This is a genomic window from Sporosarcina koreensis (genome assembly GCF_000826145.2).
GTDB classification, from domain to species: Bacteria; Bacillota; Bacilli; order Bacillales_A; family Planococcaceae; genus Sporosarcina; species Sporosarcina trichiuri.
In genome coordinates this window covers 343,699-401,119 of the sequence record NZ_LN651335.1, presented here as the reverse complement: position 1 = coordinate 401,119, position 57,421 = coordinate 343,699, and the positions used below count along the sequence as shown (strand labels likewise).

Here is a 57,421-nt window from a genome sequence, read left to right as displayed (position 1 = left end):
AGATCAAGGACGGCTATTTGAAGATGATCTTCATCGCGAAGGAATATATCTATATCCAGACACCGTACTTCATACCGGATGTCAGCTTCCTCGATGCGCTGCGGATCGCCTGCCTGTCCGGCGTGGATGTGCGGATCATGATTCCGAACAAACCGGATCACATGTTCGTCTACTGGGCGACCTACTCCAATATCGGCACATTGCTGAAAGCGGGAGCCCGTGTCTATATCTATGAGAATGGCTTCATCCATTCCAAGCAGATCGTCGTGGACGATGAACTGTCGACGGTCGGTACAGCCAATATCGACGAGCGCAGTTTCCGCCTCAACTTTGAAATCAACGCCTTCTTGTATGACCGTGAGATATCAAGGGAACTCGCAGAGCTGTTCGAGCAGGATATCCAGTTATCGACGGAGCTGACGTACGATATGTATTTGAACCGCTCCCGCACCATCAAGGTCAAAGAATCCGTCTCCCGCTTGCTTTCACCAATTCTTTAGCACTGCAGGCATCCAAGTTCAGTGCGTTCCATTGTTTGACCAGCATACAAAAAACTGCACGGAAAGGCATTTACGCCTCGCCGTGCAGTTTTTCATTCCAGCCCTAAATATTCTTCCAGCGTGATGTTTTTCTTGAAGATCTCTTCCGCCATCTCTTTTCCTACATAGCGGAAATGCCAGGCTTCGTGCATATAGCCCGTGATGTCTTCCTTGTTTTTCGGATAGCGGAGAATGAAGCCGTACCGGTGCGCATTTGCAAGAAGCCATTTACCGGCTTCGGTTTCGCCGAACGACTCCGATGCCCAATGTTTTTCATGGTTCACTTCCCCGATATCGAACGCAAGGCCTGTCTGGTGCTCCGAATAGCCCGGCCGCGCGCTGTACCGGTCCGCAGCCTCCTGTCCGTCCCGGTCCGCATACCGGTTGTATAAGGTCACTTGGTAGTCATACGACCGGAATGTGCTGAATGCCGTCAAGTTGAAGCTGGACAGCTTGGCCTCAGCTGCCATCTCCTCGAAAGCCGCGCGTGCTGCTTTGTCCTCTCCAGGAGCAAAGTCTTCCGGCAGCGGATGCTTCTTATTGGCGACCAGAATCCCGTTTACATAGGTCGGCTCTTTCGGCAAGGTCTGTCCCTCCACATACCCGCCATCGAACGGCTCTTCAGGCTCCTCTGCATCATCGGCGTCTGCCGGTTCTGCCGGTTCCGTCTCCGTTACAGGCGGTTCTTGTTTTTCCGTTTGTGCCGGTTGTTCCGGCTGCTTTAGCGGCTTTTGCTGCTGCTCGGGGGCTTCCGTCAGTTCCGCCGATGACTCGGCAAGCCCCGCCTGTTCCATCGTTTTTGTGACATTCCAATCATTGACGCCAATCCATATGACGATACCTGCCAGGGCAGCTGCAATGACCGAGAGGATGGCAATCCGTCCTTTCGGCTGTTTTCTTCCCGGCCGCCGCTCATGCGTACTTCGCTTCATCGTTGCCTTGCCTTCTTTCTCTTCTGTGAAAACTTGTATTGGTCGTTCCGTATTGTTACAGGTTGATGACAAACAGTCCATTTCATAGTCTACCATCATTTTCGTCCAGCGACTACTGTCCTTTCCGGAAAGTATGCTATCATGGGATTTCAAATCTATTTCTCAGTGAAGGATGAACCCTCATGAACAATCAGCGCTGGCTGTCTGCAAGCTTTTTCGCATTTTTCTTTACATGGGGAATTTTCCTGCCTTACTGGACAGGCTGGCTGACGCTCGAAAAAGGTCTCTCGGTGTCAGGTGCCAGCGTGATCATGGGTGTCGGTATGGCGGCCCGCGCACTCACCACATTCCTCGTCTTTCCTGCGCTGACACGCCGTGCATCCCTCCGTACGATCACCCAGTGGCTCGCGGCCGTTTCACTCGTTTTCGCGGTGCTCTATATTCCGGAGTCACCAGTCTGGGTGCTTGCAGCTGTCACGATCCTGTTCAGCGCCATCTATCCGATGAGCCTGCCCGCCGCAGAAAGCGGGGCTACGCTGCTGATGCAGACCGAGCGTATCCATTACGGACGCAGCCGCTCGTTCGGCTCGATCGGCTATACAGCTGCATTGCTCCTTGTCGGCGCAGCGACGAGCGTCTGGGGCGAACAATCGATTCTCTACCTGATGATTGCCGGTCTTGCAGCCGCTCTCCTGTTTTACACGCGTCCGGCACCGGCTGCTTTGCGTACGGTACCGAAACGGACGGAGAATGATGGCGGGCACGCAAAGTTACGGACGCTTTTCAGGACAAAAGGATTCTTCACGATCACTGTCCTGGCCGTTCTTCTGCAGGGCGCCCATGCCGCCTATTACAGTTTCGGATTCATCTACCTGGATGATCTTGGGGTGTCCGGCATTTGGATCGGGGTCATCTTGAATGTGGCCGTCCTGTTCGAGATCGTTTTCTTTCGGGTATCTGACAGGCTTCTTGCAAATGTGAAGACGTCGACGATGTTCCTCATCGCGGGCATCGGTTCAACAGTCCGCTGGTTCCTGGTCTTCCTGTTTCCGATCACACCGGTTTTCGTCCTGTCCCAGACTCTCCATGCCATTTCGTTCGGTGTGGCCCATTATGCATTCGTCCATTACATATCGTCCCGGCTGCCGAAACAGCAGATCGCTCCCGCTCAAGGGATGTATGCCGCGTTCGCGATGAGTCTCAGTACAGCTGTCCTGACCGTACCAGCCGGCTATCTGTATGATTTTTCACCGGGGCTTGCCTTCTTAGGGATGGCTGTCTGTACGATACCCGCTGTCCTGATCGTCCTGGCGACACGGAACCGATTGCACTACTGAAAAACGGAACGGCCATGCTGCCTTCAGCATGGCCGTTCCGTTTGTTTGCCTGTCAAATCATCCTTAAAATAAGGACGACCGCTAACGCGACAGTAAAGAGGATGGACAGGCCCTGCATCCAGCGTGCTTCCCGCACGGCCCCCTGTCCCCGGAACTGTCTGGCCCGTGCACTGTTCGTAAGAGCGAACAAGGCGATCATCCCGATCAGCGCATTCGGGAAATCCAGCCTGATGATGAAAACAAGCGAAAACAGTCCTGCCGCTACAATGCCGATTCCATATAACCAACTGATGTTCATCGGATCACCCTTTCCTCCTGTGCTATGTATAAAAAGAAGCCGGAGCGAAAGGCCCCGGCTTGTGCACATCAGCAGATCATTTGCTCTTCTTCTTGCCCGTGTGCTTTTTCTCATCAGCCGGATCGACAATTTCAACATCCACCTGACCATCCGGTTCGACTTCCAGCTCAGCTGCCGTATGTTTGTAGTAGAACTTGCGGCCCAAATATGTCTGGAAAATCATGAACAGACCGCCGACTGCCCAGTACAGCGGAAGTGCTGCGGCGACACGGTAGGAGATGAACATGATCATGATCGGAGAAATGTAGACGAACAGTTTCATCTGCTGTTTCTGCTGCTCCGGCATTGTCCAGAGTGAGACACGTGCCTGGACGAAATAGACGGCTCCGGCAACCAGCATCATGATGATATCCGGCTTCCCAAGCTCAAACCAGAGGAACTGATGGCTTTTGATCGTCTCATCGGCATACAGGATGGCGAAGTAGAGGCCCATGATGATCGGCATCTGGATGATCAGCGGCAGACAGCCCATATTGAGCGGGTTGACATTATGCTTCGAATAAAGGCCCATCATTTCCTGCTGCAGCTTCATCTGCTGTTCTTTGTTGCCCGCTTTCTGCGCTTCCTTCATCTGTTTCTGGATGACTTCCATTTCAGGTTTCAGTGCATCCATCTTCACTTTCATTTCCTGCTGAGATTTATAGTTCTTCAACATGAGAGGCATCAGCAGCAGACGGATCGCCATAGTGATGACGATGATTGCGAGACCGTAGCTGCCATTGAAGGCTTCCCCTAAATTATGGAGCAGCCATTCCATCGGTTTGACGAATATCCCATAGAATGTCCCCCGCTGTTCCTGAACACTTGTACAGCCGCTCAGCAAAACAGCAGCTGTCGCCAACATTGTCACAAAGCCAATTCTTTTTTTCACAAAATCCACCTTCGCTATTTTCAAACTATCAGCATATCCGGCATATCCGTCGACCGACTGGACACTGACGGAAATTTCAGAACGTCTGACAAACTTTTGTCCCTTCAGAAAGTATACCTCAACCCGATTCACAATTACAATGAAACCCATCAGAAATAAACAGACACGACAAGAAGCCTGCACGCATCACTGTAATCAGCGTATGCTGCAGGCTCGTGCGTTATGAAATTGCGGCAGTCCGCAGGATTAGCACCCTGCCTTCTTAGGCTTTATCCGAATCCTTCTGAGCTTCGCCGGATTCAAGGTTGTCCGTTATGCTCTTATCGACCTTCTTATGATACAGTCCATCTTCTTTCGATTCCTTGCTCTTATCTTCCACTTCCTGATTATAATAATGTACGCTCGTCTGTGCGCCTTCTTCCACCATCTTATTATCCTGGAAGTCATAAGGATCCGACAGACCAGCTTTTGTATCATCGGAATACTCGGCTTTTTTCGACTGGACAAAAGAGTCCACTTTCGTCATCAGGTTGTTGACGGCCACTTGTGCCTTGTCCCGATTCTCTTTTTTACTGAAATACGCATAAGCGCCCGCTGCAAGTGTTGCAAGCAATATCCCATTACGTTTTTTAGCCATATGGATCAATCCTCCAAGTTTTTACTGACGTTATCGATATCATATATTCGAATCGTATAGAAAGTATACCCTGTATCTTCACAACAAAACTCACGGGACATTTCATTTTCATGACAAGTCTGACTATCCCTAGTCTTCGGTCCATCATTTTGTTATGATAAAAGAAAGGAATGTTGAGGTGAGAGCACATTGATTCGCCAAATGATCGAAGAAGATATTGCCGCTGTCCAGCACATTGCCTATGATACGTGGAAAGATGCATTTACTGAATTGCTGCCGGAATCTGTGCAGCAGAACTACTTGGCTGGCGCCTATTCCGCGCCGATGATGGCCAAGCGGATGGAAAAGACGGAAATCCTGATTGCCGAGTCCGATGGCCGGCCGGTCGGATTCCTGAATATGACGTTCGTCGACCAGGATGGTGATTCAGAACTGACGGCCTTGTATATCCTGCCCGAGTATCAGCGCCGCGGAATCGGCCGGGAACTGTTCAAGGGAGCGCTGTCGCTGCTGGAAGGGGCATCCCGTCTGTATATCTATGTCGACGACCTCAATGACCCGGCAAAAGCATTCTGCGAAAGCCTCGGCTTCGAACTTCTCGATGTGTTCGATGAAGAGTTCGAAGGGGTGCCTGTCGAAACAGCCCAATATGTATACGCACTGCGGCAGCCATCCGCTGTCTGCGTATAAAAAACTGGAGCGGCCGATTCGGCTGCTCCAGTCCTGTTTTACAAGGGCCGCATTCCGTCGTCTCCCGGTGGTGTGTCCGTCACAAGCGGATCCTGGTAGTCGCGCGGCGGCAATGTCTCTTTCCGCGTCAGGCACATGATGCCTGCAACGTAGAGCAGGATCGATGTCAGTGACACAATCCCTGCGGTCAGTCCCGCTATGATGAACAGGATGCCTGCCAGTTTCGGATTTTTGTTGTTCCAGATCTTCACGAGTCCGAAAATGTTGAGCATGAGACTGATGAGGAAGAACACGACAACGAACCAGAGGAACCCGCCAAATGCGTCGAACATATTGAAGAACATATCAATGTCCGCCGGCGTCATCGCCGGGTCGGAGTAGAGTTCCATCTCGATCTCCTGCCTGAAGTCCGCATTGGTGGTGAACATGCGGAAGATGACCGCGCCGAAAACTGCGCCGAAAATACTGATCACCGTAAATACGATGCCGATGATTCCAAGTACGCGTTCTGCTGTCCTGCTCAAATAAATCGCCTCTCTTTTTCTATTGATAGTTACCTATACGCATGATAGCACAAAACGTTTCACATTTCGTTCACTAAAAAAAGCGGACTGCTCGTTGCTCAAGCAGCCCGCTTTTTTCATACGGCAGGATATTCATCTGTTCATGCTTTTACATCATTATACTCATCATACCGGTTGAATGCTGTTACAACATAGGAGCAGACAGCCTCCATCTTGTAGTTGTGCTCTCTCGCATAGCCGGCTGCACGGTCCAGCAGTTTCTTTGCAACACCGCCGCCTCTCAGATCTTCGGACACATACGTATGGTCCATCACCATGACATCGCCAAGAAGTGTCCACGTGATTTCCGCTTTCTTCGCTTCATCCTGTACATATTGGAACGCATATGCATCGCCGCCAAGCTCCTTCAAGTCAAATTCCATGAGAACAGCCTCCTTTTTTTCCTATGCTACCAGATTTGTCCGTCAGCTCAAACATTCCTGCCCGGGTCATTGGAAAATCGACTTCACTGAATCGACCAGACCATTGAAGAAGTCCTTCACTTTTTCCCAGAAGCTCGGGTCGATATCGCCAAGTTTCTCTTTCACCTTGGAAGCCATATCATTCAGTTGATCGGACAGCTTCGAGAAATCGATATCCAGATTCCGGATCCGGTCCATCAGGTCGATCAGCAGCTGACGGTCGGCATCGCTCAGTTCGATTTTGTGCTTCTCGAGCTGTTCTTTAACGATGCGCTCGACATCTTCTTTCGTTGCAGGATTTTTGTCCGCGATCTGCTGTTTGATGTCCGTCAGAAGTTCGGCGACTTTTTCTTTGTCGACCCCTTCCCCGGACAGCTTTGTTGCAACTTCCAGTTCGTCGTTTGCGACGTCGGTGCGCTCTTTGTCGAGCGTCTCGCCGCTCACTTCATATGCTTTGTAGATACCGACGAGTGCCGAGTGCCCCGATACTTTCTTCGGAGCTGCCACATCGACCTTCGCATCCTCGATGCCGGCGGTCAGCATAGCCGTTGCATACATATCCGGCGTTACTTGCGTAATGTTATCTTGTGTAACAATCGTGATGACTAATCCTTTTCCTGCATCCTGTCTCATTATTTTCGCCGAGGAATACATGCGTGCATTCGGATCGCCGTCTTTGATATACGTGACCAGGTCCTTGCCTGTCACGTCGATTTCTTCGACTTCCGCCTCTTCGTCCACTTTCAGACTTTTCTTGACGCTCGCCTGTTCATCTTTGGAAAGGTTGGCGCCATAGACGACAATCGGCACGCCCAGTTTCTCATTGATGGATGAATCGGCCGAAACAGCGCCCGGCACAAGCAGTCCCACTGACAATACGGCAGCAAGGCCTGTCATGAATAGTCGTTTCATTCGTCTACCTCCTCGTTTCCAATAGATACGATTCCCGTCAGGAAAAGGTTCCCGGTTCACTCGGACAGACGGGTCCAGCCGTCCTGCTGAGCAGCCTTGCCGTCTTTCATCAGACGGCCGAGCGCCCGCTTGAACGCACCCTTGCTGATGCCGAACATTTCGGCGATCTCTTCAGGTTCCGACTTATCGGTGAACGGCATTTTGCCGCCAGCTTCGTTTAAATAACCGAGAATCATCTCAGCATCATCATCGAGCCGCTCCTGTTTGCGCGGCATGAGGGAGCCGTTCAATGTGCCGTCTTTTTGGACGTCGATCACACGGACGGACAGCTCCTCACCGAGACGGGGTTCCGCCAGCATTTCAGACTCATGGACGAAAATCCGGAACTTATCCGGAATGCTGAGGAGGAATGAGCCGACCGGCAGCAGCCGGTATGGGCGTGCTGTCAGGTTTTCATTCATGCGCCAAGGTTCCGCAAACCCGATTTCCTCCAGGACACGCTCTTCTGTCACAAGCCGTCCGAAAAGATTGCCGCCCTGGTCGGTCCGGAGCGTCATGTAGAGGGCATCATCCGTTTTCGGCCACAGCTTGCGGACACGCGGCAGATCCGCCTTATTCACCAGGACTTCGAAGGAAGCCCCGATATCGACGTATGCCCCTTCCCGGTCATCGACGCGCAGCACACGCGCCCACCCATATGAACCGACTGTCATGGAAGGCAGCTGCATCGTCGCTGCCAGCTCCCCCCGTCTGTTATTGAACAGGAAGACATCGGCATGGTCCCCCGCCTGCAGTGTTTCGGGTGCTTCTGAAGCATTCATATAGACTTCCTCATCGCCCACCGTCAGGCGCCATCTGGAGCCTTCTTGCTCCTGCAGACAGGCGGACTGGATTGTACCCGCATATAATTTCGTCATAATAATCTCCCATTTCCTTAAGTTTGTGTCCGTAAACTCACACGCTGCGATCTTTCAGCTGCGTCACAAAGTCCTGATCTTCCCTCATCGCCTGCACCAGGTCGGTGATCCTGTCCATCGCATCCCAGCTCAGGTGATGCTCGATCCCTTCGACATCGCCATAGATATTCTCCTCTTTCACACCGATGATGCGTAAAAACTGTTCCAGCAGCTCATGGCGCTGCACAAGACGCTCGCCGAAGTTCTGGCCCCGGCCGGTGAGAGCGATGTCCTTATACCGCTCATATACGACATACCCCTCCTTATGGAGACGCTGGGCCATCTTTGTAACCGAAGACGGAAGGACGGAAAGCGATTCCGCCACATCCGACACGCGCGCCTGTCCTTTCGCTTCGATAAGCAGATAAATCTGTTCGATATAATCTTCCATACTCGGTGTTGCCAATCCAAACACCTCCAAGTGCATTTGTAGCTGTGCGAACCCGATCGCAAAACCTGATGGGTTTACATCATTTTATCACGGGGTAACTATACACCATAACCAATTCAACCGATTGCTGAAAGGAGTGAACGGCATCATGGGCGGATTACTTTGGATTATCATTGTAGCACTACTTGTATTCTGGGTGCTCGGTCTGGTAGCACATATCGGCGGAGGCCTGATTCATATCCTTCTTGTTATTGCACTGATCATTTTCATCATCAACTTGATCACCGGAAGGAAAAGGGTTTGAATAAAGGGATGCCAGGCAGTTTGTCCGGCATCCCTTTTTTCTTGTGCCTATTGGCTCAGTTTAGCATAGATCACGGTGTTGCGGAGATCCGTGCCGTCTGCAGCACGTGCATCGTTCTTCAAGATCGCTTCCAATTCGAAGCCGAGCCGTTCAGCGACGGCGCGGCTTTTTTTGTTCTGCTCATCACACCGGATCTCCACCCGCTTCGCGCCGAGCTCCTCGAACGCGAACTGCGTGATCCGGCCGGCCGCTTCGGTCATCAGACCTTTCCCTGTGAACCCTTCTGCCAGCCAGTAGCCGACTTCGAATTTCGGGACGGACCAGTCGATCCTGTGAAGACCCGACGAACCGGCGAATTCCCCGGTTTCTTTGTCGAACAGATGGAAACGAAGATCCTTTTTTGTGATGAAATCCGCTACCGCCTGCCGCGTCACTCGTTCGGTCTCCGCAAGTGACGGGATATGCTGGGCCCAGTCCATCCATTCTTTAAGGCTGCTGAACGACTGCAGCACGGCGTTGTTCACATCAGAGACATCCTCGACATGGGGCATACGGATCAGCAGCCGGTCGGATTCGAACCGATCCGGAAAGTCGGGGATTTCCGGAACTTGCTGTTCTTCCCCGCCGCTGTCTTCCCAGACGACCGGCGTCTTCTTCCCGGCCATGTAGTCTTCACGCGTGATTCCATAGGTGATGGCATCGTAATAGCGGTCTTCCTCTGGGGAGAACCATGCCTGCCGCAGGTGCCCTTCTTTGACGAAGCCTGCCCGTTCGAATGTTTTTCTCATGGCCAGGTTGTCGGAACGGGTATGTCCTTCAAGGCGGATTTTGCCCTCCGGCAGCCCGAACACGTAATCGGTGATGAGCCGGAGCGCTGCCGCCCCATAGCCCCGTCCCCTGTATTGATCGGCAATCCGCAGATCGAAGAGCGGGATGTCATCCTGCATATCGTGGATCTTTGCCAATCCGACTTTCTCCCCCTGATCGTTGACGAGCCAGAAGGTCTTCACTTCATCCGATTCGTATCCGCCTTCCCGGATCGCTTTTTCGATCAGCTGCCGCCCGGAATTCCGGGTTGCATGGAACGGCCACGTATTTGTCGTCAAAAAGTGGATGAGCTGTTCTTGTTCCACCATCGTCCATTCGTACAGTTGCATAATAAGGATCCCCCAAACGCCTGCTTCTTATTTCTGTATGCGCATGAGCCGCAGTGAGTTCAGCACGACCAGCAGGGTGGCGCCCATGTCCGCGAAGATCGCAATCCACAGCGTCAGCCAGCCTGGGATGACAAGAAGCAGTGCAGCAATTTTTAGTCCTACTGCAAACATAATATTTTCTTTGATGGTTCGCAATGTTTTTCGGCTCAATTGCACAGTATAAGGCAGTTGTTCCAGATCGTCGGCCATCAGTGCGATGTCCGCCGTTTCAAGCGCAGCATCGGTGCCGGCACCGCCCATCGCGATGCCGACGGACGCTGCTGCAAGTGCAGGCGCATCGTTGACACCGTCGCCGACCATGGCGACACGCTGTTTCCCCCGGCTCAGACTGCGGATTGCAGTCAGTTTGTCTTCCGGCATGAGTCCTGCACGGACGTCATCCATGCCGAGTTCTTTAGCAATCGATGCAGCGGTGTTCGGGTCGTCCCCTGTCAGCATGACCGTCGACTCGATACCGATCGCTTTCAATCGTTCGAGCACCGGACGGCTCTCGGGTCGGATCGGATCGGCGACCGCGAACAATGCGGCGAATGCACCGTCGATCACTGTGCCCATCACCGATTTCCCTTCCTGCTGGAGACGTTTTGCTTCGGATGCCGCGGTTGCTGGCAGCTCGGTAAGCTCTTCCACCCACCGGATGCTGCCGACAGCTACCTGCCTGCCTTCCACATCTGCCATGGCGCCTTTACCCGTGACGGACTGGAATTGTTCGGACTTCACTTCCTCTGATCCCCGGGCGTCCGCAGCATTGACGAGCGCGCGTGCGAGCGGGTGCTGTGACAGCCGCTCGACAGCGGCGACGCTGCGCAGGACGTCCTGTTCATTGAATTCATCTGCTGTAATGATATCTGTCACTTCCGGGTAGCCTTTTGTCAGCGTGCCTGTCTTATCAAAGGCGACAGTCCGGATGTGCCCCATTTCTTCAAGATGGACACCGCCCTTGATGAGTACGCCTTGACGTGCAGCGTTGCCGATCGCCGTGACGATGGCGACAGGTGTCGAAACGACGAGTGCGCACGGACAGCCGACAACCAGAACAGCGAGCCCCTGGTAGATCCATGTGTGCCAGTCGGCGCCGAACAGCGGCGGCAGGACGGCTGTCAGCGCGGCAATCGCGATGATGGCCGGTGTATAGTATTTTGCGAACTTGTCGATGAACTGCTGGGACGGCGCTTTTTCCGCCTGCGCATCCTCGACAAGGTGGACGATCTTCGCGATTGTCGTATCCTCGACCAGTTTCGTGACCGTCACTTCAAGCGCCCCTTCTTCGTTCAGGGTGCCTGCGAAAACGGTATCATTCAGCTTTTTGACGACAGGGATCGATTCCCCTGTGATTGCCGCCTGGTTCACGGTGGAACGTCCGCTTGACACGGTGCCGTCCATAGCGATTTTCTGGCCCGGCTTGACGATCAGCACATCACCGATCCGGATCTCCTCGGTCGGCAGTTCGATCGTCCGGCCATCGCGCAGGACTTCGGCGGACGGCGGGGCGATGTCGACCAGGCTGCTGATGGACTGCCGGGCTTTGTTCATGCTGTAGGATTCGAGCGCTTCACTGATCGCGAACAGCAATACGACGACGGCCGCTTCCCGCCACTCACCGATGATCGCCGCGCCGATGATCGCAATCGTCATGAGTGTATTCATGTCGAAATCGAGGCGGACAAGATTCTTCAGTCCGTCGATGAACATCGAGGTGCCGCCGACAACGATGGCCGCTGCGAACAGGAGGATTGCCGTCAGGTTCGTTTCGCCATACTGGTTTGAAACGAACAGTCCGGCCACCAGTAAAACAAGGGAAATGAGCGAAACGATGTTTTCCCGTCTTTTGAAGAACGGCGTTTTCGGCGTCGGTTTCCTCTGGGTGACCGGGACGACCCGGATGCCGTCGAAAGCACCGGCTGATTCGAGTTCCTGGACGGTCGCATCACCCGCAAACGACAGTTTGCTTGCGCCGAAATTGACAGTGGCAGCTTCCACTTGCGGCAGCCGGCTCACATTCTTTTCAAATTTGGCTGCACAGTTGGCGCAGCTCAAGTTTTCAAGCCGGTATTCATTCTGCTTAGTGTCCTCCATCCAGTTCACCTTCCATCGTATGTTCGTGTGCAATTTTCACAAGCTGGAATACATGCTCATCCGCGAGGGAGTAATACACCATCTTGCCTCTCCGTTCGGAACGCGCCAGTCCGTTCTCTTTCAAATACCGCAGGTGATGTGAGGCTGTCGCATTCGAGGCACCGATGATCGCCCCGACATCGCAGACGCACAGTTCCTCTTTCAACGTCAGGGAGTACGCAATTTTCAGGCGCGTTTCATCGGCAAGCGCCTTGAACAGCTGCACCATGCCGCCGACCCGCGGCAGTTCCTGCTGTATACCTTCCACCACTTCGTCATGGACGAGTTTCTCATCGCACGTATCGATCATCTTCAATAGGACCGCTCCTCTGTAGTTGTTATTCAAACGATGATTTGATTGTACGTTCAGTATATGCCGGACAATTCGGTTTGGCAAGCAAAGTCAAACGGGCATTTGAACGTTAAGGAATGACCTGCCGGGAACTTTGGAAATCGCTTGCTTGGCAGAGAGGCTTAGCAGGCGATTTTCGGCTCACAGGTGATTTTTTGGCTGAGTCGCAGTTGGGCTTGTGCTTATTGCACAAAGCTCCCCAAGTTCAACGCCATCGTGCAATTAAGACGCCTCTTTTTGCACGGAGCTCTCCAGTTTCACCGCCGTCGTGCAATTAAGACGGCCCTTTTTGCATGAAGCTCTCCAGTTCGCCGCCGTCGTGCAATTAAGACGCCTCTTTTTGCACGGAGCTCTCCAGTTTCACCGCCGTCGTGCAATTAAAACCTCTCGCGCGGACACGCAGCATCGTGCCGCGCAGAAACGGACACTTCAAGATCTTCCCTCTCTTAAGCACAACCCTGAATCAGTCCTCCGTCATAACGAACAACGGACAAACCAAAAAACCGGGGACTGTGCGAAGTCCCCGGTTCCATCAATTCGCTGTCAATGTCAGCACATGGCCATCTTTCACCGAACCGTCCGTAACGGTTTCATGGAAGTCCCCTCGGACCCAGTCGTCCGCCTGGTCGTGGAACCATTCGGACTTCAGGTGGCCGCTCTGGCCCGGCCCGACAATGTGATATGCTTTGGACAGATCATTCAGATCCGCAACGAAGCGCCAGGACGCGCCGTGGTTTGCACTTCCATCCTCCTTGAACGAAGCGGCCTGCACAGTGATCCCCGATCCGCCGACCGGCTGGCGGTCCGGGTCCAGGAAGCGTGCAAGCATCGGCGACGCACCGGACAGCGGATGCGGGAACACCAGCTGATGATAGTCGCCCCACTGCCATTTCTCCGGATTGTCCCCGTAGTCCTCTTTCAGACCTGCGATCGTCTTTTCAAACGCGTCGTACACCCATCGGTCAGCACCGCCGTAGTCCGCCACCCAGGACGGCGCCTCGCCGTCATATGAATTGCGGAGGAATTGATCGGTCAGCTGTGGCTTGCCGGGCATGAACGCATAGACGTCTTCCGGCATATCCGGCGCGAACATGAGTTTCGGCAGCTGCGTCATCCACTTATGGAAAATCAGCGGCTGCGGCGACTCTGCGGTATCGACCTGATCCCACTCCCTCATCTGCCGGAGAATCCCTTCGTAATGTCCTTTCCGGTCCATCTTCTCAGCGGAGCCGAGCATCCGGTCCAAAAACTCCCCCGCATGCAGGTTCTTCTGATCCATCTGCAGCGCCATCATGTCGTCCGCCGTGAAATCATCGCGGTCCCTGAGCACTTCCGCAATCCGTTCGTACCGGTACGGCTGCGCCCAGAACTTCGTTATATGATACGGATACTTCTCATCGACCACTTCATTGTTCGCTGTCGCAATGAACCCTTCCGGCGGATTGACGAGCGTCGGCAGTTCATCATACGGTACGTAGCCCTCCCAGCCGTATTCGGAAGAGTTGCCCGGCACCGGCAGCTGTGCATCGCCTTTCTTGCGGATCGGGATCTTGCCGTTCGCTTTGTAGGCGATCGTCCCGTCTTTCGATGCAAACACGAAGTTCTGTGCGGGCGCGCTGAATGATTCGAGCGCCGTTTCAAATGACTCCCAATCCTCCGCTTTGTTCAGATCCATGACAGCTTCGAGTTCGTTGCTCGCTTCGAGCGCCGTCCATTGCATCGAGAACACGGCACCCGGTTTTTCATTCTCATAAATGATATCCGTAATGACCGGTCCGTGACGGGTCACGAGGACTTCGAACGGGACATCGTCTTCCCCTTTGACTTTGATTGGTTCATCCCGCACGTCCGCCTGCTCCCACTTCCCGTCATACTCGAACTGGGTCGGGTCGTCCGGGTTCGGGATCTCGATATACAGATCCTGCACGTCAGGTCCGACGTTCGTCACGCCCCAGGCGATCGTGTCGTTATGTCCGAGGATGATGCCCGGAATCCCGGCGAAGATGACACCGCTGACGTTCTGTTCCGGCGATGTCAGATGGATCTGATGCCAGACAGACGGCGTGCTGAGCCCGAGATGCGGGTCATCCGCGAGCAGCGGCTTCCCTGATTTCGTCTTGTCGCCGGAGACGACCCAGTTGTTGCTGCCGTTGAATTCAGGCGGCAGCGTATCAGGGTCGAACTGGTCCGCTACCGCAACCGGATTGGCCCGATTTGCCTCCATGATCGATTCGGCATTCTCCGGATAGGTGATGAACAGCTCCTTCGCCTTTTCCGCGGGATAGTGATTGAGTGCCCAGTGCCGCATCGCCTGCGGTGTCCACTTGCCGCCGAGATCGTACGCCATGTACTTGCCGATTGTCAATGAATCGATCGGTGTCCAATCTTCCGGTTCGTACCCGAGCAGCTTGAACTCATACGACAGTTTCCCGTTCCCTTTCACCTCGTGGATGAATGCATTGACCCCTTCTGCATACCAGTCCAGGACCTGTTTCGCATCGACACTGTACGTATCGTAGGACTTTTCCGCCGCATCTCGCAGGCTGAAGGTCCGGAACCGTTTATCCGTATCAACCGCTTTTGCCCCCACGACTTCCGCCAGCCGTCCGCTCGCCTGTCTGCGCGCCAGGTCCATCTGGAACAGACGGTCCTGGGCATGGACATACCCTTGCGCCCGGTAGAGATCGGCGTCCGAGGCGGCTTCGATGTGCGGCACACCGTCCGAGTCCCGTGTCACTGTGACATCCTCATCCAGGATGGTAACGGATGCTGTCCCTTCAATGACCGGTTTGGACTTCCCTATGTAAACGTTTACAAAAATGAGTGCTGCAGCTGCCAGGGCGACAAGTACACCAAGCACCCATAGGCCGATCTTCAGCGGACGGCCCATCGATTTCTTTTGTTGCCTGCGTGTTCCCACTGCTATTCCCCCTTTTCTCTTCCCCTTACTATCTATTCGCGGTCAGGAAATAAAATCCCTCCGTTCCTGTGAAGAATTTGGAAATTACCGATGTTCCAGAAAATAGAGGGCATCCTAATGGCAAATGTTCCATTTAAGTTGGATGCAGACCTTGAGAATCCTAGACGACAGCCTAAGGGCTACAGCTTTATGAGCGCTTTTCCAGGTTTGTGATCATTTTTCTCGTTTTATGATCATTTCCGTGATTTATGAGCACTTTTTCCGGTTTATGATCACTTTCCGTGATTTATGAGCACTTTTCCCGGTTTATGATCACTTTCCATGATTTATGATCACTGCCCCCGAGTCTATGAGCGATTCTCCCGATTTATGAGCGCAAACCCGCTTCCCTATCCTCCCCACGAAAAAATGCGCTGCCGCGGCAGCGCACCCCATTCAGGTACTGACTTGTTCGGTTTCTGCGCGGCTCGGGTGTCCCGACCACCAGACGCCGGCCGCGGACGCAAACCGTTCCATACCATTTAATGATCACTTCTCTTCGTTCCGGTCCGCCGGCTCTTCCGCGTGCAGCACGCTGTGCAGTTCATCCTCCACCGAGATGTCGGCGAGCTTGACGTTCGAGCGGTAGGCGGCGCGGATGATCAGGTGGCCGGCGACCGGCGCAGTCAGGAAGACGAAGACGATGCCGAGCAGCACGCGCACGCTGACGAAGTTGTCGCGGAACAGGAAGTACAGGAACACGCCGATCAGCGTCAGCAGCACGGACAGCGTCGAACTCTTCGTCGCTGCGTGCGACCGGGTGTAGACATCCGGCAGCCGGATGAGGCCGAACACGCTGATTACGCTGAAGATGCTGCCGAACAGGATCAGCAGGGCACCGACGAATTCACCGGTCTCGTTTCCGTTCAATGATGACCCCCCTCTCGATATATTTCGAAAAGGCGATCGTGCTGATGAACGACAGGATGCCGAGGATCAGGATCACTTCCAAGTACGCTTTCGTTCCGTACAGCACGGATACTACACCGATCAGCGCCAACAGGTTGACGCCGATCACATCCATGGCGATGACACGGTCGGGCATGGATGGGCCTAGGATCATGCGCAGCAGAGCGATTGCAATCGTGACGGCGAACAGGACGACGGATACAGCGAGCATTCCAGCAATCATCAGCGGGTCACCTCCATAATCGCTTTTTCGAAATTCCTGAGCTGCTTGATGAGCCCGTCACGTGATTCCTGGACGTCCATCGCATGGATGTAGAGGGCTTCACTGCCGGGCGTGACTTCCATCACGACCGAGCCCGGGGTGAGCGTCAGCAGCATGGAGAGCATCGTGATCTCCACGTCACTCCGGAGCACCGTTTCATATTTGAAGACGCCCGGTTCGATCTTCAGCCGGGGGCTCAGGATCTGCCGGAGCACGATGGCGCTCGACTGCACCAGTTCCGATATGAAGATGAACAGCAGCTTGACTGCCGCATACACACGGCGCAAATAGAAGCGCGTGCCGAAAAAGCGGTGCATGAAGAACAGGATGCCGATCCCGACGAGGAATCCGGCAGCAAATGTCGAAAGCCGCAGTTCGTCTTCATCGATCAGCAGCATCCACAGGAATGCGATGAACAGGTTGAGCAGCAGTTGCGCAGGCATATGACCCGCCCCCTTTCTATCAGTCTACCGGCCCGGCTGCGCATCGTTTCCCAGCACGGCTTCGACGTAACTGTCGGGATGCGTCAGCACAGCGGCCGCATCATTGACGAACGGCGCAAGCCAGTCCGCTCCGATGCCGATCGCGAACGTCAGGACGCCGAGGGCTGCGATCGGCAGCAGTGTCCGCTTTTTCAGCGGGACCTGTTCCTCTTCCCCGATGATCGATTCACCCATGAAACAGTTCAGGAAGATGCGCAGGAGCGAGTACAGCACGAACAGGCTCGACAGGAAAGCGAGCGCCAGCAGCAGGTAGAGCTCCGCGCCGATCAGCCCCTCTCCGAGCAGCACTTTGCCGATGAACCCGCTGAACGGCGGGATGCCCGTCAGTGACAGCATGGCGATGAAGAACAGCCAGCCGAGTTTCGGATAGTTGCGCAGCAGCCCGCTCATCTCCCCGATCCGCGTCCTGCCCGTCAGCGTGATCATCAGACCGCCCGCAAGGAACAGCATCGCCTTGACGACCATGTCGTGGAGCACATAGTAGATTGACCCCTGCAGCGCAGTTTCACTGCCCGCGGCAAGCCCGGTGAGGATGAACCCGACGGCAATGACAACATTATAGGAGATGATCTGCCGGATATCCCGCGATGACAGCGCACCGATGCTGCCGCCGATCAGCGTCAGGGCCGCCATACCGCCGATCAGAGGACCTGTGATTCCCGGCGCCTGATTGAAGACAAGCGTGAACAGCCGGATCATCGCATAGATCCCGACCTTCGTCAGCAGCGCACCGAACAGTGCAGCGATGGCTGCAGGCGGTGCGCCATAGGAACCTGGAAGCCAGAAGTAGAGCAGCAGGCCCGCCTTGAGGCTGAAGACGAGGAGGAAGATCAGGCCGATGACCGTCAGAATCGGATCCTGCCCGCTTTCAGCGGCCCGGACAGCGAGATGTGCCATGTTGAGCGTGCCGGCCGCCCCGTACAAATAAGCGATGGCGAGCAGGAAGAACCAGGACGCCAGGACATTGATCGTAATGTATGTAAACGCCTCGACCAGCTGCACTTTCCGGCCACCGAGCACAAGCAGCGCATATGAAGCCAGCAGCATCACTTCGAAACAGACGAACAGATTGAAGATATCCCCTGTCAGGAACGAACCGTTCACCCCGGCCAGCAGGAACAGCATGAGCGGGTATACATACATCTTCTCGAACGCTTCCCCGATCGTCGAGAAGGCGTACAGCAGGATCAGGCTCGTGACCGTGCCGGCTGCCGAGACGAGCAGCAGCGCGAACGAATCGCCGACGAACGAGATGCCGTACGGCGGGTCCCATCCGCCGAAATCGAGCCGCACGATGCCTTCCGTCCGGACGCGGAGCAGCAGGTGGCTCCCCACAGCGGCAGAACCGGCGGCAGCAAGGAAACTGAGCAGCCGCTGAACGGAAAGCGACTCCCTGAAAAATGTGAGGATGACCGCAGCCAGCAGCGGGATCAGCACAGGCAGTACAAGTTCGTTAGTCATCGAGACTCCTCCTTGCGCCGTCCAGATTGTCCGATCCAGTCTCCCGGTAGATACGGTAGGCGAGGACCAGAAGGAATGCAGTGACGGCAAAACTGATGACGATCGCCGTCAGGATGAGCGCCTGCGGCAGGGCATCCGCGTAGGCGGAGCCATCCTCCGAGACGAGCGGCGCCTCCCCCTTCTTCAGGCCGCCCATCGTCAGGAGCAGGAGATGGATGGCATGGGACAGGACGGCCGATCCAAGGATGATGCGCAGCAGATTCCGGGACAGCAGCAAATAGACCGCCACCATGACCAGGACACCTACCAGAACTGTCAGTAACGTTTCCATATCATTTCACATCCTCACTGATCGTCAGAAGAACCGTGACGACGACTCCGACCACTGTCAGGGCGACACCCGCTTCGAACAGCAGCACCATGGAAATCTCCGTCGCTCCGAAAATAGGAAGCAGGACCTCCCCCTTCCCCTGGGTCAGGAACGAATTGCCGAACAGCATGGGCACGGCGCTTCCGGCAACAGCCAGAAACACGCCGAGTCCTGCGATCTTCTTGAAATCGAACGGAATTCCCTGATGGACCGTTTCAATATCGTATGTCATATAGAGCAGCAGCAGGGCCGAGGCGAGTACAAGCCCGCCCGAGAATCCGCCGCCCGGGTCATGGTGTCCCGAGATGAACAGCTCCACACCGAATGTCAGGATGATGAACACGATGATTTTGGTCACCGTGCGCAGGATGACGTCGTTAATCTTCATGCGGGCCGTCCCCCTTCCGGCTCTTCAGTTTGATAAGCACATAGACACCGAGACCGCCGATGAACAGCACGACGATCTCAAGCATCGTATCGAACGCACGGAAGTCCCCGAGGATGGCATTCACAATATTGCCGCCCCCCCGCATCTCCTCCGTGTCTTCGAAAAACTTTGAAATGGGCGCCGCCAGCCGGTTCCCCTGCACCGCGAGAGCCGTGACGATCACGATAAGGCCTGTCATGACGGCAATCACCGCATTTCCCGCCTTCACTTTCCGTGACGTCCGTTCCTTCGTCCAGTCAGGCATGAAACGGAACGTCAGCAGGAACAGCACCGTCGTCACCGTCTCAACGACAATCTGTGTAAGCGCGAGATCCGGTGCACTCAGGACGACGAACAGGAATGCGACCGTGAAGCCGAGCACCCCATTCAGCAGGATGGCGATCAGTCTGGATCTGACAAACAGGATCGAGATCGCCGCCGCCATCATGACAGCGGTCAGCAAGTACTCGTTCACGTTGACGAGCGAATCATTCGACAGATCGAATGCCTGCCGCCAGATGAAGGCCAGCGCAACCAGCATCATGCCGATGAAGAACGAGAAGATATACAGAAAGTACCGGTGCAGATGCCCCGTCATGTACCGTTTCGTCAGATGATGCGAATGGCTTTCCAGCTGCACGAGCAGCAGTGAATACATGTTGTCGATCTTCCAGCTGAATGGCGGGACAGTATAAAGGACCCGCCACTTACGGAGGAACACATAGAGGAAGACGCCGGCCGTGATGATGCCGAGCGTCATCCAGAGCACCGGACTGAACCCGTGCCATGCCCGAATATGAGGCACCAGCTCCGGTATTCCGCTGTATGCCGGATAGATCGCGTCCATCGCCGGCCGGAGGATCCATTTACCAAGGATATTCGGGATGAAGAACAGCCCGAGGATCAGCAGTCCGAGGATGCCCGGAGCAGCGAGCATTCCCGGCTGCGGATCATGCGCGCCGCGGTCCACCCATGCGGGGGACTGCTGCTGCCGGCCGAAGAATGTCTGGAACACGATGATCAGGCAGTAGACGAACGTCAGGACACTCGCAAGCCATGCCACAACCGGCACCCAGACATGGATTCCAGGAAGAGACAGCTGCTGGACAGCAAGGCTGGCTTCGAGAAACATCTCTTTGCTGAGGAAGCCGTTGAACGGCGGCAGCCCTGCCATTGAGAAGCTGCCCGCCAGCGCAATCGTAAAGGTCACCGGCATGAAAACCGCAAGACCTCCGAGCCGGCGGATATCCCGCGTACCGAGCTCATGGTCGACGATTCCGATGATCATGAACAGGGCGCCTTTGAACGTGGAATGGTTGATGAGATGGAAAAGTCCAGCAAATGCTGCAGCTGCGAAGAGGCTGAGATCAGCTCCCGGTAAGTCCAACATTACGGCAGACCCCATCCCGAGCAGGCTCATGATCAATCCGAGCTGGCTCACGGTCGAATAGGCGAGCAGCGCTTTCAGGTCATACTGCCTCACCGCGTTGAACGAACCCCATAGAAGCGTCAGCAGACCTGTGAATGTCACCAGATAAAACCATAGCTCACTTCCGCCAAACAGCGGGATGAAGCGCGCCACCACATAGATGCCCGCCTTCACCATCGTCGCCGAATGCAGATATGCACTGACCGGCGTCGGTGCTTCCATCGCATCTGGAAGCCATATATGGAACGGGAATTGGGCGGACTTCGTAAAAGCGCCCAGCAGGACCAGCAGCATCGACGGTATGAACAGATCATGCGACGGCAGATCCCCCGCCATGCCGATCATCTCATGGATGCTGTATGTCCCCGTCATCGAATGCAGCATGAGGAACCCGACGAGCATCCCGATACCGCCTGTGACAGTGATCAGCATCGCCTTCTGCGCACCTTCACGCGACCGTCTGCGCTGATGCCAGAACGCGATCAGCAGGAATGACGAAACACTCGTCAGTTCCCAGAACACATAGAGGACCAGGATATTATCGGAGAACACGACGCCGAGCATCGATCCCATGAAGAGAAGCAGATACATATAGAACCGTCCGAGTGCCTCGCGCTCGGACAGGTAGTACGTCGAATAGATGACGACCAGTGTCCCCATACCGGTGATCAGCAGGCCGAAAATCATACTGAGCCCGTCGAGATGGGTGGTGAAATGGATGCCGGCGCTGGTCAGCCACCGGATCGTATGGTAGCCGGTCTCCCCTGCAGCCACATTCGGAATCTGCAGGCAGAGGATGATGAACAGAACGAGCGGGACAGGCAGCACGGCCCATCCGATTTTTCTGCTATGTACGTATGTATACAGTGAAGGGACAAATAAGGACGCTGCAAACGGCAGCAGGATGAGCAGCGGAATGATCAATACGTCGTACCCCCAATCGTGAAACAGAACACAAACAGGCCTGCAGGGAAATGCGGCAATTCAATTCACAGGTGAAAACATGCAGGAACAGAGCACAATGAACAGCGGAGATTCGCAAATCTGCGGAGAAATTGCCGGGACGGGTTGACGCGGCCGGGAAAGCCGGCGATAATGAGTCCGACATGAGCATAACGCAGCACCCCGGAACCGGATCCGCGGTTCGGGCATCGTCTGCATGCTGCTCGCTGTGTTTTTTCGTTTCATTTCAAATTATACACGACTGCGCCTGCCTTGGCACTCGAATGGGCTGCGTACGCTGACAACTGGGACAGCAATACGATTCATGGAGGGAACGACACGATGGGAAAAGTGAAAGGACGCATGGACGAGAGCATTCTTGTCTGCGTGTATTACGGACCGAACGGTGAACGTCTCATCCGGCGGGGCTCTCAGATGGCAAGCGCTCTGGACTGCCCGCTTTATATCCTGACCGTCGACCCACTTCCGCTGGATGAGATGGATGCTGAAAAATCAGCGTACGTCGACCGATGGCGTGAGCTGGCGGAAGAACTCGATGCCGATGAATTCATCATCCGGGATAACGAAAGCCGGCCGACCGCCAAAGTCATCAAACAAGTCGCACATGACCGCAATATCACCCAGATCATCATCGGCCAGACCGCCCAGAGCCGCTGGGAGGAGATCACGAAAGGGTCGTTCATGAACGTGCTTCTCCGCGAGATCACGTTCGTCGATTTCCACGTCGTCTCTGTCGCCCGCTCCATCAAGCATGACGTGGAAGGGATGTTCGAAAAAGGTCTTCGGGCTTATTTGACGGATGACGGCGAAGGATACCGCGTGACGTTCAACTATACAAAGAACGCACGGTTCGAGGGGATCTTCTTCAAGGAGACGGGAACCGATTTCAATAATGGGATCTTCAAATTCATGCACGACGGCAAGATGTGCCAGGTCCGGATTACGGATGACCGCGTGGAAAGGCCGTCGGAAGTGAGCTGTAAACTCGACGCTTGAGAAAGCACAGAAAAGGCCTGCCCGGAAAGTCATCCGACTTTCCGGGCAGGCCTTTTGTAAAGAGCTGTGCATTCATTCAGCCGGTTCACCGACGATTTTCACTTCCCGTTCCAAGTCGACACCGAACCGCTTTTTCACTTCCGCCTGCACCATTTCAATCGTGCGGATATAGTCCGTGGCGGTCGCATTGTTCTTGTTGATGATGAATCCTGCATGTTTAGTGGAGACTTCCGCGCCTCCGATGCCTTTGCCCTGGAGACCGCTGTCCTGGATCAGTTTGCCCGCAAAATAGCCCGGCGGCCGTTTGAACACACTGCCGGCCGATGGATATTCAAGCGGCTGTTTGGATTCACGCTGAAACGTCAGATCCGCAACCTTGGCGTCGATCGCCTCCTGGTCACCGGGCTCCAGCTCGAAATCGGATGACAGAACGAAATAGCCTTCATCCGCTATGATGCTTTTCCGGTAGCCGAGCTGCAGCTCCTCTTTTGACAGTACAAAGATGCGGCCGGTCCGGTCCATGAGGGTCGAGCGGACGATGATGTCGTTGATCTCCCCGCCGTAAGCTCCTGCGTTCATGGCCATCGCGCCACCGACGGATCCCGGGATACCGCAGGCAAATTCGAAACCGGTCAGCCCGGCTGCCGCTGCAGCACGGGAGACATCGATGATATGCGCACCTGCCCCCGCGTGTACATGCGTTCCGTCAATCGTGATCGTATCCAATCTCACGGGGTGCAGCACGATTCCGCGAACACCGCCGTCCCGGACGACCATATTCGATCCGTTCCCGAGCAGCAGTATCGGGATATCATTTTCATGTGCATAGCGGACGGCCGACTGCATTTCTTCTTCCGTTTCCGGAATGACCAGCAGATCGGCATGGCCGCCGAGCTGCGTCTTTGTATAAGCTGACAGGGGTTCATCCAGCAAAAGCTGCCCCTTTGTAATTTCCGATTGTAAGTCTGTCACCCATTGCTGCTTCGTCATTGCACCCAATCCTTTCAAAAGTTCAAGACACTTTATCAGTATGCTGTGAATCTCGTTTTTTGACAAGAGGTACGAGTATCCCCATTCCTCCATTCTATGCAGAAGCCCCGTTAAATTCCCCCGATTCGGGGAATACTGACAGTACTGCTTGCCGACTAACTGGGAGGGGACCCATTTGTTGAACTCACTTTGGCTGGAAACCGCCTATCCGCGCACCGAACTGCCTGCGCTGAAGGAAGATGTGACATGTGATGTATGTATCATCGGCGGCGGGCTCAGCGGCCTGACCGCAGCCTACTTGCTTGCGAAAACCGGCAAGCATGTCGTACTTCTCGAGAAGGACCGTATTCTGGAGGGAGCTTCCGGAAACAATACAGGAAAGCTGACAACCCAGCACGACATCATATACGCTGAACTTATCAAAAAACACGGAGCGGATGCTGCCCGTCTCTATTATAGGACGAATGACGAAGCGATCCGGTTCGCCGAGTCGATTGCGGCAGGCGATGAGCTGCGCACGAGCCAGTCTGTCCTCTACGCCAGCACGGCAGACGGACTCCAGCAGATCGAAAACGAGACAGCCGCCTACCAGGAGATCGGAATTCACGGTGACCGGAAACTGAACAGCGAGCTGCCGATCGATATCCTCGGCACACTGACGATCCATGATCAGGCACAGCTGCATCCAGTACGGTTCGGCCAGCACTTGTGCGAGCTGGCCATGAAGGAAGGTGCCGGCATCCATGAAAAGAGCGATGTCCGCTCGATGGATCTGAAGGACAAATCGCTGGAACTTGCATCTGGCGCTGTTGTCCGATTCAACGAACTCATCCTCTGTACACATTATCCGATCGAAGCCATCCGCGGATTGAACGTCCTGAAACTCGAAGTGAAGCGGTCCTATGTCGTATCGGCACCCGCAGACATGCCGCTGCAGAACCAGTATCTTTCAACCGATCAGAAAAAACGATCGATCCGGACGGCATTCATCGACGGGCGTCCCCATTTCATGCTTGGCGGGGAGGGCCATGTCGCCGGCAGCACAGGAGATACGGATGAGCGGTACAGCCGGCTGGCGCAGGAACTGCAGACCGTATATAACCTCGGCGGGCCCGCCCACCAGTGGTCTGCACAGGATCCCACCGCACCGCACTGTATTCCGTACGCGGGGCCGATCTCCGACTCCATGCCGTATGTCCACATTTGCACTGGCTTCCGGAAGTGGGGCATGTCGAACTCATTGGCTGCTGCGCGTATCATCACGGACGTCATCACAGGTACGAAAAATCCGGCAATCAGCTTATACGCACCTGACCGGACGGGGTTCGGGTCCCTGCTGTTTCAGGCGCTGAAGACAACCGGTTATGTCGCAAAGGAATTCACAACGGGGCATGTCCAGCGCACGGATACCCCAATCTGCACGCATATGGGCTGCAGAACGCGGTGGAACAAGGCGGATGAAACATGGGACTGCCCATGCCACGGGTCGCGTTTCCGGAAGGACGGAACTGTGCTCGAAGGACCCGCTGTCCGCCCGCTCGACCTGTCCGAATAACATCATGCAACCAGCAAAAAAGCTGCCCAGTGAGGGGATACCCGCTCACCGGACAGCTTCTTTCCATTGTTCACTTAAAGGCTTCCGTTAATACAGGGACAATCTGTTTTTTGCGTGACACGATCCCTTTCAGCACCGCCATATCATTCGCAGGGACTGTATGGAATGCCGACATGGCGGCGAATGCTTTCTCGCCGACCGCAATTGCGACGGAATCACTGTTAATGATATCCGTGATGACAAACAGGAATAGATCGAGTTTCTTCACAGATACTACATCTGTCAGCAGGGAGACGAGGTCATCTTTGCGGCCCAGCACATCATTCAGGTCGACTGCATTCACCTGTGCGATCTCCATCGTTACATCGCCGACTTCGAAGGTCTTCGCATCCAGTGTGATAAGTTCTTCCAGTGATTTGCTGCTGAGATCGGCGCCTGCCTTCAGCATGCTCATGCCGTACTCTTCTGCATGGACACCCGCTTTTTCCGCCAGCTCATCCGCCGCTTTCCTGTCCTGCTCCGTGAAGGTCGGTGATTTGAACAGCAGGGAATCCGAAATGATGGCGGACAGCATCAGGCCCGCGATGTTTTTCGGAATTTCAACGCCGTGCTCCTTGAACAGTTTGTTCAGGATCGTCGCCGTGCAGCCGACCGGTTCCGCCCGGTAATAGAGCGGATCGCTCGTCTGGAAGTTCGCGACGCGGTGGTGGTCGATCACTTCAATGACTTGGACATCATCGATATCGTCGGCACTCTGCTGTTTCTCGTTATGATCCACGAGGATGACCTGTGCTGCTTCATCAGAGACACGCTCTGTCAGACGCGGTGCTTTGAAGCTGAAGGTATCCAGCGCGTATTGTGTTTCCTCGGAGACCGCACCGAGTCTTACCGCCTCTGCGTCCATGCCGATCTGCTGTTTCAAATAGGCGTATGTGATCGCAGAAGCGATGGAATCCGTATCGGGATTTTTGTGGCCGAATACAAGCACTTTGTTCATAGTTCCATTCCTCCTAAGTACGTTTGCGTTTTGCAATCCTTTTCATCTTACCATCATGTCAGGGGTCCCGGAAACAGAAGCTGTTCAATCTCCTGCCGATTTTCGACAAAGTCGGCGATTGTGTAATCGTCCAGCACCCGTAAGTAGGCATGGAGCGCTTCCTGCAGCACCCCTTTCAGCCTGCAGGCAGGCGCGAGCACACACTGATTCGATTCCCTGTTGAAGCATTCCACAAGCTGGAAGTCGTCCTCCGTCTGCCGGACGACCATGCCGACATTGATCTGCTCCGGCGGCAGTTTCAGCCGGATGCCGCCGCCTCTGCCGCGGACCGTCTCGATGTATCCCGCTTTTCCGAGTTCATGCACCACTTTCGTCAGATGATTCTTCGATATATGAAAAGCCGCCGAGATCTCCTGGACCGTCGCCCGTTCCCCCACCGGCTTGGCACCAAGGTATATGAGCACACGGAGCGAATAATCCGTATAGAGCGTTAACCGCATTCTGTTCACCGTTCCTTTTTCGTTATTGAATTGTTGACCATTTTTTGAATGAAATGTGGCTAACCTTTGAACATTGCGTAAAGATGTATTTTCTATATAGCTTTTAAAATCCATGTGCGGTACGATGAATTCACCAACTACGAGAGGTCGTGTCCAATTATGTTATCCCAAGAGACAATCGATATCGTTAAATCTACTGTACCTGTTCTCGAACAGCATGGCAAAACAATTACAACTGTGTTCTACAAGAACATGTTCGAAGCCCACCCTGAACTTTTGAATATTTTCAACCACGTGAACCAGGAGCAGGGCCGTCAGCAGACAGCACTTGCGAATACTGTGCTCGCAGCAGCGAAATACATCGACAACCTGGAAGCGATCGTTCCGGCGGTCGTCCAGATCGCCAACAAACACGTGTCACTCGGAATCGTACCCGAGCAGTATCCGATTGTCGGGAAATACCTGCTCGGCGCCATCAAAGAAGTGCTCGGCGACGCAGCAACCCCTGAAATCCTCAACGCCTGGGAGCAAGCGTACGGCGTGATTGCGGATGCGTTCATCGGCGTGGAAGCAGGCATGTATGACCAGATGGAAGCGGAAGAAGGCGGCTGGAAGCTCTTCAAAGGCTTCGTCCTTTCCGACAAAATCAAAGAGAGTGAAGTCATCACTTCCTTCTATTTCAAGCCAGTGGACGGCGGCAAAGTCCCTCAGTATAAGCCTGGCCAATTCATCAGCATCAAACTCGACATTCCCGGTGAGAAAAATACATTGATCCGCCAGTACAGCCTGTCACAGGCTCCGAATGGGGAAACATTCCGTATTTCCGTCAAACGGGAAGCGGACAACAATCCGAACGGGAAAGCGTCCGTCTATCTCCATGATCACTTGGACGTGGGCGATACAGTTGAACTCAGCGCACCTGCAGGTGATTTCTATCTGGACATGGAAATGGATACACCGGTCACACTGATCAGCGGCGGTGTCGGTATCACGCCGATGATGGCGATGTTCGAGACCATCGCAAGCACTGCACCTGAACGTCCGGTCGCCTTCCTGCATTCCGCACGCACACGGAACCACCAGGCGTTCGACAAAGTGGTCCGCGAGATGAATGACTCCCTGTCTTCATCAAACTACGCAGCCCTCTACTCCGAAGAAGGCGACGGATTCATCAACCGTGAATTCCTGGAGAAGAATGTCCTGGATGGCAGTGACGTCTATGTCTGCGGACCGACTCCGTTCATGCAGGCAGTCATCAGCGAGTTGTATGCAATGGGGTTGGATGAAGAAAAAGTCCACTTCGAATTCTTCGGACCGAAAGTCCAGCTTGAACTGGCACATTCCTGATAATTGAAAAAGCCGCTGTCGCGCAAGAAACGCGACAGCGGTTTTTTTGTAAGGAATCAGTTGCTGCGTGCAGCCTTCTTCGGAAGACGGAACGAAGCGATCAGTAGCGTGAGCATGAGGAACAGCCCGATGTAGCCGATGAACGGATACAGAATATCGAGCAGTTTGGAGAAACCGACGAAACTGAGGCCGAACCCGACCACCAGGATAACTAGCACAAACCGGCGGAAACCGGCAGTGCCGCGCCGGACGAACCGGGCACCGAACGAATAGAACATACTGACAGCCGTATTGAAGATCATGCCGTACAGCACGACAGCCATAAGCACCGCCAAGATCGGCGAGATGTCATTGATGATGGCGAGCATCGGCAGGTCGGCATCTTTGACAATGTCGATTTTGGAGAAGATGGCCAGATGGCTCAGTAAAATCATGATGCCGAGCCCGAGTCCGCCGACGAGCCCTCCGAGTGCGGCCGCTTTTTCATCCTTCTCCGCACCGCCCATGACGAGTGACATGGCTGCACCGACAGCAATGTTGAATGATACGTAGTTGATGGCGGAAATCCACCAGTTCGGCAATGGTGTATCGATCGATGTCGCAACACCGTTCAGGCTCTCGAATGATCCGGTCATCGTCGTGAGACAGTAGACTGATACAACGATTACAGCAAGAATCAGAAAAGGCGTCACACTTCCGATGACCCCTACCACCCGGTCCACGTTCAGCAGGACCGTCAAGTAGACGAGCACGACCATCAGCAGACTTCCCGCAAACGGCGGAAGGCCGAATTGCTGATTCAGGTTGGACCCCGCTCCTGCAATCATGACGACGCCGACCGAGAACAGCGTGATGACGATGACCGCGTCCACGATGAGACCCAAGTATTTCCCGCTGATCCTGTAGACGGCTTCCTTGTGCGATATCGTCTGCATCCGGCTGCCAAGCCGTGTCAGCACCATCCCGAAATAGGCGAACAGCACGGTCGACAGGATGGCACCGATGATGCCGAGCATCCCGAAGCTTGTGAAATACTGGACGATCTCCTTACCGGAAGCAAAACCTGCTCCTACAATGATTCCGATGAATGCGCTTCCCATTTTCAAGACTTTCAAGCATCTTCCCCCCTGTTCAGCGTACGATCTGCAGATAGTGCCTTTTGGCTGTCCATCCGATCTCTGTTGGTGGTTCTCCAAACAGACCCGTAAATTTATGCTGCACCGGCACAAGCCGGATACCTGGTAAACATATGTACGGCAGCACGCATGCGCAGATTCTCTCAGCCGCATACCGGACCAGCAGCTAGCCATCTGCAGACGACGCCTCCTGACTTTTCAGTCTATTCACTTTATGTACACACTTCATTTAATCTACCACTCAAGGAATCTCTTTTCAACCGGAAGGACGGGCAGCTCCTGCCCAGATCAGGCATCACACAATGACAGAACAGAAAGAAAGACCACCCGGAGGCGGTCTCTGTCCGACCGCTCCAAGCAGTCTTGCTAGTTCTTCTGCTGACCGATCAGGCTTCCAGCAGTTTCAGTGCTTCGCGGTTGAATGCAGGAATATCGTCCGGCTGACGGCTCGTGACGAGCTGGTTGTGGCAGACGACGACCTCTTTGTCGTGGAACTTCGCTTTTGCATATTCCATATCGACCTGGATCGACTTGTAGCCTGTTGCATCCCGTCCTTCCAGCGCTTTGGCCGTAATCAGGAGCTGCGGACCGTGACAGATCGCAAACACCGGCTTGTCCGCATCCATGAATGCTTTGACGAACTTCACGAAACGGTCATCCGCCCGCAGCTGATCCGGTGAGAATCCGCCCGGGATGAACAGCGCATCGAATTCATCCGGTTTTACGTCGTCAATTCCTTTGTCGATTTTGACGGGCGTCTGTTTTTTCATGCCCTTCACTTCTTTGCCCGCTTCTTTTTCGATAGTGATCACATCATGACCTGCGTCCTTGAACGCTTTTGCAGGTTCTGTATACTCCGAGTCCTCGAACATGTCTGTCAGTACGGTTGCAATTTTAGCCATTTCTGATGAACACTCCTTCTTTTTCGATTTCGTTCTCCACTGATATGTTTTCCTCTAAATTCCTTCAGATAAACCTATGGGCGGTATTTCGATACGAAGGCATTGTCCTTCTCGAAAAACCGGTATGGATAATGGACGGCTTCGCCTGAGTTGGAAATACCCACCCTCGGGCCCGTCTCAATTTCACCTGCGGCGCATGCATCCGCTATGAACAGCGGCCGCTCCGCCCAGTGGTGTCCGTAGTAATCCATCGTGATGCCGAGCGCTTTCGTCAGCTTGCCAGGGCCGTTGGTCCAGTCTTTCATCGCCAGCTTCTCCCCCCGCCGTTCACGCATATACTCAAGTCCTTCAACCGGTTCCCCCGCACGGATCAGGACGGCATGCGGTGTGCCGACCGGACCGCAGACGACATTCATGAGCGTGTGTGTATGCATCCGGTACGTGTAGACGCTGCCCGGTTCGCCGAACATGACTTCCGTCCGCTTCGTCCTGCGGTTGCCGTAACTGTGCGCCGCCCTGTCTTCAGGTCCATGATAAGCTTCCGTTTCAACGATACGGGCGATGACCGGTCCGCCGGGCAGTTCATGGACGATCAGGTGCCCGATCAGCGATTCCGCCAATTCCAGAACCGGCTTTTGGAAGAATTCCTTATTCACTGGCCGATACATTGATTCGCCTCCTCTCCCTCCTCCTTATACAGCTTAGAAACAGGATTGCACCGTGTCAGCTGCGAGGTTTCTTACTAAGGTTTACCCAATTTCATTTTTCACAATCGTATTTTGCTCAGCCGGCAGCCGCACAGAAAAAAGGACCTCCCGGATGGAAGGCCGTTCTTATCAGGCCAAGCCTTGGCCTGCTGCAAATTCTTCGTATAACCCGTGGGTCTTCAGCAGCTCGGCATGCGTACCGATGCCGGTGACCTTCCCTTTCTCCAGGAAGATCAGCTGATCGGCGCCGATCACCGTGAAAAGCCTGTGGGCGATGATGAGCGTCGTCCTGCCTTCCATCAGCCGGAGCAGCGCTTCCTGGACATGCGTCTCCGAGCCGCTGTCCAGATTCGACGTCGCTTCGTCCAGCAGCAGAATCGACGGATCATGCAGCAAAGCCCGGGCGATTGCAATCCGCTGCCGCTGACCGCCTGACAGTTTCATACCGCGCTCCCCGACCAGCGTCTCAAAACCCTCCTCCATCTCTTCGATGAACCCGAGTGCGTTCGCAGCGGCGGCTGCTTTGCGGATTTCAGGAAGTGGCGGCCGTTCCGCAAGTCCGTATGCAATATTGTCGAGGATCGTTCCGCTGAGCAGCGGACTCTCCTGCGAGACATAGCCGATTCTGCTGCGCCAGTCGGCAAGACTGATGTCTGCGATCGGGCGTTCTCCGAGACGGATCTCGCCGCCAGTCGGCTGGTAGAACCGTTCGATGAGGGAAAACAAGGTCGTCTTCCCGCCGCCGCTCGGCCCGACAAATGCGGTGACGGTTCCCGGGGCTGCCTGGAATGTGATCGCATCCAGCACGGGTTTTCCGGCTTCATAGCCGAACGACACGCTGTCGAATGCAAGAACAGCCTCCGGTGCACCCGTTACGCCTTCTGGACGCTCACTGTCCATGCGCAGCAGCTGCTGGATCCGCTCCGTTGCACCGACCGCTTTCTGGAATACGGTGAAAATCTGGGCCATCTGCGCAAACGGGACGATGATCTGGAACATCAGGAAGATGATCGCGACGAGCGTACCAGCTGACAGCGCGCCGGACGCCACCTGCGCACCGCCATAGCCGAGGATCGCCACCAGGATCCCCATCATGATCAGTGTCATGACCGGGGAGATGACCGCCTGTATTTTCGCTTCCCTGAGGCCGTACCCGAACAGGGAACGGACAGCCGCAGACCCTTTCTCCTGTTCATCCGGTTCCGCCCGGTATGCCTTCACCAGCCGGATGTCACCGAGCACACGGCCGAGATGACCGGAGAACTTCGCCATTTCAGCCTGCGTCGCCTTTGCAATCTTGTGCATGATCCGTCCGAGCGGCAATATGATCGCCATGCTGACCGGGATACTGATCAGCATGATCAGCGTCATCCGCCAGTCAAGGTAGAGCAGGATCGCAACGGCTCCTGCAATGGATATGAGACCTGTGATCAGGGAGACGAGATGATCGGAGACGAGCTGCTTCAGGATTGTCGTGTCCTGTGTGATCCGGCTCATCGTCTCACCTGTCTCCGTATCGTCGTAATAAGACACGGGCAGGCGCAGCACTTTCCCCCATAGTTTCGTCCGCAGGTCCGCAACGATCGTTTCGCCGATGTAGGCGAGCATGTAATACGAGAGTCCGCCTAACAGCGCCTGGACGATGAATACCACAAACAGGAAGACGGCACTTTTCCAATTGAACAGATCACCGCCTGTCAGCGAGTCGACCAGCTGTTTCGTCACGAGCGGGATTGCGAGACTCGCGATTGTTGAGAACAGGGACAGTACAAGCGCTGCGGCCGTGACGCCTTTCGGCCAATTCAGCTGCTTCAGCAGATCGGCGAATTCTGTTAGAGTCCCCTTTGTATTCATCCGTTCCTTTTTCGCTTCCAGTTCATTCACCATCCGGTTCTCCGCCTTTCACTTCCTCTGTCCCATTCAAAATACGGCCGATCTCCAGCCAATCCGCCTCCATGGCCGGACGATGGGAAGGGCGGTAGAAAACAGAAGCCGGATGGAAGGTCGGAATGATCCGGTAAGCCTCCTCCGTCCAGTCCAGCTGCTTGTCTGCCAGGTCCCGCAGGAAGCGTACCTGCTGCTCGATCGGTTTCCCATGCATCTCCGTAACTTTCGCATGCGGTCCGATCAGCCGCTGCAGTCCTACATTGCCAAGCGTCACGATGAGTTCCGGCTGAAGGTTCGCGATTTCATAGTCGAGGACCGGTGCATGGGCAAGCAGTTCCTGCCGGGTCGGCGGCCGGTTGTACTTCCGTTCTGTCAGCGTGCCGTCCCTCTCTTTGCGATGTCCGTATTTGTACGGCCGGCTCCGGACGGCACTCGTGATATAGACATCTTCCCGGCTGAGCCCTATGGATGCCAGTGACTTCATCAGCTCCTTACCGGCTCTTCCTGAGAACGGTATCCCCCCTATGGCTTCCGTTTCCCCCGGCGCTTCACCGATCAGCATCAGTTTCGGCCTGTGAGGGCCTTCTCCATATACAAAACCTTCCACAGGAAATCCTTCAATCCGCTTTCGTCCCAGTTCAGCAACAAACTCCGGAATCCGGAACGGCTGTTTTCCATCCATACTCCTGCACCTCGTTTCCCTTTACATGTTTCCGTCAGTTCCCTTCTGTACGTCCATCGCCCCGGAAAGTTCCATTTCACTCAGTCCAGTATTTCCGGCAGCGCACCGGTAATCCGGATACGATGCGGCTCCAGGAAGACCGCATGATCCAGTGCACCCTGCCCGCCCAGATAGAACGCTGTCCCGGGATACCGTCCGGCAATCGCCTCAAGCTTATCGAACAGTTCAGGATCTCTGTCGAACGGGACACTTGTCACCGCTGAAAGGAACATTTTCTCCGGGCGCAGCCGCCTGACGAGGAACTCGATGGATGACAGCTTCGGTGACGGTCCCGCAGCAATCGTCCGCCAGCCTCCCATCATCGCCTGCAGCAGAATGATCTGCAGAGGAATTTCATGCAGCTCGTTCGGAAGGCAGCAGCCTAGTATTTTCGGCGCGTCCGCGGGCAAATCGAAATTCCTGCGGATCTGCACGAGGAAATCCCGGATGACCAGGCTGGTGATCGACTCCTGGCTTTCATCCCATTCGCCCGACTCCCAGTTTTCACCGATCTTCACCAGGAGCGGCTGGATGGTGGTCGTCAGGAACGCTTCCAGACCATACCGATGGTGCGCTTGTTTCAGAAGCAGCATGATTCCGGCCTCATCATACGCCGCCCCTTTTTCCAGCAGAGCCTGTGCGTAGTCATCAAGCGGCAGCGACACGGACGCCTCGGCTGAATATCGTCGTCTGTGCAGCTGGACGGCCTCTTTGACACCGTGCCCCTGATCGCGGAGTTTCCGGATATGCATGAGTACATTTACATCTTCTTTCGAATAAAGACGATAGCCGTTCTGATGGCGTTCCGGACTGATGATGCTATACCTGTCCTCCCACTTCCGGATGACTTGGCGCGACAGTCCGGTCAGCCGTGACACGTCGCTTATGAGGAGTTTAGGTTCTCTGTCAGTTTTCAAGCGGTGTTTCCCCTTTCCTGCAGACTCTCAATCACGGGTCCGTCCTGCTTCCTCACGAACATTGTACAAACATCCGCTATGTATAATGTTTGAACTTCAGTATAATGGGAAAAAACCTACTAATTAGTAAGAGTGAACTGTGCATTACTCTGTATAATGTTAACACAAAAGATTGTACAGGAAAAAGAAATAAGCAATTGCCTAGAATTGGGGAGATGACTGATGAGGAAGAGTGTGAAAGTGATCGGTGCGGGGGTGGCCGGTCTCGCTAGCGCATGCCGGCTGCAGCATGCAGGATACGATGTAACATTATACGAGAAGGAATCTTTACCCGGCGGCAAGATGCACCGGATTCGGCAGGACGGCTACCAATTCGATCTCGGCCCGACCATTGTCATGATGCCCGAACTGTACAGGGAAGTATTTCAGGTGTGCGGCGTCGACCCGGATGACTATATCCCGATGCAGCGGCTCGACCCGATGTACAGTGTCTTTTTCGGGGACCGCGCCGAGGACCATTATGAAATCAGCTCGGACCTGATCGAACTGACAAAGACATTGGAAACGTTCGGCGATAAGGACGCACAGGGATTCTTCGAGTACCTGCAGGTCATCTACAAACGGTTCCTGGTCGCCAAGGAGCACTTCCTGCAGAAACCTTTCCGGAAACCATCCGACTTCTATAATCCATCCATGATCCGGCAGGGACTGAAGCTGAAGACGTTCGATAATGCGGATGCGTTCATCAGCAAATATATCAAAAGCGAGCGCCTGAAGCAGATGATCAGTTTCCAGACGCTCTATATCGGTGTCTCCCCCTACAGCGGGCCGTCCCTGTATACGATGATTCCGATGATCGAGTTCCTCTATGGTGTGTGGTTCATCAAAGGCGGCATGTATACGATGGCCCAGTCACTGGAGAGGCTGTTCAAAGAACTCGGCGGAACGGTCCATTACAATTCATCGGTTGATGAAATCCTCATCGAGGACGGCATGGCAACGGGTATCCGGATCGGCACGGACGTGATCCCTTCGGACTTTGTCATGTGCAACGCCGACTTTCCATACGCCATGAAGAACCTGGTGAAGGAGCCAAAAGCGAAAGGGAAATACACGGATGAAAAAATCGACAGTATGGACTATTCGTGTTCCTGCTTCCTGATGTACCTCGGCATGGATCGGAAATACGACGACGTGAAAAATGCCCATAACTTCATCTTCAACGAGGAGCTGGAACGCAATTTGAATGACATCTTCACTGGAAAACGCCTCGAGAAGGCTTCGTTCTATGTCTACATCGGCTCTAAGCTTGATGACAGCCTGGCGCCGGAAGGGAAAGATGGTCTCTACATCCTTGTCCCGGTGTCCGACAAATCATGCTGTGAGTATAAGTGGGATGACGGGACGATCCGCCACTACAGGGAGTATGTACTGGAAGCTCTTGAAAAAGTACCGGGTTTTGAAGGTGTACGGGACGATATCGTTTCCGAATCCTATATGACGCCGGATGATTTCGAACAGCGTTTCAATGCGTATCACGGTGCTACATTCGGCCTGCAGCCGACTCTTGCGCAGAGTAACCATATGCGTCCGCAAAGCAAGGCGACCCATTGCGAGAACCTTTATTTCACCGGAAGCAGCACACACCCTGGTGCAGGTGTCCCGATCGTCCTGCTGTCCGCCCGGATCGCCACGGAAGAATTATTGCATGATGACAGAGGGATTCTGTTCCATACACGATGAAAGGGGGAAACAGCAATGACCCGTACAGTCTCCTTACAAGAGGACTTCCGTTATTGCGAGCAGGTCATCAAACGGCATTCCAAAAGTTTCTATTATGCCTTCTCACGGCTGCCCGATAGAAAGGCACAGGCTGTCTTCGCCATCTATGCATTCTGCAGATCCGCAGATGACAGTGTAGATGAAAATACAGGCAGTGCCGCCCAGCTGGCCGCACTCGATCAGCTGGCGTCTGAACTGGACCGGTTTTCCCGGCGCCAGGAGCCGGACCATCCGCTTTGGCGTGCTCTGCGGCATGTGTTCGATACGTATGATATGGACTTGGGCCCCTTCTATGATCAGCTGAAAGGGCAGCGGATGGATATTTCATTTACAGCACCGAGAACAATGGAGGACGTGGAGGCATACAGCTATTATGTAGCCGGATCGGTCGGCAGGATGCTGCTGCCGATCATTGCATCTGGGGCCTCCGCTGATTGCACGCCAGCCGCTGTCAATCTTGGAATCGCCATGCAGCTGACCAATATTCTCCGTGATGTCGGAGAAGACTACCGTGACAAAGGGAGGGTCTATCTCCCCGAGGAGGAAATGGCGAAAGCCGGCTATACACTCGAACAGCTTGCGGAAGAGCGGATTACCGACCGTTTCATAACAGTATGGGAAACACTCGCAGTCCGTTCCGAGATGTTATATGATCAGTTTTTGCAATATATCGGCGAGTTCGACAAAGACAGCCAGTTTGCGGTACTTGCCTCTGCACAGGTGTACCGGAGAATCCTGACAAGCGTGCGGCATAATAAGTATGACTGCTTTGCAAAGCGCAACTTTGTCACCCGGCGCGAAATGGTCAGGATTTTGGCTGAGTCGATCGGATGAGAGATCTTCCAGGGAAGCAAGGTAAAGAAAGGGAGGCAAACCCTGACCAGACGGTTGCTGTCCTGCGCTGCAGGCTGTACAAGATTGGAAAGGATGAGCGGCCATGCCTGTAGTCGACCTGCCGATCGGCTGGATCATCGTCTTGGACGCCGCGGCATGGGCTTTTTTCCATTTAGCCATCTCATTCGCCGCCGTCCGTATACCGGATACCTGGCTGGTCCGGCGATCCTCTTTTTTCCGTCCCCGCGCTTTTGAGCGGAATGGTGCGCTTTGGGGGCAGCTGGTCAGAGTGAAGCATTGGAAGCATCTGATCCCCGACGGGACGATGTTCATCCGGAACGGGTACAGCAAACAGCGGCTCCACGGGACAGACCGGGGTTCCCTGGAACAGTTCGCTGTGGAATCCAGGAGAGCCGAGCTCACACATTGGCTGTCCATCCTGCCGGCTGCCCTGTTCTTCCTATGGAATCCGATTTGGGCCGCCTGGCTGAATGTCGCCTACGCGCTGGTGTTCAACCTGCCGATCATTATCGCACAGCGATATAACCGGCCGCGGCTCGAACAGCTGATCGCCCGGAAAAAGAGCAGACCGGTTTCGGGCTGACGACAGCCGATCCCTTTCGGCGCTGGCTGACTCCAAGAGGATAAAACAGAAAAGACGCTGCAAGTACGCTGCAGCGTCTTTTTTCCAATCATTCCAATTCCATCTGACTCGTTTCCGTTCCGAGAAATACAACTGCGAGCACCCCGATCAGGATGGCCCCGCAGAAAATACCGAAAATCACGCCGAACCCATATCCCGCCGTCAACAGGGAGCCGACGAGCAACGGGCCGAAAATCCCGCCGATCCGGCCGATGCCGGCGGCCATACCTGCTCCTGTACCGCGTATGGCCGTCGGATACTGCTCCGGTGAATAGGCGTACAACGCTCCCCATGCGCCGAGGTTGAAGAAGGACAGCAGCGCTCCAAACAGCATCAGCATCGCAAGCGAATCGGCACTTCCAAATGCAAGCGCACTGGCTGCGGTCCCGATCAGGTAAACAGACAGGACGAACTTCCGTCCTGCCCGCTCGATGAGCCAGGCCGCGGAGAAATACCCCGGGAGCTGGGCAAGGGTCATGATCAGGACGTAGCCGAACGTTTTGATCATCGCGAACCCTTTCAGCACCATCACACTCGGCAGCCAGAGGAACATGCCGTAGTACGAAAAGACAACCATGAACCAGACGACCCACAGCATCAGCGTCCGCTTACGGTACGGTTTCGCCCATAAAGCAGCCGTTTTCTGCAGGAATGACTGCTGCCGAACCCCTTCTTCTTGGAACTTAGGTGAATCCGGCAGGTTCCGGCGCAAGTATAGTGCGTAAAATGCAGGCAGGGCAGTGATGATCAGTGCAGTCCGCCAGCCGAAGGACGGGATCACGAAGTAGGCGATCAATGCCGCGATGAGCCATCCGGCAGCCCAGAAACTTTCCAGCAGCACAACTATGCGCCCCCGCTCTTTCGCCTCCACGCTTTCCGAGACTAGTGTGGAGGCGACAGGAAGTTCCCCGCCAAGCCCTGCGCCTACGAAGAAGCGGAGAATCAGGAACGCCGTGAGTGTCGTCGTCAGCGCGGACAGGCCGCTGGCCAATGAGAACAACAGCAACGTCACCATAAAAACTTGCTTTCTTCCGATGCGGTCCGCGAGCATGCCGAACAGGATTGCCCCAACCATCATTCCGAGAGAGTTGACACTCCCGACCCAGCCGATAGCCGACGGGGATAAGTTCCATTCCACCGCTATGGCCGCTACGACGAAGGACAGGATTCCGACATCCATTGCGTCGAACATCCAGCCTGTCCCTGATATGACGAGCAGTTTGTTCCGTGATACTGGTTTTGCATTCTGTTTCTTGTTTGATGAATGAGCGATCGTATGCGCCATCAGTTTCCCCTCCATGTCTAAACGTCTGTCATGACACTTGTCATTATACAGTCTACCAACAGGACGGTAAAGAACAATTTCACTTCATACTCAGCGGATCCGCAGTACTCCGTCTTCCATCTTCGCTGTAATACCGAGCTGCAGTTCCGTCACCCGGTACGACTGCTCGCCGACGTACAGGATAGTTTCCGGATGGGCGATGCCGATGACAATCGACCCGTGCGCGTTCGTGCGGATGACTGTCGGGACACCTCTCTTCGAACCGCACTCCCGGATCGACACGGACCGCTCACCTGTCAGTTCGCCTCCCCGGCAGACCCCGTCGGATATGATATCCGTTTTTGCATGGACTTCACATTGGGCCAGCCCCTGCCCGGTGATCCGGATTGCCCCTGAGCAGCACAGCATACTGTTTACAGCGTACGACAGCGTCAGTTCCGCAGCCTGGCAGACCGGATCGGGCTGGAACATTTCATATAGCCGCTCCGCCGACTCGATGAGCGCCAGGAACTCGTTACCTTCCTTTACGCCAGCATGCATGGTATTGATGAAAAAGTTATACAAGGTCGTTTGGAGATCGCCCCATTCCTCACTTGCGTTATCGGACTTCAGCGTCAGGAAGGACTGCAGCCGATCCCGGAACAACAGGTACCGGTCACCGAGCAGCACTCTGAGAATCTTTTTCAGCTCCCCGCCGTTTATAGCAGCCGCACTCGACTGACGCAGCACTGCAGCCGCTTTCGTCAAGTCCCCCATCGTGCCAAGCATTGGCAAAATCGATCGGAGCGATTCCGCATACACCCTGTCGTCCGTCATCTGCTGTCCCGCCGCTATTCTGGAAGACGACACATGCCCGCCGATATGGACGGCTTTTTCAGCTTTCACTTCAGCTTTCCGGACGTCTCTGCCGATTTCGATCCTGCCGGCAGCCTCGACAACGCACCCCTGGCTGACACTCCCTCTCACAGCAACATCCCCATCGAACCGGACATTGCCGCTCGCAAGGTCCACTTCCTGCATTGTCAATGTGTCGGCGATATCGATAGAAATACTGCCGTTTTCCCTATCGATCAGCAGTTTGCCTGCACAGGCCGCGAAAATGTGACTGCCTGTCCGCGTGACATTCCTGCCCAATCGGATGTTTGCCGCTTTGCCATCTTCAGCCGGTATGATATTCCCGAACACATCCATTCCCGGCTGTCCCGGGATAGGAGGCAATACAGCAGCCACCAATTGGCCTTCCTCGACAAGCTGCACAACCGGCTTTTCCCGATAATCCACTTTATCGTATTCCGTAAGCGATTTGCCGTCCATATCGATCTGGATTTCAACATCCCCGTCCAGTCCTGGTTTCGGAAAGATACCGCGTGCGATGATCGCCTCATAGGGCACGTCCGTCTCACAAGATTCCCAGAGGACCCGCTTATCCAGCACCGCCGTAATGCCGAGCTGGTCGCAGGCATCCCGGATCATCTGCTGGGACAAATCATTCACAGTCTCCTGGAATTCATCTGCCTCCGCCTTCAAATGACGGGTGAAAGGTGCATCTTTCACGCTTCGTGTCAGTTTCCTGCCCGGTATGACACTCAAGCTTGCGAGCGCACCGTGCTCACGGATGGTGATCGACAGCTGAGCTCGGGTCAGTTCGTCGATTGTCCGGATATATACGGCATCCCGCTCAGATACAGGTGCTGTGCCTTCTGTTTTTTGCCCGTTCACAATTACTTGTACACCTTGTCCCGCCTCTATGGACAGCTGTCCTCCGCTATCTCCGGAGCGGACCTCCACTCTGCCGGAAATGATCCGGATACCTGTGGAGGGCGGTTCACCGTTCCATTCCAATGCATCCGGCATTTTGTACTGCACGGGCGTGACGACGACCTCGGCAAAACGCAGCGCACCGGGTGATGTACCCGTATCCGCTGTCCGGCTGACATGGATCCGGACATCCTGAAGCTCGAGCCCGAGTATTTCCAGAGCTGCTTCCACCGCCTCCTCGACTGTCTTCCCCCGCACTGTAACCGCTTTTCCCATGAGTCACCCTGCCCCCTCTCGTTCAAGTTGAGCTTAGTGTAGCACAGCCGATTTTTTTCGGGCAGACACAAAAGACCGATTCCATGGGAAGGAATCGGTCTTTTGCCGTTCTTATAGTCCTGCTTCGACTTCTTTGATCATTTCTTTCATGGACTTCAGACCGCCGCCTGACAAGTACCAATACTCCCCGTCCAAGTAGACGATCTTGTCGTTCGTGAATGCGTTCGTTTTCTTCACGAGGTCATTCTCGATTGTGTTCTTCGCATTTGCGCCTTTACCGATGGCAGCATCGCGGTCGATGACGAACAGGACATCCGGATTGGTTTCCAGAATGTACTCGAATGTGATGTTCTGACCGTGTGTCGACGCTTCGATTCCTTCGTCAGCCGCTTTGAAACCGAACACGTCATGGATGATACCGAAACGGGAGCTTGGTCCGTATGCACTGACTTTTCCTTCAGTCGCAAGGGTGATCAGTGCTTTGCTGTCGGATTCAGCTGTCTTCGACTGGATGTCGGCGATCTGCTGATCGACGTCCGCCAATTCCTTTTCCATTTCGTCTTTCTTATCGAACACTTGGGCGATGACGTCCATGTTATGCTTGAATGAATCCATGTAGTTCGTGTAGTCGATTCCCACGTAGATCGTCGGCGCGATTTCGCTGAAGTCATCATACAGATCCGCCTGGCGTCCGGAAATGAAGATCACGTCCGGCTTCATAGCGTGCAATGCTTCGAAATCAGGCTCTTTCAGGCTGCCGAGGTTCGTGTAATCCGAACCGGCATATTTTTCAAGATACGCAGGCATTGTCGCTTGCGGCACGCCTGCCACTTCGATTCCCAGTTCATCCAGCGTATCCAGCACACCGAAGTCGAAGACCGCTACTGTTTCCGGTGTCCCTTCCAATGTCGCTTCGCCAAGTTCATGCTTGAAAGTCATTTCTTCTGTCTTCGTCTCTTCACTGCTCGCTGTTTCATCATCTGCTCCTGCGTTCGATGCTTCCGGCTTTTGCTCGTCTTTTTCAGAACCGCATGCAGCAAGGACAAGCATTAATGCAAACGCCAGCAGGAATACGGGAATTTTTTTCATTTTCATGTGAACATACCATCCTTTTGGTTTATGAGTTGAAGTAGACGCAGATGCGGCAATTGTTCATCTGCTGGATCGGGATATCCATGTCGTAAATCTCCCGGAGTGATTCCGAATTGATGATTTCGTTCGTCGGTCCGTCTTTCACGACACGTCCCTGCTTCAGAGCAACGATCCGGTCGGAGTAAACGGAGGCGAAGTTGATATCGTGCAGAACGATGACGACCGTCTTGCCGAGCTCATCGACGAGCCGGCGCAGAATCTTCATGATCTGCACGGAATGTTTCATATCCAAGTTGTTCAGCGGCTCATCGAGCAGGATGTAATCCGTGTCCTGCGCGATGACCATGGCGATGAACGCCCGCTGTTTCTGACCGCCCGACAGCTCTTCCAAGTACTGGTGCTGCATGCTCATCAGATCCATATAGTCGAGCGCCTGGTTGACGATCTGGATGTCGTCAGCCGTCAGACGTCCTTTCGAGTACGGAAACCGTCCGAATGATACGAGCTCACGGATCGTCAGCCGGACATTCATGAAATTCGATTGCTTCAAGATGGAAACCCGTTTCGAGAAGTCATTGGACTTCATCTTTTTGACGTTATCGTTATCGACGAGCACTTCACCTGTATCTGCATCCAGCAGGCGGCTCACCATTGAAAGCAGCGTCGATTTCCCTGCACCGTTCGGTCCGATGAAGGACGTGATCTTACCCGGATGGATGTCGACACTCACCTTCTCCACGACTGCTTTGCTGCCGTATGACTTTGTCAATTCCCGAACTTGGATCATGCAGATCGACTCTCCTTCAATAGTAAGTAGATGAAATACGCACCGCCGACGAAGTTGATGATGACACTGAGCGTTGTCGAGAACGTGAAGATCCGCTCAACGACCCATTGCCCGCCGACCAATGCAATGATACTCATGACAGACGCACCCGCCACCAATACCGAATGCTTGTATGTCTTGAAAAACTGGTACGACAAGTTGGCGACGATCAGACCGAAGAATGTGATCGGTCCGACCAGAGCTGTGGAGACCGCAATCAGGACGGACGACAGGATGAGCATCATTTTGACGATTTTATCGTGATTCACCCCGAGGTTGATGGCCGTGTCCCGGCCGAGTGACAGGACATCGAGCTCATTGAACTTCCTTGCACCGATGATCAGCGCAGCGACCAGGACGCCGAGCGCCCACCAGACGAGGTCTCCGTTAATGTTGTTGAAGCTTGCGAATGACTTATCCTGGACCCGCAGGAATTCGTTCGGATCGATCAGCACCTGCAAGAATGTCGAGATGCTTTGGAAAAATGTACCGACGATGATGCCGACAAGCAGCAGGAAGTAGATCGGCCGCTTTCCCGCCTTGAACAGGAACTGGTACAGCAGCAGTGCGAACACGACCATGGCGCCGACGGACAGGACGAAGTTCACCTGCTTATTGACGAGCGTCACATGGGTGGATCCCAGGAAGAAAATCAGGACCGTCTGCAGCAGGATATACAGGGAATCGAGTCCCATGATACTCGGCGTCAGGATCCGGTTATGGGTGATCGTCTGGAAGATGACCGTCGAGTAGGCGATCGCGACACCTGTCAGTGCCATCGCCAACACTTTGATACCTCTGCGCGGCAGTGCGTAATCATAGCTCCCATTCAGCCCCTGGAACAGATACAGTCCTGAAAAGAGGGCGGCCAGAACAATCAGGATGATGAACTTTGTACGGTTACGCATATGCTCTCCTCCTAAACAGCATATAGAGGAAGATGGCGCTGCCGATGACACCGACCATCAGACTGATCGAGATTTCGTACGGGAAAATGATGACCCGGCCAAGAATGTCACAGATCAGCAGGAAGATGGCACCGAGCATGGCCGTGTGCGGAAGTGTCCTTTCCAGATTGTCCCCTTTGATGATCGATACAATATTCGGGATGATCAGGCCGAGAAACGGAATGACCCCTACCGTCAAGACAACAGTGGTTGTAATGAGAGCGACCAATATCAGTCCAATATTGACGATCCTCCGATAAGCAAGCCCCAGGTTTTTCGAAAAGTCTTCACCCATCCCGGCAACAGTGAACCGGTTCGCATAGAAATAGGTGATGATGAGGACGGGGATACTTATGTACAGCAATTCATACCGGCCTTTCATGATCAGTGAAAAGTCTCCTTGCAGCCAGGAAGCCATGTTCTGGATCACATTCGCTTTATAGGCGAAGAATGTCGTGATCGATGATAGGATGTTCCCGAACATCAGGCCGACAAGAGGGATGAAAATTGCATCTTTGAATTTGACCTGATCCAGTATTTTCATGAACAGCAGCGTGCCGCCGAGCGCAAATGCGAAAGCGACCAGCATCTTTTCGATGGTCGATGCGTTCGTGAAAAGAAGCATGGATACGAGGATTCCAAGTTTGGCAGCATCGAGCGTTCCCGCCGTAGTCGGCGAAACAAATTTGTTGCGGCTCAGCTGCTGCATGATCAGCCCGGTGATACTCATGCCGGCCCCTGCAAGTATGATAGCGAGCAGCCGGGGCAGACGGCTGATCAGGAAGATCTCAGTTTCTTCTGATTTGAAGTCCAGCAGGTCTTTCGGTGAAATATGGCTGACGCCGACAAATAGCGAAAGCAGCGACAGGGCTATCAGCGCTGTGAATAAATAACGTTTCTTCATGAAGAACTCCGATATCCAGATATTTGCGGACCCGACTTGTTTAAATGAAAACAATTATCAGTTAGCCGCAGTTCCCATTATAGCAAAGCTTAAACGGAAGTCAACCGATAACTGAAAACGATTATCACTTGCATCCCTACTGATCGTGAACGGAAAAAAACTGCGCCGGCGCCTCTTTGGCGGCCATCCGGCACAGTCTTGGTATCATGGTTCCCTCCTTCGGTCTCTGCAACCGAGAAGATCTCCCTTCAATCATTTACCCATCGACACGGCATTAGTACGGATCTCCTCCGGTATGTCAAACGGCTCCACTTCATTGATTTCCGTTACATCACCGGATACCGTCTGGAGGACGACCGTCCGGTACCCCTCGATATCCATGATTGCATCAAGTTTCAGATCATACGAATCTGTATAATACGTCTCTTTGTCGAGATACACAGTCAGTTCAATCTTTTTCACATCGATATCCCCGACTTCTCCATCAGTCGCTTCTGCAGTGTCCTGTTCCATCAGCTCTTTCAGCAGATCGCTGAATTCCTCGCCCGCGGCCGAGAAGTGCATCACATACTGATCCTCTTTTTCCTCCATCGTGAACTTATCGTCGAACTCCTGGAAAAGACTCAGTTCAAGCATGGCGTTGGAGCTGTCCAGTCCATCAAGTATTTCATCGTGCATGTCTGCGGGGATGCTCATCCACTGCCCTTCCATATCATCCGTCTGCAGATACAGTTCACCGTCCTGCGCATACATTTCCATCGTCGCAGCTGCGTCGGGGCCGCCGTCCATTTTCATGACCTGGTGGAGTTTCATAGGGTCCGTGATGACGTCCATATCGAGTGAGATCTTATTTTTCGCACGCATGGAGTCATCATCCACGACTTTCATGTTCTGATCGATCGTGATCTGTCCGTGAAGGCTTTCGATCGTCTCCGACGCATCGACCGCTTTCTGATAGACTTCCTTGGTTGTCATCTGATTTCCATTCGTTTCTGCGGATTCCGTTTTTGCGCCCGTTTCTGCAGAAGCACCGCTTTCCGTCTTCGGTGTATCATCTGATCCGCAGGCCGCAAGTGTCAATGCCAACAGTGTGGCTGCTGTCCCTTTTAACAAGTTTTTCATAGTCTCGTCTCCTCTTCACTTTTTCACTCTGTCTATTCTTACTGACTATAGCTCAGTTAGTTTCATAATTTGTCGAATTTATCGAGATTCCAACTTTTCCTCCAGCTTTACTTTCGCATCCAAAGTCCCCCATATTGGTCTCCCGACTATTTTTATCGAACTTTTCTACCGATTCCTGTATACTTACCCAGACATCACAGTAAAGGATGGACATCATGCTCAAACAATTTTTCTCCTATTACAAACCGCATCAGCGGCTGTTCATCATCGACTTTTCAAGTGCCGTCTTTGTGGCGCTTCTCGAGCTCGCGTTTCCTGTCGCTGTCCAGTGGTTCATCGACAAACTGCTGCCGGAAGGCGACTGGGGGCTCATCGTCACGACGAGCATTCTGCTGCTGGCGGTCTATCTGTTCAGTACGTTCCTGCAGTATATCGTCAGCTATCTCGGGCATAAGCTCGGCATCAACATCGAAACCGATATGCGCGAGGAATTGTTCACCCACGTCCAGCGGCAGTCGTTCCGGTTTTTCGACAACACGAAGACCGGTCACATCATGACACGGATCACGACTGACCTGTTCGATATCGGCGAACTCGCCCATCATGGGCCTGAAGATGCCTTCATCGCCGTCATGACGGTCATCGGGGCATTCGGTATCATGTACACCATCAACCCTCAGCTTGCATTGATTGCCATCGTCATGGTGCCTGTGCTGATCGTGGTGATCGCATTCTGCAACAAACGGATGAACGCCGCCTGGCTCAACATGTACGGCAAGATCGCCGAAGTGAACGGCCGTGTGGAAGACTCGGTGTCGGGTTCCCGTGTTGTCAAATCGTTCACGAATGAAGATTTCGAGCTTTCGAGATTCCGCCGGGACAACGGCAATTTCCGGATGGCGAAACTTGTCGCCTACCATGTCATGGCCTGGACGACGTCTTCCATCTATATGATGACGCGGCTCGTCACCCTGATCATCCTCGTCGTCGGTGCCTGGTTCACGTTCCAGGACAAGCTGACGATCGGAGAACTGGTCAGCTTCATCTTGTTCATCAACATCCTCATCAAACCGATCGACAAGATCAGTGCGCTCCTTGAGATGTATCCTAAGGGCATGGCCGGGTTCAGCCGGTTCCGGCAGCTGCTGAACCAAGCACCGGAGATCAACGACCGGAAGGATGCTGTGGCCGTGCCCCATTTGCGCGGGGACATCGAACTGCGCGACGTCACTTTCGGCTATGATGCCGGCAAGCCGGTGCTCAACCATCTGAACCTGTCCATCCGTTCCGGACAGACGATTGCGTTCGTCGGTCCGTCGGGTGCGGGGAAAACGACCATCTGCTCCCTCATCCCGCGGTTCTATGATGTCGATGCCGGTCAGATCACCATCGACGGCATCGACGTCCGCGACATGACCCAGCGGTCGCTCCGCCGGCAGATCGGCATCGTTCAGCAGGATGTGTTCCTGTTCACGGGCACTGTCAAAGAGAATATCGCATACGGTGATCTGTCCGCACCAGATGAGGCGATCTACGAAGCAGCACGCCGTGCCCACCTGGAGGACTTTGTCGCCGGCCTGCCGGAAGGGTATGAAACCCAAATCGGCGAACGGGGACTTAAATTATCCGGCGGCCAGAAACAGCGGCTCGCAATCGCGAGGATGTTTTTGAAGAACCCACCGATCCTCATTTTGGATGAAGCGACGTCCGCCCTCGATACGGAAACGGAACGGATCATCCAGGAATCCCTCGCGGAGCTGTCCGAGAACCGTACGACACTGGTCATCGCCCACCGCCTTGCGACAATCCGCGATGCGGACCGCGTCGTCGTCGTGACACCGGACGGCATCGCCGAAGACGGCGGGTATGCTGAACTCGTGAACAAGAACGGGATTTTCGCCCGGCTGCACGCAAATCAGTTCAATGAGGTTTAAGGCTGGCGGAAGCGGGCATACTAGAACTATCCCACCCCCCTTTCTCTTATAGAAAAAAGAACGGCAGCGCGGAATTCCGCGCTGCCGTTCTTTTGCCGTCAATGGCTGATCATATATGGATTGAACTTTTTCCGCTCCCGCTCCTCCATTTCGACAGTCAGCAGCGTCCCGTTCTCTTCATAGTCCGTGTCTTTCACGTTTGCAAAGTCATTCAGATAAGCGACGAGATCCCCGCGATCGAACGGAATGAGGACTTTACACACCGAATACCGCTCGTACACTTTCTTTTCGATCAGTCCGGTAAGTTCGTGCATCCCGTCCCCTGTTTTGGCGGACAGCCAGATCTGGTCATCCTGCACCCGCGGATAGCTTAATCCTTCCGCCTGATCCGCCTTGTTATAGACATACAGGACAGGGACATCTTCCACACCTACCGCTTCCAATGTCTCATTCGTCACGTCGATCATATGACGATATTCAGGATTCGAGACATCGACGACATGCAGCAGCAGATCCGCTTCCCTCGCTTCCTCCAATGTCGATCGGAACGCCTTGACGAGATGATGCGGCAGTTTGGAGACGAATCCGACCGTATCTGTCAGGATGAACGACTTATGATCGGGCAGCGTCAGTTTCCGGACCGAGGTATCCAAGGTAGCGAACAGCATGTCTTTTTCAAGCACCTTCTTCGCCTGATCCCCTTCCGCCATGGCGAGCATCCGGTTCATGAGCGTCGATTTTCCCGCGTTCGTATACCCGACGATCGATACGACAGGCGTCCCGCTGCGGACACGCTGCTGCCGCTGGATCGTCCGATGCTGTTTCATCGTCTCCAGTTCCTTCCCGAGCTTCGAGATCTGCTCTTCGATCTTCCGGCGGTCCAGCTCCAGCTTCGTTTCACCGGCCCCTTTGTTCTGGAATCCGCCGCCTGTCCCGCCGCCCTGACGGCTGAGTGATGCACGCAGACCGACCAGACGGGGCAGCGTATACTGCAGCTCTGCAAGTTCCACCTGCATGCGGGCCTCCCGTGTCCTTGCACGCCGCGCAAAGATATCGAGGATGAGCATCGTCCGGTCGATGATCTTCACTTCGATGTCCCGCTCCAGGTTGCGCAGCTGGGATGGCGACAGCTCATCATTGAAGATGATGAGATTGGCATCCATCGTTTCAGCCGCACGTTTCACTTCCTCGATCTTCCCTTTGCCGATGTAACTTGTCGGGTGCTTCCTCTCCAGCTTCTGTTCCACACGCCCGATGACACGCACGCCGACAGCTTCCGCCAAGTTGGCGAGTTCTTCCATTTCATAGGCGAAGTGGTCGTCCTGCTGCTCTTCCACGCCGACCAGTAATGCGGTTTCCTCCAGCCATTCCAATTCGTCCATGCTGTTCCCTCACTTTCATGATTGCATTCAAGATTCAGTATGACCCGTTGTCACTGCGGTCAGTCGGTGACGCGGTCCAGCCGCCTCCTGAAACCGGAAACGAATGTTGCCAAGCAGGAAACTGTCAACCGTATCCGGCCGGACATCAAGCAGGCGGCACCAGTTTCCGATAGCGGCCTGCGGATCATCCGTCTCAAGCACGCACTCTTCAATCCGTTCGGAAGCACCGGTCTCCCCGAGGAATCCTTCTTCCATGAGGACATTGCGCCGTGTCTCTTCATCCTCTTCCCATTGGATGAAAAACGGAAACGGCAGCTTATCCGTATAGGATTCCTCTATGAACAGCAGCTTCCATTTTTTCAGGCTGCCCGCTGTACTTTTCCGGGACGCATTCAGAACACCGGATGTCTTGAACCCCGCAGTTGTCAGACGTGCGTCGAGCTGATCGATTCCGTCGGTTGAAAAGCACAGTGTCCCCCAGCCTTCACCGTAGGCTGCCAAGTCATGGAGCAGCAGCCTGACGAGCGGATTGCCGGACTGGCCCGCTGTTTCCGGATCTTCCACTGCCAGCCATTCGATGTAGCCGTTCTGCAAATACTTCAGCGCATTATAGGTGCCCCATTTCTCATGGCTGCCGCCCCGGTACGTCCCTTCGTATTGACCGGCAACCGTGTCCGGTGTTCTCTCGGTGAACCATACTGCATGGTCGAGCTTCATCGCCATTCCCCCTTTTCCACCATCATACAGGACAGACTGACGGAAGCCATATAAAAATGCCGCCCGGCTGGCCGGACGGCGTTTGGTATGCTCAGCGTTCCCGCTTCAGCATGTCAACTGACTCGGTGAACTCACGCTGGATTTCCTTGTTTTCTTTATATGTCGCAAGACTCACGAAATATGTGACGAGCAGGCAGACGATGAATCCCGGAACGATTTCATAGAGCGTGCCGGTCAATGATTCGATATTGCCCCAGACGAATACGACGACCGCCCCCGACACCATCCCGAACAGTGCACCTTTCGCCGTCAGTTTGCGCCAGTAGAGCGAAAGCAGGATGATCGGGCCGAACGCGCCGCCGAACCCTGCCCAGGCGAAGGAAACGAGCTTCAGGATGGATTCGTTGTTCGGCCATGCGAGGATCATCGCAATGATTGATACGACCAGTACAGCCATGCGGCCGAGGAACACATATTGCTTATCGGTGCCGTCCGTCTTGATGACCGCTTTGTACAGATCCTCGATCAGTGCGGATGACGTGACAATCAGCTGGGAAGAGATCGTACTCATGACCGCAGCCAGTACCGCCGCAAGCATGATCCCGGCGATGAACGGATGGAAGATGATCTGACCGATGGCGATGAAGATCGTTTCGGAATCGACCAGTGTTTCACCCGGGTTCTGCTGATAGTACGCAACCCCGACAAGCGCAGTCGCCACGGCACCGGCAAGGCTCAGGATCATCCAGCCGATCCCGATCCGGCGTGCGGATTTCGTTTCCTTGACGGACTTGATGGCCATGAAGCGCACGATGATATGCGGCTGGCCGAAGTACCCGAGCCCCCACGCCAGTGACGAGATGACACCGAGAACAGTAGCTCCTTTGACAAGACTGAGCATGTTCGGATTGACTTCTTTGATGGACGCGGCCGTATCAGGAAGCCCGCCAGTGATGAACACCGCAACGACAGGAACGAGAATAAGTGCTAAGAACATGATGAGTCCCTGGACGAAATCCGTGTAGCTGACGGCGAGGAAACCGCCGAACAGCGTATAGCCGACAACGACGATCGAGACGATGATCAGACCGAGGTGATAGTCCAGTCCGAATGAGCTGAGGAAGAACTTTCCGCCCGCCACCATCCCTGAAGAGACATAGAATGTGAAAAATACTAGGATAATAAGTCCTGATGCGATACGCAGGAGTCTCGACTTGTCTTTCAGACGGTTCTCAAGAAAACTTGGGATCGTGATTGAATCATTCGTAACTTGGGTATAGACCCGGAGACGCGGTGCAACGAAGAACCAGTTCAGATAGGCACCTGTTGTCAGTCCGATCGCAATCCATATTTCGACAAGACCCTTGTCGAAGATGGCACCGGGCAGTCCCAGCAGGAGCCAGCCGGACATGTCCGCAGCTCCGGCACTGAGCGCAGTGACTGCCGGTCCGAGTGAACGGCCGCCGAGCATATAGTCCGTCAAGTTGGACGTACGGCGGAATGCATACCAGCCGATGAAAACCATCGCAGCCATATATGCGATGATCGCTATCAATTTATACGTATCCGCTGACATTTGAAATCCCCCTTATATTCTGTATTTTTCCCGGAAGCGTTTTCATCAGCCGCCGGTCAGATTCATTATAAGCAAGTACCTGTAATTGTGCTATCCCTATTTTCGTTTTATTTCCCGGGAAATCGTCCCAAATCGACAAGGAGGCATCATGATGGATCACGAACGTTTTTTGAATGAAGCAGTCCGTCTTGCTAAAGGCAGTGTATTCGAAGGTGGAGGTCCTTACGGCGCTGTCATCGTCCGCGATGGAGAAATCATCGCAAGCGGGGTCAATACCGTGGAAGGTGATCATGACCCGTCCGCCCATGCAGAGATGGCGGCCATCCGCGAAGCATGCAGGGTCATCGCTTCGACAGACTTGTCCAATACGATCCTCTACGCAAGCGGGGAGCCGTGTCCGATGTGCCTTGCCGCTTCCTATCAGGCCAAGATCGGTGAGATCTACTACGCCTGCAGCAAGCAGGAGGCAATGGAAGTCCTGCCGACAGAGGATAAGACCAGGAATTTCTACAGTGACCGCGAAAAACCGGGCCCGCTGCGGGATGTTCCCTTCATGTATATGGAAACACCGCATCGGCTGGAACCATTTGAAGCGGCAGCCAACAGCCGCGGCGGCGCAGCTGCAGAGATGCCGCAAAACCCGTCAGGAGGTGCTTGACATGCCTTGGACAAAAGATGACTACCCGGCCACGTTCAAGAACGAAACTCCCGAAGTGCGCAACAAAGCGATCGAGGTCGCGAATGCGCTGCTGCGGGAAGGATACTCGGAAGGCCGTGCCATTTCCATCGGTTTAGCACAGGCACGTGAAACAATTGAAGGTGATCCGGGCGACAGACCTCATTTCGAGGCGAAGACCGATAACGATGACTGGGTGCTCACGAAGAAAGACAGTTCGTCCGTCATATACCGGGAAACTTCGAAAAAAGATCTGCTGGACAGAGCGAAACCGTACGTAACGGATCATGAAGGGATCCTGACGATCTACCACGCGGACGGAACGGAAGAGGACACACTGTACAAGTGAGTACAGAAAACGCATGCCCGTGACGGGCATGCGTTTTCATGTTCAGTCCGCGGCCGCTGTCTGCGACATCTCCCGCAGTCTGAATTTCTGTATCTTGCCCGATGCGGTCATCGGATACGCATCCGTGAACTGGATATAGCGAGGAATCTTATGGTAGGAGATGGCCCCTTTGCAAAACGCACGGATATCCTTCTCATCCAGAACAACTCCGTCTTTCGGAATGATCCAGGCCATCAGTTCTTCACCGTATTTCTCATCCGGCACACCGACGACCTGCACGTCCGCTACTCCGGGACATGTGTATAGGAATTCTTCAATTTCCCGCGGGTAGATATTCTCCCCTCCGCGGATCACCATGTCCTTGATACGGCCGGTGATATCAAGGTACCCATCCGCATCCAGCTTCGCGATATCCCCTGTATGCAGCCAGCCGTCTTCATCGATCACTTCCCGGGTCGCTTCAGGATTGTTGTAATAGCCTTTCATGACATGGTAGCCCCGCGTGCAAAGTTCGCCTGCTTCCCCGGTCTCCATTTCCTCGCCTGTGACCGGGTCGACAATCTTCACTTCCACGTGCGGATGCGGCTTCCCGACAGTGGACACACGCTTTTCAATCGGGTCATCCGTCTTCGTCTGGGAAATGACCGGCGATGCTTCCGTCAGCCCGTAACAGATCGTGATTTCATCCGCTCCCATATCCCCGATCACCTGTTTCATCACTTCGATCGGACAGGTCGAGCCTGCCATGATGCCGGTCCTCAAGGAGGAGGTATCGAACTTGCTGAAGTCGGGATGGTTCAGCTCTGCGATGAACATCGTCGGGACGCCATGGAGTGCTGTGCATCTCTCGCCTTCAACGGCCCGCAGGACGCGGAGCGGGTCGAACTGCTCGACGATGACCATCGCTGCCCCGTGTGTGACTGCGGCCAGCGTGCCGAGGACGCAGCCGAAACAATGGAAGAACGGAACCGGGATGCAGACGCTGTCTTCACTTGTCAGCTTCATCGTCCCGCCGATCATACTGCCGTTATTGACGACATTATTATGTGTCAGCATGACGCCTTTCGGAAAGCCTGTCGTTCCGGATGTATACTGAATATTGATGACGTCATCGGGATCCAGGGAATTGAGCCGCTCTTCCAGCTCGCTGTCCTCCACGGAATCCGCATGGCGGAGAAATTCGGACCATTTGTAGATGCCCTGCTCACTCTTCTCTGTCATCAAGATGATGCGCTTCAGATGAGGAAGTTCTTTGCATTCAACACGGCTGCTGTGGGACTGCCGCAGAGACGGACAAATGGATCGGAGGATTTCCAGATAATCCGTCCCCTTGAAGCCTTCATCGAGAATCAGTGTTGTCGCTTCGGATTGCTGCAGCAAGTACTTCAGTTCCGCTGCCTGGTAATTCGTATTCACTGTGACCAGGACGGCCCCCATCTTTCCCGTGGCAAACTGACTCAGCAGCCATTGTGGTTTGTTGTCTGACCAGATGGCGACATTCTCCCCTTTTTGGATACCCATCCCCATGAATGCCTTTGCCAGACGATCTGTTTCTTTGTCGAATTCGGAATATGTCTGACGGATCTGCCGTTCGGGGTATACCATTGCCTCTTGTAACGGATACCGTCCCGCCTGCTCCCTCAAGACTGCTCCGACCGTTTTGTTCAGAAGTTCCATTTCCCCATCCCCCCTAGTTTCGACTGATTATCTCCTATGTTATCATATTTTTCAGATTGTGTAGATTATTATTTTATTTGCAAAAGAAAACAAGCAGAGGATTTTCCTCTGCTTGTTTTCGCGTTCAGCTGTCCTGATTGGTTGTGACAGGTGTCTCGATCGGCAGGACATTCCCGCGCTCATCTTTATAGAAGACATCGCTCCTGGTGAATTTTGTCGGCGAGTCCAGTCCGGCCGCTGCCGCAATACGGAACAGCCCTTCCCGCATCGTCAATATATAATTGGTGACCCGGAATTTCTTCTCTTCCACCACCAGCCCGCGCTGCAGATGGGGGTCCGTTGTCGCAACACCCGCCGGACACTCATTCGTATGGCAGCGCTGTGCCATGATACACCCGACGGAAATCATGAAGCCGCGGGCGATCTGGACGAGATCCGCCCCCATCGCAAGGGCGATGGCGGCTTTGTCGGGTGTCGTCATCTTGCCGGACGCGATGATCTTCACCCGGTCACGGACACCATGTTTGCGCAGTGAATCGTCCAGCAGCATGAGTGCAGACCGGACAGGAAGACCGACCGAATCGGCCAGGTCCTGATAAGTTGCGCCTGAACCGCCTTCCGCGCCGTCGATCGATATGAAATCCGGGCCTTTGCCGGTTTCCTGCATGAACTGCGCGAGCTCCTCGGCTTCCGATTTCCCGCCGATGACGATCTTCATGCCGACCGGCTTTCCTGAATGATCCCTGATCTTTTCGATGAAGTCGAACAGTCCGGGGAAATCATCGAACTGATTGAACCGGTTCGGGCTGTTGATCGTCCTGAATGGGACCACATTCCTAATTTCCGCAATCTCTTCTGTCACCTTCGCACCTTCGACATGGCCGCCCCGCATTTTCGCTCCTTGGGCCAGCTTCAGTTCGAATGCCTTCACTTTCGGATTTTCAGCTTTCTCCGTCAGCAGGTCCCAGTCGAACTCCCCTTCTTTCGTCCGGAAACCGAACAGGCCGGAGCCGATCTGCGCGATGATATCCGCATCGCCTGCCAAGTGGTGCGGCGACAGGCCGCCTTCGCCGGTATTCATCCACGCACCGGTCGCCATGCCGATCCCTTTCGACAGAGCGGTGATGGCATGATCGCCAAGCGCCCCGTAACTCATCGCGGACTGCCCGAGCATACTGCGGACCCGGAACGGATTTGCGCATTCAGGTCCGATGACGACCGCGTCTTCCTCCGGCAGAAGCCATGGATTCGCCTTGATTTCCTCCCTGTGCTCTTTACGCGAGAACAACCCTTCGTCTGTCACCTGATAGCGCATCGTTTCGATCTGCGTGTCATTGTCCACCCGCATCTCGTCGTTCTGTTTGGTGAACATGGCGTTCCTCAAGTAGTAACCGGGCGCTTCGAAATCACGCTTCGAGCCAAATCCGATGACACTGTTCAAGTATTTCCCCGGCATGACCATATGCAGATACTCTTCCCTGCTGAAGGGCTTGCCTTCGTTGTCACTGTCGAACAGGTACTGCCGGAATTCGGGTCCCACTTTTTCGATCATGTACCGAACCCGGCCGAGTATCGGATAATTCCGCAGAATCGCATGCTGTTTCTGTTTACGGTCGAACAGGAACAGGTAGAGGATGATGGACAGCGGCACAAATATCAGTACGAGAATGACGATCATCGTCGTCATGGATACGCTTTCCAGCCAGCTCATAAGTTTCACTCCTTTTCTCTATTTCCAATCTGGTGTACCATTGAATTCAATTACTAGTTGGAGGCGAATGTACATGGTTATCGACTTACTGACTTCCCATTCATCCGTGCGCACCTACACCGATGAACCGATCCCGGCAGAGACCGTACGGGAACTGATCGGCGCCGGGCAGCATGCCGCAAGCTCCCATTTCGTCCAGGCCTGTTCAGTGATCCATCTGACGGATGGAGCACTGCGGAAAGCGGTCGGTGACGCCTCGAAAAATCCTCATCAGTTCAATGGGGCTGGTGCGGCATTCGTTTTCTGTGCAGATTTCACACGTCTGCAGTCGGCAGCGGCGCTCCACGGACGCACGATCGACTTCTCGCACGCCGAAGCAATGCTGGTCGGAGCGGTGGATACGGCCCTGTTTGCTCAGAACGTCGCAATTGCCGCAGAGTCGAAAGGCTACGGGATCTGCTATATCGGCGGAGTCCGCAATAACCCAGAGGAAATCAGCAGGATGCTCGGACTGCCAGCGGGCACCGTTCCGCTGTTCGGCATGACGATCGGCGTGCCGGCCAAACGCAACGAGGTGAAACCGCGCCTGCCGCTCGATGCCGTCCTTCATGAGAATATGTATGATGCCGGCAAGTACGACGCCCTGCTTCCACAATATGACGAAACCATGCAGGAGTATTACGGCTCCCGGAGTTCCAATCAGAAGCAGGCCGGCTGGACGGAGCAGATGGCGGATTTCCTGGAGACTGCCCAGCGTCCCTATATGAAGGAATACCTGCAGAGCAAGGGGTTTCTCCTTGACTGACATTCCCTCTAGTCTTCCCTACCTCACTTGCAAAGGAGTCAAACCTTATGGAATTTGAACAAGTAATCACGGATTTGGCGAAACGGCTGACCGACGGGTCGTTCATCCGTGCGACATTCAGCCAGCCCCGGACAAAAGAAGAAGGCCTGCTGCGCATCAAGGCGAAGCCCATCGAGCTGAAAGGCGAGCTGTTCATCCAGTTCGAGGAGCAGTTTGAACGGGTGCTGAAGCATCACAATATTTCGGAGGATGGGCTGGAGCTCTTCCTGACGAATGCGCTCATGCGGTTCCGCCAAGTGCAGGCCGAGTTCACGGATGAGACCGTGCAGGTGCAGCTCTCCAAGAAGTTCAAGATCTCCTGGAAATCGAGCGCTGCGGCGTCATCGAAAGTGCCGGACCTTTCCCACAACCGGAAGAAGAATTATTTGCTGGAGGACGGCAGACCGTATCCGTTCCTGATCCGGCTCGGTGTCCAGACAGCGGACGGACAGGTGAAGAAGCAGAAGCATGATAAGTTCCGGCAGATCAACCGGTTCATCGAATTCATCGACGATGCGCTCACCCACCTGCCGACCGGCCGGCCGGTGCGCA

Annotated in this window: 56 protein-coding genes (2 of these 56 running past the window's edge); 15 read left to right on the top strand and 41 right to left on the bottom strand. The window is 54.3% G+C overall.

The window, feature by feature from the left end:
* Positions 1–500: the 3' portion of a cardiolipin synthase gene (cls, locus tag BN1190_RS03510; protein WP_040285604.1), read on the top strand. It extends 952 nt beyond the left edge of the window; the window shows 500 of its 1,452 coding nt (coding positions 953–1,452); its start codon lies beyond the left edge, outside the window; the stop codon is at positions 498–500.
* Between the two features lie 92 nt (positions 501–592).
* Here cls and BN1190_RS03505 read toward each other — a convergent pair whose 3' ends face one another.
* A complete protein-coding gene (locus BN1190_RS03505) occupies positions 593–1,471 on the bottom strand; it encodes a D-alanyl-D-alanine carboxypeptidase family protein (RefSeq protein ID WP_040285603.1) in 879 nt (292 codons plus the stop codon).
* A gap of 182 nt (positions 1,472–1,653) precedes the next feature.
* On the opposite strand from BN1190_RS03505, the gene BN1190_RS03500 reads away from it, so the two are divergent.
* Positions 1,654–2,808: a 3-phenylpropionate MFS transporter gene (locus BN1190_RS03500; RefSeq protein WP_040285602.1), complete on the top strand. Its 1,155-nt coding sequence runs from the start codon at positions 1,654–1,656 to the stop codon at positions 2,806–2,808.
* A gap of 52 nt (positions 2,809–2,860) precedes the next feature.
* Here the strand turns inward: BN1190_RS03500 and BN1190_RS03495 are convergent, their stop codons facing one another.
* The 3 genes from BN1190_RS03495 to BN1190_RS03485 all read right to left on the bottom strand — a co-directional run bounded on the left by BN1190_RS03495 (position 2,861) and on the right by BN1190_RS03485 (position 4,674).
* Positions 2,861–3,106, bottom strand: coding sequence for a hypothetical protein (locus BN1190_RS03495; RefSeq protein WP_040285601.1), 246 nt, complete (start codon positions 3,104–3,106; stop codon positions 2,861–2,863).
* 76 nt (positions 3,107–3,182) lie between these two features.
* Positions 3,183–4,037, bottom strand: coding sequence for a membrane protein insertase YidC (gene yidC / locus BN1190_RS03490; RefSeq protein WP_052461676.1), 855 nt, complete (start codon positions 4,035–4,037; stop codon positions 3,183–3,185).
* Between the two features lie 262 nt (positions 4,038–4,299).
* Positions 4,300–4,674, bottom strand: a complete 375-nt coding sequence (locus BN1190_RS03485) for a hypothetical protein (RefSeq protein ID WP_040285600.1) — start codon at positions 4,672–4,674, stop codon at positions 4,300–4,302.
* A gap of 189 nt (positions 4,675–4,863) precedes the next feature.
* Between BN1190_RS03485 and BN1190_RS03480 the strand changes: the two genes are divergently transcribed.
* Positions 4,864–5,364 carry a GNAT family N-acetyltransferase gene (locus BN1190_RS03480; protein WP_040285599.1) on the top strand — a complete coding sequence of 167 codons (501 nt, stop codon included), beginning with the start codon at positions 4,864–4,866 and terminating at the stop codon, positions 5,362–5,364.
* A gap of 38 nt (positions 5,365–5,402) precedes the next feature.
* On the opposite strand, the gene BN1190_RS03475 is transcribed toward BN1190_RS03480, so the two are convergent.
* The 5 genes from BN1190_RS03475 to mntR all read right to left on the bottom strand — a co-directional run bounded on the left by BN1190_RS03475 (position 5,403) and on the right by mntR (position 8,623).
* Positions 5,403–5,888, bottom strand: a complete 486-nt coding sequence (locus BN1190_RS03475; protein WP_052461668.1) for a DUF4064 domain-containing protein — start codon at positions 5,886–5,888, stop codon at positions 5,403–5,405.
* Between the two features lie 140 nt (positions 5,889–6,028).
* Positions 6,029–6,310, bottom strand: a complete 282-nt coding sequence (locus BN1190_RS03470) for a GNAT family N-acetyltransferase (RefSeq protein WP_040285598.1) — start codon at positions 6,308–6,310, stop codon at positions 6,029–6,031.
* Positions 6,311–6,376: 66 nt separating this feature from the next.
* The gene (locus BN1190_RS03465; RefSeq protein ID WP_040285597.1) at positions 6,377–7,261 is read right to left on the bottom strand and encodes a DUF1002 domain-containing protein; all 885 of its coding nucleotides are present in this window, start codon (positions 7,259–7,261) and stop codon (positions 6,377–6,379) included.
* Between the two features lie 56 nt (positions 7,262–7,317).
* The gene (locus BN1190_RS03460) at positions 7,318–8,178 is read right to left on the bottom strand and encodes a CvfB family protein (RefSeq protein WP_040285596.1); all 861 of its coding nucleotides are present in this window, start codon (positions 8,176–8,178) and stop codon (positions 7,318–7,320) included.
* A gap of 37 nt (positions 8,179–8,215) precedes the next feature.
* The gene (gene mntR, locus BN1190_RS03455) at positions 8,216–8,623 is read right to left on the bottom strand and encodes a transcriptional regulator MntR (protein ID WP_040285595.1); all 408 of its coding nucleotides are present in this window, start codon (positions 8,621–8,623) and stop codon (positions 8,216–8,218) included.
* A 133-nt stretch (positions 8,624–8,756) separates the two neighbouring features.
* Between mntR and BN1190_RS14795 the strand changes: the two genes are divergently transcribed.
* Positions 8,757–8,912: a lmo0937 family membrane protein gene (locus tag BN1190_RS14795; RefSeq protein WP_144036067.1), complete on the top strand. Its 156-nt coding sequence runs from the start codon at positions 8,757–8,759 to the stop codon at positions 8,910–8,912.
* A 47-nt stretch (positions 8,913–8,959) separates the two neighbouring features.
* Here BN1190_RS14795 and BN1190_RS03450 read toward each other — a convergent pair whose 3' ends face one another.
* The 11 genes from BN1190_RS03450 to BN1190_RS03400 form a co-directional block, all read right to left on the bottom strand.
* Positions 8,960–10,069: a GNAT family N-acetyltransferase gene (locus BN1190_RS03450; RefSeq protein ID WP_040285594.1), complete on the bottom strand. Its 1,110-nt coding sequence runs from the start codon at positions 10,067–10,069 to the stop codon at positions 8,960–8,962.
* Positions 10,070–10,096: 27 nt separating this feature from the next.
* The gene (locus BN1190_RS03445) at positions 10,097–12,205 is read right to left on the bottom strand and encodes a heavy metal translocating P-type ATPase (protein WP_040285593.1); all 2,109 of its coding nucleotides are present in this window, start codon (positions 12,203–12,205) and stop codon (positions 10,097–10,099) included.
* Positions 12,192–12,554 (bottom strand): ArsR/SmtB family transcription factor, encoded by a 363-nt coding sequence (locus BN1190_RS03440; protein WP_040285688.1) that lies wholly within the window; start codon positions 12,552–12,554, stop codon positions 12,192–12,194. The genes BN1190_RS03445 and BN1190_RS03440 overlap by 14 nt, the downstream gene beginning before the upstream one ends.
* A 574-nt stretch (positions 12,555–13,128) precedes the next feature.
* Positions 13,129–15,486 carry a penicillin acylase family protein gene (locus BN1190_RS03435; RefSeq protein WP_040285687.1) on the bottom strand — a complete coding sequence of 786 codons (2,358 nt, stop codon included), beginning with the start codon at positions 15,484–15,486 and terminating at the stop codon, positions 13,129–13,131.
* Positions 15,487–16,044: 558 nt separating this feature from the next.
* Positions 16,045–16,425, bottom strand: a complete 381-nt coding sequence (locus BN1190_RS03430; protein ID WP_040285592.1) for a Na+/H+ antiporter subunit G — start codon at positions 16,423–16,425, stop codon at positions 16,045–16,047.
* Positions 16,403–16,687, bottom strand: a complete 285-nt coding sequence (locus tag BN1190_RS03425; RefSeq protein WP_040285591.1) for a Na(+)/H(+) antiporter subunit F1 — start codon at positions 16,685–16,687, stop codon at positions 16,403–16,405. The genes BN1190_RS03430 and BN1190_RS03425 overlap by 23 nt, the downstream gene beginning before the upstream one ends.
* Positions 16,687–17,169 carry a Na+/H+ antiporter subunit E gene (locus tag BN1190_RS03420; protein ID WP_040285590.1) on the bottom strand — a complete coding sequence of 161 codons (483 nt, stop codon included), beginning with the start codon at positions 17,167–17,169 and terminating at the stop codon, positions 16,687–16,689. The genes BN1190_RS03425 and BN1190_RS03420 overlap by 1 nt, the downstream gene beginning before the upstream one ends.
* 24 nt (positions 17,170–17,193) lie before the next feature.
* Positions 17,194–18,690, bottom strand: a complete 1,497-nt coding sequence (locus BN1190_RS03415; protein ID WP_040285589.1) for a Na+/H+ antiporter subunit D — start codon at positions 18,688–18,690, stop codon at positions 17,194–17,196.
* On the bottom strand, positions 18,683–19,021 hold the full coding sequence (locus tag BN1190_RS03410) for a Na(+)/H(+) antiporter subunit C (protein WP_040285588.1): 339 nt from the start codon (positions 19,019–19,021) through the stop codon (positions 18,683–18,685). Before BN1190_RS03410 ends, BN1190_RS03415 begins: the two co-directional genes overlap by 8 nt.
* 1 nt (position 19,022) lies before the next feature.
* On the bottom strand, positions 19,023–19,448 hold the full coding sequence (locus tag BN1190_RS03405; RefSeq protein ID WP_040285587.1) for a Na(+)/H(+) antiporter subunit B: 426 nt from the start codon (positions 19,446–19,448) through the stop codon (positions 19,023–19,025).
* On the bottom strand, positions 19,438–21,840 hold the full coding sequence (locus tag BN1190_RS03400; RefSeq protein ID WP_040285586.1) for a Na+/H+ antiporter subunit A: 2,403 nt from the start codon (positions 21,838–21,840) through the stop codon (positions 19,438–19,440). Before BN1190_RS03400 ends, BN1190_RS03405 begins: the two co-directional genes overlap by 11 nt.
* 360 nt (positions 21,841–22,200) lie before the next feature.
* Between BN1190_RS03400 and BN1190_RS03395 the strand changes: the two genes are divergently transcribed.
* Positions 22,201–22,875, top strand: coding sequence for a universal stress protein (locus BN1190_RS03395; RefSeq protein WP_040285585.1), 675 nt, complete (start codon positions 22,201–22,203; stop codon positions 22,873–22,875).
* Between the two features lie 72 nt (positions 22,876–22,947).
* On the opposite strand, the gene murB is transcribed toward BN1190_RS03395, so the two are convergent.
* Positions 22,948–23,865 carry a UDP-N-acetylmuramate dehydrogenase gene (gene murB, locus BN1190_RS03390; RefSeq protein WP_040285584.1) on the bottom strand — a complete coding sequence of 306 codons (918 nt, stop codon included), beginning with the start codon at positions 23,863–23,865 and terminating at the stop codon, positions 22,948–22,950.
* Between the two features lie 175 nt (positions 23,866–24,040).
* Here murB and BN1190_RS03385 point away from each other — a divergent pair, with 175 nt between their 5' ends.
* Positions 24,041–25,420: an FAD-dependent oxidoreductase gene (locus BN1190_RS03385; protein WP_040285583.1), complete on the top strand. Its 1,380-nt coding sequence runs from the start codon at positions 24,041–24,043 to the stop codon at positions 25,418–25,420.
* Between the two features lie 70 nt (positions 25,421–25,490).
* On the opposite strand, the gene BN1190_RS03380 is transcribed toward BN1190_RS03385, so the two are convergent.
* Both BN1190_RS03380 and BN1190_RS03375 read right to left on the bottom strand, forming a co-directional pair.
* Positions 25,491–26,417 carry a manganese-dependent inorganic pyrophosphatase gene (locus BN1190_RS03380; protein WP_040285582.1) on the bottom strand — a complete coding sequence of 309 codons (927 nt, stop codon included), beginning with the start codon at positions 26,415–26,417 and terminating at the stop codon, positions 25,491–25,493.
* A 53-nt stretch (positions 26,418–26,470) separates the two neighbouring features.
* Positions 26,471–26,917 (bottom strand): RrF2 family transcriptional regulator, encoded by a 447-nt coding sequence (locus BN1190_RS03375; RefSeq protein ID WP_040285581.1) that lies wholly within the window; start codon positions 26,915–26,917, stop codon positions 26,471–26,473.
* Positions 26,918–27,076: 159 nt separating this feature from the next.
* On the opposite strand from BN1190_RS03375, the gene hmpA reads away from it, so the two are divergent.
* Positions 27,077–28,264 (top strand): NO-inducible flavohemoprotein, encoded by a 1,188-nt coding sequence (hmpA, locus tag BN1190_RS03370; RefSeq protein WP_040285580.1) that lies wholly within the window; start codon positions 27,077–27,079, stop codon positions 28,262–28,264.
* A gap of 56 nt (positions 28,265–28,320) precedes the next feature.
* Here the strand turns inward: hmpA and BN1190_RS03365 are convergent, their stop codons facing one another.
* The 6 genes from BN1190_RS03365 to BN1190_RS03340 all read right to left on the bottom strand — a co-directional run bounded on the left by BN1190_RS03365 (position 28,321) and on the right by BN1190_RS03340 (position 34,534).
* Positions 28,321–29,364 (bottom strand): YkvI family membrane protein, encoded by a 1,044-nt coding sequence (locus tag BN1190_RS03365; protein WP_040285686.1) that lies wholly within the window; start codon positions 29,362–29,364, stop codon positions 28,321–28,323.
* Between the two features lie 422 nt (positions 29,365–29,786).
* Positions 29,787–30,302, bottom strand: coding sequence for a type 1 glutamine amidotransferase domain-containing protein (locus BN1190_RS03360; RefSeq protein WP_040285579.1), 516 nt, complete (start codon positions 30,300–30,302; stop codon positions 29,787–29,789).
* Positions 30,303–30,376: 74 nt separating this feature from the next.
* On the bottom strand, positions 30,377–30,970 hold the full coding sequence (locus BN1190_RS03355) for a DNA-3-methyladenine glycosylase (protein ID WP_040285578.1): 594 nt from the start codon (positions 30,968–30,970) through the stop codon (positions 30,377–30,379).
* A 168-nt stretch (positions 30,971–31,138) separates the two neighbouring features.
* The gene (locus tag BN1190_RS03350) at positions 31,139–32,896 is read right to left on the bottom strand and encodes an ABC transporter ATP-binding protein (RefSeq protein WP_276327482.1); all 1,758 of its coding nucleotides are present in this window, start codon (positions 32,894–32,896) and stop codon (positions 31,139–31,141) included.
* Positions 32,886–33,578, bottom strand: a complete 693-nt coding sequence (locus BN1190_RS03345; protein ID WP_052461667.1) for a uracil-DNA glycosylase — start codon at positions 33,576–33,578, stop codon at positions 32,886–32,888. The genes BN1190_RS03350 and BN1190_RS03345 overlap by 11 nt, the downstream gene beginning before the upstream one ends.
* An 80-nt stretch (positions 33,579–33,658) precedes the next feature.
* A complete protein-coding gene (locus BN1190_RS03340) occupies positions 33,659–34,534 on the bottom strand; it encodes a MerR family transcriptional regulator (RefSeq protein ID WP_052461666.1) in 876 nt (291 codons plus the stop codon).
* A 222-nt stretch (positions 34,535–34,756) separates the two neighbouring features.
* Here BN1190_RS03340 and BN1190_RS03335 point away from each other — a divergent pair, with 222 nt between their 5' ends.
* From BN1190_RS03335 to BN1190_RS03325, 3 genes are all read left to right on the top strand, one after another.
* Positions 34,757–36,277, top strand: coding sequence for a phytoene desaturase family protein (locus BN1190_RS03335; protein ID WP_040285577.1), 1,521 nt, complete (start codon positions 34,757–34,759; stop codon positions 36,275–36,277).
* Between the two features lie 15 nt (positions 36,278–36,292).
* Entirely contained in the window at positions 36,293–37,150 is an 858-nt protein-coding gene (locus BN1190_RS03330) for a phytoene/squalene synthase family protein (protein ID WP_040285576.1), read from the top strand.
* Positions 37,151–37,253: 103 nt separating this feature from the next.
* A complete protein-coding gene (locus BN1190_RS03325; protein ID WP_040285575.1) occupies positions 37,254–37,754 on the top strand; it encodes a hypothetical protein in 501 nt (166 codons plus the stop codon).
* Positions 37,755–37,842: 88 nt separating this feature from the next.
* Here BN1190_RS03325 and BN1190_RS03320 read toward each other — a convergent pair whose 3' ends face one another.
* The 7 genes from BN1190_RS03320 to BN1190_RS03290 form a co-directional block, all read right to left on the bottom strand.
* Positions 37,843–39,078 (bottom strand): MFS transporter, encoded by a 1,236-nt coding sequence (locus tag BN1190_RS03320; RefSeq protein ID WP_040285574.1) that lies wholly within the window; start codon positions 39,076–39,078, stop codon positions 37,843–37,845.
* Between the two features lie 90 nt (positions 39,079–39,168).
* A complete protein-coding gene (locus tag BN1190_RS03315) occupies positions 39,169–41,112 on the bottom strand; it encodes a FapA family protein (RefSeq protein WP_040285573.1) in 1,944 nt (647 codons plus the stop codon).
* A gap of 111 nt (positions 41,113–41,223) precedes the next feature.
* Positions 41,224–42,201: a siderophore ABC transporter substrate-binding protein gene (locus tag BN1190_RS03310; protein ID WP_040285682.1), complete on the bottom strand. Its 978-nt coding sequence runs from the start codon at positions 42,199–42,201 to the stop codon at positions 41,224–41,226.
* A 28-nt stretch (positions 42,202–42,229) separates the two neighbouring features.
* The gene (locus tag BN1190_RS03305) at positions 42,230–42,991 is read right to left on the bottom strand and encodes an ABC transporter ATP-binding protein (RefSeq protein ID WP_040285572.1); all 762 of its coding nucleotides are present in this window, start codon (positions 42,989–42,991) and stop codon (positions 42,230–42,232) included.
* The gene (locus BN1190_RS03300; RefSeq protein WP_040285571.1) at positions 42,988–43,938 is read right to left on the bottom strand and encodes an iron chelate uptake ABC transporter family permease subunit; all 951 of its coding nucleotides are present in this window, start codon (positions 43,936–43,938) and stop codon (positions 42,988–42,990) included. The genes BN1190_RS03305 and BN1190_RS03300 overlap by 4 nt, the downstream gene beginning before the upstream one ends.
* A complete protein-coding gene (locus BN1190_RS03295) occupies positions 43,931–44,881 on the bottom strand; it encodes an ABC transporter permease (RefSeq protein WP_040285570.1) in 951 nt (316 codons plus the stop codon). Before BN1190_RS03295 ends, BN1190_RS03300 begins: the two co-directional genes overlap by 8 nt.
* Positions 44,882–45,133: 252 nt before the next feature.
* Complete coding sequence (locus BN1190_RS03290; protein ID WP_040285569.1) at positions 45,134–46,003, bottom strand: DUF6612 family protein; 870 nt, start codon at positions 46,001–46,003, stop codon at positions 45,134–45,136.
* Positions 46,004–46,218: 215 nt separating this feature from the next.
* Between BN1190_RS03290 and BN1190_RS03285 the strand changes: the two genes are divergently transcribed.
* The gene (locus BN1190_RS03285; protein ID WP_040285568.1) at positions 46,219–47,937 is read left to right on the top strand and encodes an ABC transporter ATP-binding protein; all 1,719 of its coding nucleotides are present in this window, start codon (positions 46,219–46,221) and stop codon (positions 47,935–47,937) included.
* Between the two features lie 98 nt (positions 47,938–48,035).
* On the opposite strand, the gene hflX is transcribed toward BN1190_RS03285, so the two are convergent.
* From hflX to putP, 3 genes are all read right to left on the bottom strand, one after another.
* Positions 48,036–49,319 carry a GTPase HflX gene (gene hflX, locus BN1190_RS03280; protein WP_040285567.1) on the bottom strand — a complete coding sequence of 428 codons (1,284 nt, stop codon included), beginning with the start codon at positions 49,317–49,319 and terminating at the stop codon, positions 48,036–48,038.
* Positions 49,320–49,346: 27 nt separating this feature from the next.
* Positions 49,347–50,036 carry a VOC family protein gene (locus tag BN1190_RS03275; RefSeq protein WP_052461665.1) on the bottom strand — a complete coding sequence of 230 codons (690 nt, stop codon included), beginning with the start codon at positions 50,034–50,036 and terminating at the stop codon, positions 49,347–49,349.
* Between the two features lie 91 nt (positions 50,037–50,127).
* On the bottom strand, positions 50,128–51,612 hold the full coding sequence (gene putP / locus BN1190_RS03270; protein ID WP_040285566.1) for a sodium/proline symporter PutP: 1,485 nt from the start codon (positions 51,610–51,612) through the stop codon (positions 50,128–50,130).
* Positions 51,613–51,763: 151 nt separating this feature from the next.
* Between putP and BN1190_RS03265 the strand changes: the two genes are divergently transcribed.
* Entirely contained in the window at positions 51,764–52,270 is a 507-nt protein-coding gene (locus tag BN1190_RS03265; protein WP_052461664.1) for a nucleoside deaminase, read from the top strand.
* Between the two features lies 1 nt (position 52,271).
* Complete coding sequence (locus tag BN1190_RS03260; RefSeq protein WP_040285565.1) at positions 52,272–52,637, top strand: hypothetical protein; 366 nt, start codon at positions 52,272–52,274, stop codon at positions 52,635–52,637.
* A 42-nt stretch (positions 52,638–52,679) separates the two neighbouring features.
* Here the strand turns inward: BN1190_RS03260 and BN1190_RS03255 are convergent, their stop codons facing one another.
* Both BN1190_RS03255 and BN1190_RS03250 read right to left on the bottom strand, forming a co-directional pair.
* Positions 52,680–54,314 (bottom strand): AMP-binding protein, encoded by a 1,635-nt coding sequence (locus tag BN1190_RS03255; protein WP_040285564.1) that lies wholly within the window; start codon positions 54,312–54,314, stop codon positions 52,680–52,682.
* A gap of 124 nt (positions 54,315–54,438) precedes the next feature.
* On the bottom strand, positions 54,439–56,025 hold the full coding sequence (locus BN1190_RS03250) for an FMN-binding glutamate synthase family protein (RefSeq protein ID WP_040285563.1): 1,587 nt from the start codon (positions 56,023–56,025) through the stop codon (positions 54,439–54,441).
* Between the two features lie 73 nt (positions 56,026–56,098).
* On the opposite strand from BN1190_RS03250, the gene nfsA reads away from it, so the two are divergent.
* Together nfsA and BN1190_RS03240 are read left to right on the top strand one after the other, a co-directional pair.
* Positions 56,099–56,830 carry an oxygen-insensitive NADPH nitroreductase gene (nfsA, locus tag BN1190_RS03245; protein ID WP_040285562.1) on the top strand — a complete coding sequence of 244 codons (732 nt, stop codon included), beginning with the start codon at positions 56,099–56,101 and terminating at the stop codon, positions 56,828–56,830.
* 47 nt (positions 56,831–56,877) lie between these two features.
* A protein-coding gene (locus BN1190_RS03240) for a class I SAM-dependent methyltransferase (RefSeq protein WP_040285561.1) crosses the window boundary here: on the top strand, positions 56,878–57,421 show its start. It continues 629 nt past the right edge of the window; 544 of the gene's 1,173 nt are visible here — the first part of the coding sequence; its start codon is at positions 56,878–56,880; the stop codon falls past the right edge of the window.

Excerpts from the sequence above, each read along its gene's own strand:
- BN1190_RS03300 (WP_040285571.1), bottom strand. The coding sequence starts at position 43,938 with ATGCGTAACCGTACAAAGTTCATCATCCTGATTGTTCTGGCCGCCCTC.
- hflX (WP_040285567.1), bottom strand. The coding sequence starts at position 49,319 with ATGGACGAATTGGAATGGCTGGAGGAAACCGCATTACTGGTCGGCGTG.
- BN1190_RS03355 (WP_040285578.1), bottom strand. The coding sequence starts at position 30,970 with ATGTATCGGCCAGTGAATAAGGAATTCTTCCAAAAGCCGGTTCTGGAA.
- BN1190_RS03425 (WP_040285591.1), bottom strand. The coding sequence starts at position 16,687 with ATGATTGCTGGAATGCTCGCTGTATCCGTCGTCCTGTTCGCCGTCACG.
- BN1190_RS03450 (WP_040285594.1), bottom strand. The coding sequence starts at position 10,069 with ATGCAACTGTACGAATGGACGATGGTGGAACAAGAACAGCTCATCCAC.
- BN1190_RS03375 (WP_040285581.1), bottom strand. The coding sequence starts at position 26,917 with ATGCGGTTAACGCTCTATACGGATTATTCGCTCCGTGTGCTCATATAC.
- BN1190_RS03460 (WP_040285596.1), bottom strand. The coding sequence starts at position 8,178 with ATGACGAAATTATATGCGGGTACAATCCAGTCCGCCTGTCTGCAGGAG.
- BN1190_RS03305 (WP_040285572.1), bottom strand. The coding sequence starts at position 42,991 with ATGATCCAAGTTCGGGAATTGACAAAGTCATACGGCAGCAAAGCAGTC.
- BN1190_RS03415 (WP_040285589.1), bottom strand. The coding sequence starts at position 18,690 with ATGACTAACGAACTTGTACTGCCTGTGCTGATCCCGCTGCTGGCTGCG.
- putP (WP_040285566.1), bottom strand. The coding sequence starts at position 51,612 with ATGTCAGCGGATACGTATAAATTGATAGCGATCATCGCATATATGGCT.
- BN1190_RS03265 (WP_052461664.1), top strand. The coding sequence starts at position 51,764 with ATGGATCACGAACGTTTTTTGAATGAAGCAGTCCGTCTTGCTAAAGGC.
- BN1190_RS03485 (WP_040285600.1), bottom strand. The coding sequence starts at position 4,674 with ATGGCTAAAAAACGTAATGGGATATTGCTTGCAACACTTGCAGCGGGC.
- BN1190_RS03445 (WP_040285593.1), bottom strand. The coding sequence starts at position 12,205 with ATGGAGGACACTAAGCAGAATGAATACCGGCTTGAAAACTTGAGCTGC.
- BN1190_RS03470 (WP_040285598.1), bottom strand. The coding sequence starts at position 6,310 with ATGGAATTTGACTTGAAGGAGCTTGGCGGCGATGCATATGCGTTCCAA.
- BN1190_RS03290 (WP_040285569.1), bottom strand. The coding sequence starts at position 46,003 with ATGAAAAACTTGTTAAAAGGGACAGCAGCCACACTGTTGGCATTGACA.
- BN1190_RS14795 (WP_144036067.1), top strand. The coding sequence starts at position 8,757 with ATGGGCGGATTACTTTGGATTATCATTGTAGCACTACTTGTATTCTGG.
- BN1190_RS03345 (WP_052461667.1), bottom strand. The coding sequence starts at position 33,578 with ATGGATGGAAAACAGCCGTTCCGGATTCCGGAGTTTGTTGCTGAACTG.
- BN1190_RS03505 (WP_040285603.1), bottom strand. The coding sequence starts at position 1,471 with ATGAAGCGAAGTACGCATGAGCGGCGGCCGGGAAGAAAACAGCCGAAA.
- BN1190_RS03365 (WP_040285686.1), bottom strand. The coding sequence starts at position 29,364 with ATGGGAAGCGCATTCATCGGAATCATTGTAGGAGCAGGTTTTGCTTCC.
- BN1190_RS03315 (WP_040285573.1), bottom strand. The coding sequence starts at position 41,112 with ATGGGAAAAGCGGTTACAGTGCGGGGGAAGACAGTCGAGGAGGCGGTG.
- BN1190_RS03255 (WP_040285564.1), bottom strand. The coding sequence starts at position 54,314 with ATGGAACTTCTGAACAAAACGGTCGGAGCAGTCTTGAGGGAGCAGGCG.
- BN1190_RS03420 (WP_040285590.1), bottom strand. The coding sequence starts at position 17,169 with ATGCCTGCGCAACTGCTGCTCAACCTGTTCATCGCATTCCTGTGGATG.
- BN1190_RS03380 (WP_040285582.1), bottom strand. The coding sequence starts at position 26,417 with ATGAACAAAGTGCTTGTATTCGGCCACAAAAATCCCGATACGGATTCC.
- BN1190_RS03495 (WP_040285601.1), bottom strand. The coding sequence starts at position 3,106 with ATGAACATCAGTTGGTTATATGGAATCGGCATTGTAGCGGCAGGACTG.
- BN1190_RS03250 (WP_040285563.1), bottom strand. The coding sequence starts at position 56,025 with ATGAGCTGGCTGGAAAGCGTATCCATGACGACGATGATCGTCATTCTC.
- BN1190_RS03410 (WP_040285588.1), bottom strand. The coding sequence starts at position 19,021 with ATGGAAACGTTACTGACAGTTCTGGTAGGTGTCCTGGTCATGGTGGCG.
- BN1190_RS03335 (WP_040285577.1), top strand. The coding sequence starts at position 34,757 with ATGAGGAAGAGTGTGAAAGTGATCGGTGCGGGGGTGGCCGGTCTCGCT.
- BN1190_RS03325 (WP_040285575.1), top strand. The coding sequence starts at position 37,254 with ATGCCTGTAGTCGACCTGCCGATCGGCTGGATCATCGTCTTGGACGCC.
- BN1190_RS03500 (WP_040285602.1), top strand. The coding sequence starts at position 1,654 with ATGAACAATCAGCGCTGGCTGTCTGCAAGCTTTTTCGCATTTTTCTTT.
- BN1190_RS03350 (WP_276327482.1), bottom strand. The coding sequence starts at position 32,896 with ATGGTGAATGAACTGGAAGCGAAAAAGGAACGGATGAATACAAAGGGG.
- BN1190_RS03295 (WP_040285570.1), bottom strand. The coding sequence starts at position 44,881 with ATGAAGAAACGTTATTTATTCACAGCGCTGATAGCCCTGTCGCTGCTT.
- BN1190_RS03435 (WP_040285687.1), bottom strand. The coding sequence starts at position 15,486 with ATGGGCCGTCCGCTGAAGATCGGCCTATGGGTGCTTGGTGTACTTGTC.
- BN1190_RS03405 (WP_040285587.1), bottom strand. The coding sequence starts at position 19,448 with ATGAAGATTAACGACGTCATCCTGCGCACGGTGACCAAAATCATCGTG.
- BN1190_RS03275 (WP_052461665.1), bottom strand. The coding sequence starts at position 50,036 with ATGAAGCTCGACCATGCAGTATGGTTCACCGAGAGAACACCGGACACG.
- BN1190_RS03330 (WP_040285576.1), top strand. The coding sequence starts at position 36,293 with ATGACCCGTACAGTCTCCTTACAAGAGGACTTCCGTTATTGCGAGCAG.
- hmpA (WP_040285580.1), top strand. The coding sequence starts at position 27,077 with ATGTTATCCCAAGAGACAATCGATATCGTTAAATCTACTGTACCTGTT.
- BN1190_RS03285 (WP_040285568.1), top strand. The coding sequence starts at position 46,219 with ATGCTCAAACAATTTTTCTCCTATTACAAACCGCATCAGCGGCTGTTC.
- BN1190_RS03360 (WP_040285579.1), bottom strand. The coding sequence starts at position 30,302 with ATGGCTAAAATTGCAACCGTACTGACAGACATGTTCGAGGACTCGGAG.
- BN1190_RS03310 (WP_040285682.1), bottom strand. The coding sequence starts at position 42,201 with ATGAAAAAAATTCCCGTATTCCTGCTGGCGTTTGCATTAATGCTTGTC.
- nfsA (WP_040285562.1), top strand. The coding sequence starts at position 56,099 with ATGGTTATCGACTTACTGACTTCCCATTCATCCGTGCGCACCTACACC.
- BN1190_RS03320 (WP_040285574.1), bottom strand. The coding sequence starts at position 39,078 with ATGGCGCATACGATCGCTCATTCATCAAACAAGAAACAGAATGCAAAA.
- BN1190_RS03260 (WP_040285565.1), top strand. The coding sequence starts at position 52,272 with ATGCCTTGGACAAAAGATGACTACCCGGCCACGTTCAAGAACGAAACT.
- BN1190_RS03395 (WP_040285585.1), top strand. The coding sequence starts at position 22,201 with ATGGGAAAAGTGAAAGGACGCATGGACGAGAGCATTCTTGTCTGCGTG.
- BN1190_RS03465 (WP_040285597.1), bottom strand. The coding sequence starts at position 7,261 with ATGAAACGACTATTCATGACAGGCCTTGCTGCCGTATTGTCAGTGGGA.
- BN1190_RS03440 (WP_040285688.1), bottom strand. The coding sequence starts at position 12,554 with ATGATCGATACGTGCGATGAGAAACTCGTCCATGACGAAGTGGTGGAA.
- murB (WP_040285584.1), bottom strand. The coding sequence starts at position 23,865 with ATGACGAAGCAGCAATGGGTGACAGACTTACAATCGGAAATTACAAAG.